Genomic DNA, 57,671 nt, shown 5'->3' with positions numbered 1-57,671 from the left:
TCGGCCTGCCGCAGCGTTTCAAGCCGTTCCCACGTGACTGCGCCAATGATCCGCACGGCCAGGCCTGGGCCGGGAAAGGGATGCCGCCAGACCCACTCTTCCGGTAGACCGAGCTGTAAACCGGCGGCGCGCACTTCATCTTTGAACAGATAGCGCAGTGGCTCGACCAGTTTCAACTGCATATCAGCCGGCAACCCGCCGACATTGTGATGCGTTTTGATCTTGGCTGCCTTTGGCCGGTCAGGCGCAGTGGACTCGATCACGTCCGGGTAGAGGGTTCCCTGCGCCAGGAACTCAACCCCGCTTAGCGCGCGCGCTTCGCGCTCGAAGATGCGAATGAACTTCTCGCCGATGATTTTTCGTTTCTGTTCGGGATCGACAACACCTTCCAGCGCCGCCAGAAACTCTTCGCGGGCATCAACCGCAATGAGTGGCACGTGAAAATGTTCACGGAAAGTGTTAATGACCTGTTCCGCTTCCCCGGCGCGCAACAGGCCATTATCAACAAAGACGCAGGTCAGGCGGTCGCCGATAGCCCGGTGAATGATCAGCGCTGCCACCGCCGAGTCGACCCCACCCGAGAGTGCGCAGATCACGCGCCCATCCGATCCAACCTGGGCGCGCACCCGTTCTACTGCTTCAGCAACAAAGCTGCCCGGTTGCCATTCTGGCTGTGCGCCGCACAGCCGGGCGAAATTGGCCAGCAGCGTCCGTCCATAGACGGTATGCACCACTTCCGGGTGAAACTGGACACCGTACCAGCGCCGTTGGTCGTCGGCGATAGCGGCGAAGGGGGTGGCCGGGCTGGCGGCAATCGCTGTAAAGCCAGCAGGCAGTTGTTCGATCCGGTCGCCGTGGCTCATCCAGACCGGTTGCTCGGTAGGGGTGTCGGCGAAGAGCGGATGCGGCTGGGTAAGGTTGATGATAGCCGGACCGTATTCCCGCCCGGCAGGTCGGTTGACGATGCCGCCGAGCGCATGGCTGATTAACTGCATGCCGTAGCAGATACCGAGCACCGGCAGGTGACTGTCTGGCAACCAGTCCGGCAGCGTGGGCGCTCCTGGTTCGTAAACGCTGGCCGGGCCGCCGCTCAGGATGACTCCGACCGGCGATAGTGCCCGTACTTGCGCTTCTGGCGCGTCGTGTGGCAATAATTCGCTGTAATACCCCAGTTCGCGCAATCGACGCGCGATCAACTGCGCCGTTTGCGATCCAAAATCGAGCACCGGTATGCTATGAGTGGTCATGATTGGCCTTGTCAGGTGTCAAGAACGATTAGTCTGGCAGATGTTCGCGCTAGACAGGTTATAAGCGAGAGCAAGCTTCGATCTGCCCTGATTATCTGCACAATATGCGAAAAGGCGCAGCGATCTGCGCCCCATCGCATCGCTATCGGCATTATAACAAACTTTACCGCTAACCGGTTGAAACAAGACGCAGGCGGGGTTGAAGAGGGGTGACGATCGGTCGCTGCGGCTCTGACGCCGCGGTGTCCCGGGTGTCTGGCGTAGAGGCAAAGATGGTGGTGTCAACCACCGAGTTGTCGCCACCATATGGATTTGGCGCGTAGCCGTCGGCGTTCCAGTCGTTGTGCCATTCGTTGTGATTGACCAGGTAACGGTACTGGTAGGTGCGACCGGCCTCAAGTTCGAGGGTAGTCATCCAGCCGTGTTCGGTGGCGCGCAAAGGTGTGGCGCGGGGATTCCAGCCGTTAAAGTCGCCGACAAGATAGATCGTGTCGGCCCACAGGGCAGCAGGCAACGAGAAGGTGACACGGACTTTGCCGGCAGAGCCGGGTCGCTTCGTGATCATGGCCAAACTCCTTTGTCGGGCCGTTCGTTTGACAGCTTTGTCACAAGTTGTGTGAAATTATACCATGCGCCTCTGGCTGCGTCGAGGGAAAGAATTGTTGTCTTGTGGTTAAACAAGTTGTCGTCGGGAACAGCAGAGGGCAGATGAGCGAGGGAGGTCTGCTCTGACCTGCGGCTGTGCCGGTAAACGCAGCCGCTTCTGCCGTGTTGCCCGCGCCAGCGGTTCATCCACAGGGTTGCCGACATCTTTTCGCCGATTGCCATCAGTTAGCCGGCAGAGCAAGAGCATAAGCGTTGTGCATCCGCTCTGCCGGCAATGATGTTCTAACCGGTTTACCTGCTCAATCTGTGTACACCGGTGTACACCAATGGCGATATGCGCCGATGCGGCCACGCACTACGTCAGCGTATAGATTGACCAGCATCGTGCCGATTGGCCCAATCGTGCCGTCGCCAATTGGCCGACGGTCGATCTCGACAATTGGCTTGATCTCTGCCCCCGTGCCACAGAAAAAGGCTTCATCGGCTACGTAGAGTTCGGTGCGGTCGATGGAGGCTTCGCGCACGGGAATACCCAACTGGTTGCGTGCCAGCTCCATAACCACCTGTCGGGTGATTCCTTCAAGGATGTCGCCACTGGTTGGTGGCGTAATTAACACACCGTTACGGACGATGAAGAGATTGGCTGCCGAAGCTTCGGCCACATGACCGTCGTTGCTCAGAACGATCGCTTCGTCATAGCCATTCAGCAATGCCTCGCTTTTGGCAAGCGCTGAATTGAGATACGAACCACATGCTTTCGCCCGCGAGGGGATGATATTGTCATCGATCCGTCGCCACGAAGAGATACAGGCTCTGATCGTTGAACCGGCCAGATATTGGCCGAAGCCGACTGCGAACATAGTGAAGCTATCGGTCAGATTATGCATCTGCACTGCAATCGCCGGATCACTCTTGTAGAGCAATGGACGGATGTACACGTCTTCGCGGAACTCTTCGCGTCGCAACAGGTCAATCGTGATCTGGCAGAGTTCATCAACGCTATAGGGCAGTTTCATCAGCAAGATGCGCGCCGAGCGGCGCAGCCGTTCCATGTGTTCACGCAAACAGAACACGTAGAGCTGCTGATGATCCGGATTCCAGTAACCGCGGATGCCTTCGAAGCAACCGGTACCGTAGTTGAGCGCATTGGTCATGACGCTGACCGTCGCCTGCTCGATGGGTACGATCTCTCCGTTGAAAAAAGCGAAACGGTTGTTAGGCACAGCGAATATCCTTTCCTGGCTAAGATTGAGGAGGTGCGTCTATTGTAAAGTATGTTTTTTCGGCCCGTGAGCGTGGTATGCAGCGCGCGATTGCGGCGTTCCTGTCAGCCGGTTCGTTTCACTACCGTGATTGTGCCTCGGCCAGATGTGTCACAGCGCGGCGTTGATGCAGGGTCTGTCCGAGAATGATCATACCGATCGCGCTGGTCAGCCCGATAGCTGCGAAGGTGATCCAGGGTAGCGCTGGCGCTTGCAGCGCTTCAGCCAGGTCAATCAGCCAGCCGCCGCTCAGGTTGCCCAGGCTACCACCAAAGGCTAGCGCCAGCGCATTGACCCCGAAGTAGGAACCGAGTGCGCGCGGATCGGCCAGCGCTGCCGTGACGCTCTGTTGTGACGGTGTGGCCAGCAGCGTGCCGATGGTGAAGATGATAACGCAGCCGATGAGGATCGTGAACGAATTGGCGACAGCTACCATCCCCAAACCGAACGCCATCAGCATAATCCCAAGACTGAGGATCGTAAATGGCCGCAACCAGCGTTCGGCCAGCCCAATTAGCGGCAATTGCAACACGACCGTCATGCCCGCGTTGATGCCGTAGATCCAGCGCACGGCATCGGCGGCGTTGGCCAGTCGTTCGCCTACCAGTGGCAGGCTGATCGTCAATTGCACCCACATGAACCAGAAGCCGGTTAGCAGAATTGTAAAGATGAGGAATGGCCGATCGCGCAGCGCCAATCCCAGGCCGAAGCCGAGCTGCGCGCGGTCGCTGGCGGTTTCAATCGGTGGCAAGAGCAGGCTGATTGCGCCGATCAGGGCAAAACAGGTGGCTGCCGCCAGCGCTACTGTGCTGAAACCAAAGTCGAGCAGCATTGCGCCGAGAAATGGCCCGATAACCATGCCGAGTCCGCCGCCAACACCGTTAATCGAGAATGCCCGTGCGCGCTCGTCTACCGTGGTGAGCGCGGCAATGCCTGCCCGGCTCGGCGCTTCAAACAAGGCTCCACCTAGCGCCGAAAGCAGCATGGCTAGAAAGAGTAACGGTGGGTTGCTGGCAAAGGCAAGACTGGCGAAGCCGGCGGCGCGCACCAGCACACCCGCAGTAATCAGCCCTCGCCCGCCAAATCGATCTGCCAGCACGCCGCCACCGACGCTCACTCCCTGCTGCACGAGTTGCCGTAGCGCCAGCGCCATGCCAACCGTCACGGCAGCGAAGCCCATGGTCTGGACATAATGCACCGACACCAGGGGAATGACCATGAAAAATCCGGCGTACATCATGAAATTGATGACAATGAGGATGATCAACCCTCGGTAACGAGTCGCGCGCGTTAGCGTCATGTTGGGAAACTTTCTGATCAGTCAACCATTTTGCTCCTACGGTATCATAGTTGACCTTGTTCTGTTATCAATCGTTAGTTGGATTCCAACCGGTGTAGCTCTTGTGCTGATCGGTTGTTTGCTCTTCACAAATCAGCGCAACCGGCCCGGCGGGAATCTGGGTCAGCACAACTATCAGTGCGCGCTCACCTTTGCCGCGCAACTGGCGGGCCAGAGTATCGGTGTCGAGTGGCGAACCACGTTTCTTGACCGTTACCGGGCCGGCATCAAGCTCGCGCAGCAGAGCGCGCAGGCGTTTGAGATTGAATGGCAACCACGTCACGATTGACCAGGCGCGGGCAAATGGTGTTGGGTTGTGCGTCGGAGCGGTGAGGTAGGCAATATCGGGCGAGAGTTGCGCCGCGCCAATGGCTGCCGCTAGCTCGGCCACCAGTCCGGCCCGAATTACTGCCGGGTCGGGTTCGTAAAGGACAGCAAGCGGCAGACTCAGCGGTGGCAATGGCGGTGAGTGGTTGGTTATAGTTGCCATCGTGTTATCGCTGCGCAGCACGGTCGCGCGCTGGCTTGCCGTCGCCAATGGCTCGCACCAGAGCACCGCTTCTTTTAGTTCACCATCAAGTGACACAAATTCAACTTCAGCCTCTACCGGTAATTCAGCCCGATCGATACCAGGCGCCAGTTTCACCGCCAGCGCCGGCGTCTGTCGTCGCCAGCTCAAGACGTGGGACAACGGCGGCTGGTAGGCATTTGGATCGAATATTCGCCGGTCGCCAATGCGGCGGGCCGGGTCGCAGAAGAGAGCCTGGGCTGGTGGCGGTGGTTCACGCAGGAGGTCGCGTTCGCTGAAGGTTACCCGTTCCGCGAGGCCGAGCGCCTCGACGTTGGCCTGGGCTAGCGCCAGTCGTACCGGGTCGCGATCGACGGCAATAACCTGTGCGCCAGCACTCGCCAGCGCAATCGTATCGCCGCCAATGCCACAACCGAGATCGGCAACCAGGCCGGTTGGGGCCAGCCTGCGCGCGCGGTGAGCTGCGACTGACGCCGCTGATGCCTGCTCAAGCGCATCGCGGGTAAAGAACATCCTGTCGGCGCGCGGAAATTTGGCGGCAGCCTTGCGTCGGAGCAGGGTCTGCTCAACGGCTGCGCGTGCGCGTTCGGCGGGTAAGTGGCGACGTAACCGGGTGATTTCGATCAGAATATCGGTGTCGCGCAATTCACGTCCGGCCAGTTCGCTCAGGATCGCTGTTCCTTCCGCTGAACGGAGCCAGTGAATAAGCCCGGGATCCATAACATCTCTGCTAACTGTAACTGATCGCTATCCGCCAGGGACTATCGGCGCGCATGGCGTCGCTGAATGAACTGGCTGGTTGCTACGCAAGGTATTGTCTCGCGCTGCGTAGTATATCCCAAATCAAGGGTAAACGCGGTACAATAGTGGTTGATCAAAGGTCTCAGTGGGAGGTTTCCACATGCATAGGGTTAGTCTCATCCTGCTCTTCATCTTCGTCTTGACGGCTTGTGTCAGTCAGCCCGCTCAATCGCCTGGCGCCACTACAGTTGTGCCAGACCCGACGGTGGCGCCGACTACCAGCGCGCCTGCGCCGGTTGAGCCAACGCCAATGGCTGCCGAACTGACTCCGGCTGTCGTTGCTGCCGGTATCCAACAGGCACTGGATACGTATATCGAAGCGTACAATAGCAACAATGTTGAACTACTCCGCTCGGTGGTTGACCAGACAAATGCCCCCTTCCGTCGCCTGGTCGAAGAGCGGTTCAATACGTTTCAATCTTCATCGTTTGGCGGAATGCAGTTTAGCGCGATGCGGGTGCTCGAGGTTAAAGCCCGTCCGCACGGGTTCTGGCAGGCAACCATCAATGATGGCGGTTTCCATCGCGACATTCTCTTCATCCAGGCCGGTGATGGGCGATGGGTGATGAGTGAACCGACGGAAGAGCAGCTCGGCGAGAAGATCAAGATCGACAACGAGTATTTTACGCTGAACACGTATGAGTGGGCGGCAGAAGTCAACGATGTGATCGAAGATATGGTGATTCGCGCCCGTCAGCAGGTGATTGATGTCTTGGGACGAACACCCGACAACAAGTTCAACGTCTACTTGCGCCCTATCTTTGGCATCACCCCACCGGTTAATCCCAACTCGCTGGCCTGGTATTCCGCCGGCTCGCGCCCGCGCAACGATCGGGTCGACATCTTTGCCCCCTTCTCGTATGCCTTCGGTAGCTACGATCCGAATGTTGGGTGGGAAGGCGAACTCTACAGCACAATCGTCCACGAATTGACTCACTGGGCCTATACGCGCGCCTTTGCCCAAGAGTATCGCATTACCGATTGGATGAGTGAGGGGCTGGCCGAGTATGTCTCGAACAATCCACGCCGTGGTGCGGTGAGCGCCGCTGTGCGGATGGGGCGGATTATCCCGCTGGTCGATCCCAATGGCGGCGTGCGCCCGCAAGACATGGATCACATGACGACGCTAGAGGTTGATCGTGGCCTGGCGTATGGTTTTGCCTATTCGCTGGTGGCGTATATCGTAGAAACGCAGGGTGGTCTCGATGGTTTTTGGCGTTTTGCTGCTGCGGTGCGTGATACGCCGGGCACCGGGATCGAGTTTTACGATAAAGCGTTACAAAAAGCGTTTGGCATGACCTACGAAGAGTTCGATGCCGGCTGGCGACAGTGGTTGAAAGAGAATTATTAGTGCTCTAAAGTGAGCATTCTACAATAAAGGTAAACCCTATGCCTGTCCCCCGCTTGATCGTACCCGGTTTGTACGAACTCGAGCTGCCGATCCCGTTAGGAACGGTGAATGTCTTTTTCATTCTAACCGCTGGCGGGGTCACGCTGATCGACACCGGCTATCCCGATCGTGGTCGGGGTGTCCTTGCCGGTTTACATGCGTTAGGGCGCGCGATTACCGATGTGCGGCATATCATTGTTACCCATCACCACGTTGATCACGCCGGCAATGTGGCGACACTGCAAGCGCAGAGCGACGCCCAGGTCTGGATGCATCCGCTTGACGCTGAACAGGTGGCGCGGGGGCAGGCGCTGCGACCAACTGCCCATAGCGCGCAAGGCTGGTTTAACCAGTTAGCGTTTGGTGTCGCCAAATGGCTCATGCCGACTACCATCACGCCAACCGCTATCGACCGTCAGGTAACAGATAACGACGTGATCCCGATCGCCGGCGGTTTCAAGGTCATACACATTCCCGGTCATAGTGCCGGTCAGATTGGCCTCTACTGGCCGGCTCAACAAACACTCTTTGTCGCCGATGCCGTGATGCATAGAGGCAAAAGCTTGCAAGCGCCAATTATTCTTGAAGAAGAAGCAGTAGCTGCTGCCAGTCTCCAGCGTCTTGATCGCTATACCTTTACCACACTGTGTTTTGGTCACGGTCAGTCGTTGACCGAGACTGCTGCGGCAACGTTTCATCGCTACATATCGATGAATGCGAGTTGAGCAGGGTGTCTGAGCTTTGTGGTAAACGGAAGGGACGCGGACGAAAGTTCTGCATGCTTCTGTTGCCGGTGGTTGCTGGCTCGACCGCCGCTCTGCACAGATAGGTTGCTAGTGGTAATGAACCGGGTTCCCGCTCAGTGGGCGCAAGTCGCTATCACCGATCTCCCTCACTCTTGTCTTGATAGCCGTTTCAGGCTACCATAACGACGACAACGCATTGGTGCGCACTGGCTGTGGATGCCATCATCGTACAAGGAGGTACACAATGACTCGCGTGATCCGCGCTCCCCGCGGCACTGAATTGACCTGTGCCAACTGGCAGATTGAAGCCGCTTACCGCATGATCCAGAATAACCTTGACCCCGATGTCGCGTTTGATCCCGAACACCTGATCGTGTACGGTGGTCGTGGGCGGGCTGCGCGTAACTGGGAGTGTTTTGATGCCATTCTCGCCACGCTGCGCCGCCTTAAGCCCGATGAGACGCTGCTCGTCCAGTCGGGCAAGCCAGTTGCGGTCTTTCGCACTCACCCCGACGCGCCGCGGGTGCTGCTGGCCAACTCCAATCTGGTGCCGGCCTGGGCCACGCAGGCCAACTTCGACCGCTGGGAAGCGGCTGGGTTGACCATGTACGGCCAGATGACGGCGGGAAGCTGGATCTACATCGGCACACAGGGTATTTTGCAGGGGACTTACGAAACGTTTGGCGCGCTGGCGCGTTCGGCGGGGTGGGGAACGTTGCGCGGTAAGCTGGTGGTGACTGCCGGTCTGGGGGAAATGGGTGGCGCGCAGCCGTTGGCAGTGACGTTGAATGAAGGAGTAGTGATTGCGGTTGAGATAGATCGCTGGCGGGCCGAGCGGCGCCTGCGTTTACGTCAGGTTGATCGCCTGAGCGATGATCTGGAAGAGGCGATGACGTGGGCCGAAGAGGCTCGCGCTGCCGGTGTGCCACTCTCGATTGCGTTGATTGGTAATGCCAGTGAGCTGTTGCCTGAGATGCTGCGCCGAGGGGTTACGCCAGATGTGGCCACCGATCAGACAAGCGCTCACGATGTGCGTTACGGCTACATCCCCGCCGGATTATCACTCGCCGAAGCAGCAGAACTGCGCGAGCGCGATCCCGCCGAATACGACCGCCGCGCTATGGCCTCTATAGCCGAGCACGCGCGCGTTCTGCTTGAATGGCAGAAGCGCGGTTGCGTGGTGTTTGACTACGGTAACAATCTGCGCCAGCGCGCGTTTGATGCCGGTGTGCATGATGCCTTTAGCTACCCCGGTTTTGTTCCCGCTTACATTCGCCCTCTCTTCTGCGAAGGCAAAGGTCCGTTCCGCTGGGTAGCTCTCTCTGGCGATCCTGAAGACATCTACGTCACCGATCGCGCTATGAGCGAACTCTTTCCCGCTGACGAACATCTTGGTCGCTGGTTGCGACTGGCGCGCGATCATGTTGCGTTTCAGGGTTTGCCGGCGCGCATTTGCTGGCTAGGCTATGGTGAACGGGCTAAAGCCGGTCTCCTTCTCAACGATCTGGTGGCCAGCGGCGCAGTCAAAGCGCCGATTGTGATCGGGCGCGACCATCTTGATGCCGGATCGGTGGCCAGCCCCAATCGCGAAACTGAAGGGATGCGTGATGGTTCTGATGCAATCGCCGATTGGCCCCTGCTCAATGCGCTCATCAACGCGGTCAACGGCGCTACGTGGGTGAGCATTCATCACGGTGGTGGTGTCGGGATTGGCTACAGCATCCATGCCGGCCAGGTGATTGTGGCCGATGGCACTCCCGAAGCCGCGCGGCGGATCGAGCGGGTGTTAACAACCGATCCAGGCATGGGCGTTGTCCGTCACGCCGATGCCGGCTACCCCGAAGCGATCGCCTTCGCGCGTCACCATGGGATCGATATTCCAATGCTACAAGACTGAGATTGCTTGAGACCCGGCTAACGGATCGTTGTTTCCGGCGACCAATCTTGTGTCTCTGCCCAGAGAGAACCAATCGCTTTGTCCTGTGATAGCCCGGCGTTTCCACACAGGAGCATGCTTATGGAGCCGTGCGATCTGCTTATCCATTCTGCCGCGCAGGTGGTGACCTGCGCCGGCCCTCCCGGCCCGCGCCGTGGCGCTGCGCTGCGCGAGCTGGCTATGATCACCAATGGCGCGGTTGCCATCCGTGATACAACCATCATTGCCGTTGGCGCAAGCGATGAGTTGCGTCGTCGTTTTCATCCGATACATGAGATTGATGCTCGCGGGCGCGCTCTTTGCCCCGGCCTCATCGATTGCCATACCCATATCGTCTATGCCGGTGACCGGGTGGCGGAATTTGAACAGCGGTGTGCCGGCGCAACGTATCAGGAGATTATGGCTGCCGGCGGCGGAATCCTGCGCACAATGCAGTTGACCAGATCGGCTACGACCATGAAGCTGGTAGCGGAAACGTTGCCGCGGTTGCGTCAGATGCTCCAACTCGGTACCACAACCGCCGAGGTTAAAACCGGTTACGGTCTCGAACGCGATGCCGAGCTACGTCAGCTCGCGGCAATCGCTTTGCTGAGCGGCGCTCAACCGATTGAACTGGTGCCGACCTTTTTGCCGGCCCATGCCGTGCCGCCGGAATTCAGCGGTCGCGCTAGTGAATACATCGATCTGGTCGTGACAGAAATGCTCCCGCTTGCCCATGAGTGGTATCGGAAATCCTCGTTTGCCGCTCGTGACATTCCGCTGTTTGTAGATGTCTTTTGCGAACGCGGCGCGTTCGATGTTGCCCAGAGTCGGCGGGTGCTGACCGCAGCGCGCGATTTCGGCCTACCGCGCAAAGCCCACGTTGACGAGTTTGTGGCGTTGGGTGGATTGGAGATGGCGCTTGAGCTGGGGGCCACCTCGGTCGATCATCTTGATGTGACTGCTGCTCCGGCGTTCGCGACGCTGGCTAACAGCTCAACCATCGCCGTCTTGCTGCCGCTCGTTTCGCTCAATCTGGGACTCATCCACTTTGCTGCCGCGCGTCAGATGATCGATGCTGGCGTCGCGGTCGCGCTCAGTACTGATGCCAATCCTGGTTCGGCTCCCTCTGTATCGCTGCCGCTGACGATGGCGATTGCCTGCCGTTACATGGGTATGTTACCGGCTGAAGCACTGATTGCTACAACGGTGAATGCTGCGCATGCTATCGGCTTGGGCGGGCGAGTGGGATCTTTGATGCCGGGTATGCAGGCCGATCTGCTGGTGTTGACGACCGGCGATTATCGCTGGTTAATGTACGAGTTGGGTGGTATGCCGGTTGAGCAAGTGATCAAGCGTGGGCGCGTGGTTTGGGATAAGCCAAATGGATAATGCCAGCGAGATAACCGCATGGTGGTCATACCCTGTCTTTGTGGGTGGCGAATAGATCAAGAGGTAGGGCTTTGTGATGGGTAATCACAATAACTTCGCTGAAATGACCGAAATCGTTCTTGACGGCGCGAGCCTGACTATCGAACAGGTACTGGCGGTTGCTTACGGTCAACCCGGCGCGCCGCAGGTGCGCCTGGCGCCGGTAGCGCGGGCGCGGGTGGCGCGAGCGGCACAGGCAGTGCAAGACTTGTTGGCGCGCGGGGTGGTGGCTTACGGCATCACCACCGGCTTCGGCGCATTTAAGGATCGCGTCATTGTGCCTGAACAAGTTGAACGGTTGCAATATAACATCCTGGTCAGCCATGCAGTTGGTGTTGGACCCGTCTTCGATCGACCCACGACGCGGGCCATTATGTTGATTCGGGCCAATACGCTGGCCCGCGGTCATTCGGGGGTTCGGCTGGAAACCCTTGATCGCTTGATCGAGATGCTCAACGCCGGCGTCCATCCGCGCATCCCCAGCAAAGGATCGTTGGGGGCGAGTGGCGATCTGGCGCCACTTGCTCATATGGCATTGCCACTCATCGGATTGGGTGAAGTGGAATGGCTGGGTGAGGTGATGCCGGCGGCGACTGCCTTGACAAAGCTCGGCTGGCAACCGCTGGAACTGGCCGCCAAGGAGGGTTTGGCGCTGACCAACGGCACGGCAGTGATGTGCGCACTCGGCGTGCTCGAAACCGCGCGGGCCGAAATGCTCAGCGCTACCGCCGATATTGCCGGCTGTTTGAGTCTCGAAGCGCTCTACGGCACACCGGCAGCTTTCGATCCGCGTCTGCACGAACTGCGGCCCTTCCCCCGCCAGATCGAATGCGCGGCACATTTGCGCAGTTTGCTGGCCGGGAGCGAGTTTGTCCGCAACAACGATCCGCGTCACGTGCAAGATGCCTACACCTTGCGCTGCATTCCGCAAGTGCATGGAGCCGCGCGCGATGCAATTGCCTATGCAAGGTGGGTGTTTGAGATCGAATTGAATGCGGTGACCGACAATCCGCTCATCTTCATCGACGATGACGGCAATGTCGAAGTGCTCTCTGGCGGTAATTTTCACGGTGAGCCGCTCGCCATCGCGCTCGATTACCTCGGGCTGGCAGTGACCGAGCTGGGCAACATCGCCGAGCGACGATTGATGCGCTTGACCGACGAAGCTTCAAACACGCATGTTTTGCCGGCCTTTCTCACCAGAGCCGGTGGCCTCAATTCGGGGTTCATGATCGTGCAGTACACCGCTGCTGCGCTGGCAACCGAAAATAAAGTGCTGGCCCATCCGGCCAGCGTTGATAATATTCCGACTTCGGCCAATGTCGAAGATCACGTCAGCATGGGAATGACTGCCGGCTTAAAATTGCGGAGCATTCTCGACAATGTCAGCCAGATTCTAGCGCTCGAGCTTTTTGCTGCGGCGCAGGGTATCGATTTTCGCCGACAAACCCTGGGTGCGCAGGCCAGGCTTGGACGTGGTACCGGGCCGGTGTACGACCTGATCCGGCAGCACGTGCCGTTTATCGCCGAAGATACGATGCTCCACCCCTACATCACCGTAATTAGTGAACTGGTTGCGCAAGGCCGGATTGCCGCTGCGGCGCAGACAGGTAGTGTCGCCGGGTCATCATAACATTGGCCTGTCGCAATATCTCGCGCTACAACGATCAGGGGCAACGAACTTCGTTGCCCCTGAGTGCCGGCATCTATGTGGGCCAATTGCCGACCGTTACATCCCGCATCCCGGCGGCTAATGGTCTCTGTACGTCTATATTCTTTACACTACAAGCTGTCCGTGTTCTAAAATCACTTGTTCATCGGCCCGCAGGCTGGCCGCTGTGGTAGTGAAGTCGATAGTGAGAGGATGAGCAATGGCGCCACCGGGATACCGGCGTTCTCCCATCCCGATAAAGAGTGCGCCCTGGACGTGTTTGTCAACCATTGTCCAGCCGATTGACTGGCGCAGATACGGATTGAGACCGATCCCAATCACACCGATCCGGCGTGGTTCACCGCTCTGTTGATCGAGCAGGGCAGCGAGTTGTTCGCCACCGCTGGCGGCTTCAATCTGCGTCACTCGACCATTGCGAAAGTGGAAGTGAGCGGCGCGGGCAGGGCCGGCTACCGGTAGAAAGAGATCGCCTTCGACACTCTCTGCGCTAATGGTCGTGTACAGTGATCCTGCCGGCAGGTTGGTCACGATGGCGCCATTGTGATCTGCCGTTCCCTCAATTCGACCCACATCGCGCACCCATGGCTGCGCGTGGAGTTGCGCGCGCAGTTCGTAGCCGGGTCCGCTGGTGATGGTGAGCGCGCGAGCGTTGCTCAGTGCCGCTATCACACGCTCACATTTGGTAACGAGTTGCGCAGGTTTGGCGAGCAATGCCGGCATCACGCGCAGTTCCAGTTCTTCGTGACTGATGCCCAATTGGGCCGCTTTGCCAATCGTGGGAATGGCCGCAATCGCCTGGGGAATGCGACGCTCTTCACGCAACGCGGCAAGGCGGTTGCAGGCAGCAGCAAAGGTTTGCAATGCTTCAGGCGCGACTCGACTCAGGTCTGGTTGCGCCCCGATCAGGGTTAGCGAACGATCAACCTGTTGCAACCACACTTCACGCCGACGGTCACGCTCGGCTAGCAGTTCTGGCGTGGTCGTTGCCAGGAGCCGTTCGACATGCGGAGCGGGCAAAATATGCGCAAGCGGTTCAGCGCCGATGCTCTCTAAAGCCAGCAAAACAGCGTGAAGCAACCGTTGATTACCCGCCTCGTCGCGCACTTCGATCAGTTCACCGCGTTGCGCGCCGAGCGCATCAACCAGCCGCGTTGCCAGTTGATCCCACAGACTCTCGGCCATAGATCCATCTCCTGTTAACCGACCAGTATCGTTACATCAACGGAATGTACTGGTAATTTGGCGGCACGAAAAAGCTGCCCTCTGTCACGCCTTGCGGTGCGCTTTGGCGCCAGCGTCGTCCTAACTCTGTGGCGTCGATCTGGTTGTGCAGATAGGCGCGGAATGCTTCCGTCACTGCTGTGATCTGCGCTCCAGATTCGTGAACGAATTCGAGCCGGAAATGGGTGATACTGGCAGCGCGCCAGCGGTCAAGGTATTTGCTGGCCTCTTGCGCTTCAGCGCCAAACACCGTATTGCGGCAACCCACATCGGCGATCACCGGATGAGCGCGACCTTGAGCATCGCGCAAGGCAACCCGATGGCGTTCGCACGGACGGCCACAGTCTTTGTAGCTGGTTCCTTTCGACAGGAAGCGGCAGAAGACGCAATGTTCGGTGTGAAAGACCGGGAGATGATGATAGGCGATCGCTTCTAACCGACTGCCGCCAATGCGTTCGGCGAGATGCGCGATCTGGTCGGCATTGAGATCGTGGGTCAATGTCAACCGACGCAAACCAAGCTTTAGCAAAAGATCGGCGGTAAGCAGATTGGCTGCGTTGAGACTGAAATCGCCGGTCAGTTCAACGTCTGGATCGTCACGCAATCGTTCGAGCAGGCCGGTTGAGCGTACCAGCAGCGGGGCATTGAGTTTGCGTAGGAAGCGCGCGACCCGCTCGTCTTCTGGTTTGAGAACTCTTGGAGCGGCGATCCGGACAGCGATACCGGCAGCTTGAACCTGAGCCAGCGCCGGCTTTAACCCTTCGAGGTCAAGATAGTCGAGTGTGATACTATCAGGGCGCAACGCAATCGCCGCCTCGAGCTGGTCAGGCGAGCGGATCAGCAGATGTAACGCCGTGATGGTCGATGGCGTCGGTGGCGCCACAGCAGCGAGCATATCGGCGAGTACGTGCGCCGGATCGTGGATCGTACCCGGCGGCGGTTGTCCCTGTTTTTCGGCCAGAGCCGATGTTGCCTGGCGGCGCAACTGATTGAGCAGCGAGACCGGCACAAATGGGTTGCCTTCGATCACTGCGGTCAATTCATCTAACCGGTAAGGAGTGTCACCAAGCCGTCCCAACTGGTCGCGCAACGTTGCTTCATCGAGCGGGCGATTTTGGGCTGTGGTCAACGGTTCCGGGCTATACACCGTGATTGTCACGTCGGGCCGGTCGATCAGTGTCCAGCGCAATTGCAACGGCAAACCGGCGCGAGCAATTGCCTCTACCCGCACCGACTGACGCCTGACCGGCGCCGCCGGTTGCACAAATGGGCGCGCAATCCGTTCAGTTTGTGGGTCGCTGGTGCGCCAGAGGAGATCGCCAACGCGAATCCGCCGCGGGTTGATCACACCGCGGGCAAAGGTCATCACCAGCAAGCCATTACCTGCCGGTTCAACGGTGAAGATCCGACCACCCTCTTCCGGTTCTTCCGGACTACGCCAGTCGGCGGCATCAAACACCACGCCATCGCCGGGCTTCAGCGGCGCCGCTTCCCGGCCCGGTTCCGGCGCAATCACAATCGCATGGGGCAGCACCCGGACAACCCGACCCATCAGCAGGCCGCGATGACGCGGCGCGCGCCCTTCAACCACCGTCTGATGATTGGTACCGCGCAAGAAGTGCGGCCCTAGCCCGCGTGAATAGACCTGTTCGAGATGCAACCGGTCGGCGACTGTCAAATCAGGCGGCAAACCGGCCCAGGCGGCATCAAGCGCGCGCCGATAGGCGTTGGTCGCAATGGCGACATATTCGGCATCTTTGTAGCGACCTTCAATCTTTAGCGCACTCACCCCAAGATGGGCAATTTGGGTCAAGTCATCGATGGCGGCCAGATCGCCAGGCGAGAGCAGGTAACGAGCCGCGCCAAGCGGATGGTGGCGTCCATCAACAATCAAGTCGTAAGGCAACCGACAGGCTTGTGCGCACTGACCGCGGTTAGCGCTGCGCCCGCCCCATGCCTCGGACGAGAAACACTGTCCTGAATAAGAGACGCAGAGGGCGCCGTGGACGAAAATCTCCAGTTCGATTGGGCTGCGAGCGCGGATTGCGGCGACTTCGGCCAGCGACAATTCGCGCGCCAGCACCACGCGCGATACGCCATAACGGGCGGCCAGCGCAACTCCTTCGGCGCTGGTAATACTCATCTGCGTGCTGCCGTGGATCGGCAAATCGGGCGCAATGCGGTGAGCCAGAGCTGCCACACCCAGATCCTGCACGATAATGGCGTCAGCCCCGGCAGCGGCAATCTCGGCGAGTGCCGTCGCTGCCGCGCGCAATTCGTGATCGAACACCAGCGTGTTGAAGGTGACATATCCCTTCACGCCACGGCGGTGCAACGTCTTCATCACCTCAGGCAACTCAGCGAGGGTAAAACCAACCTTGGCGCGAGCGGTGAAGTGTGTCAGGCCAAAGTAGACTGCGTCAGCGCCAGCTTCAATGGCGGCATGGAGTTGCGGCCAATAGCCGGCTGGACTCATAATTTCAGGTTTACGCATGTTCGGTGTTTGTCCGGTCTAGGTCTGAATCATTAATGCCGCAAATATGCGACAGCTATCATTCGCGATGCATCTTGAAAATCGACAGGTATAAATTCACCTTACTCCCGCAATTCGTGCAGCGATTGCCATCAAGCCCGACTCGCCGGCTCATACCGTGTTGGCGACTGATCAGGGTCGCCTGGCAAGTCGGACAACGGGTTGACTGGTTTGGTTCTGCGCCATAGATAAACTGCAAGCCGTTCTCGTGCCCAAGCCGGCGCGCTCGCATCGTTGACGCTGCCGTCTCGCTACCAGCATCGCCGGGCAATACGTGCCAGGGTGTCTCCTCTCCCAGGGTCGTCTTGAGCCAGTTCACCAGTTCGCGCAGTTCTTCGGGATGATCGTTGACGCCATGATGAATGCGGGTAGTAACCTCAATATGGCATTTCCAGCGATGTTTCACCTCTTCGGCAAAGTGTAGAATCTGGTGCCAGTTACCGATCCCACCCAATCGCTGGTAGGCGTTATCGGAAAATCCGCGCAGATCAAGACTGACACCATTGAGATAGGGGCCGATTTCGTTAAGCGCTTCGCTGCTGAGCATTCCGCTGGTAATGATAGCCGTATACCGGCTGGCAGCCCGGCTAAGCTGGAACAGGGCCAGTAAATATTCAAAGTTAACAGCCGGTTCGCCGAACGCCCATACCACCCCGCGGCAGAGCCGTTCGAGGGCAAAGTCGGCGGCACGCTGCGGATCAAGGCGGCGTTGCTTAGCCGGATCGGTCGGCAACGCGCCGTAAGGCCCCCGTTGCTGATCGACCGGCAGCGCATAGCCCCAACCACCGATGGCCAGCACAGTGGTATCGGGAAAAAAGTGCCAGAGCCGGTGATCTTCGATAGGGCCGATCGCCGCGCCGCTGATCATTCCGTGATTGAGTAGCTCGATCCCATCGGCACGTCCAACGCGCATCTGGCAGCGCCCAACTTCACCCGCAGCAAGTGTGCAGTGCCACTGACATGCCATACACTGAAACTTGCCATCGGCAAGTGACTGTACGAGGGTGGCCAGCGATGACATATCTCAATATTCCTTCATCTCAACAGGCTGGCAATTTGCGATTCGTTCGAGTATAATGCCATTGGTTGCGGAGGGAAACCTTCCCTCCGCGCGCCATTCTTGTGACATATTCTACCCTGTAGTGTAGCATAGAGCGGGCTAGATTGTGCTATGAACGATAGTCCTCTACCGTCAGATCAGACGACCATCCCATCGACATCAGAGCGGTTGCGGCAGCCGCGCGCTCCGCTACGCTATGTTGTGCGTGAATTGCTGGAAACAGCCATTTTCATTCTGCTTGTGTTCTTGATTGTGCGCGGTGTAGTGCAAAATTTCAAAATTGAAGGCTCTAGCATGGAGCCAACGCTCCATACCGGTCAGTACATTCTGGTCAATAAGCTGATCTATTTTCATTTCGATCTGAACGCGCCGTTACGCTTGCTCCCCGGCCAGTCTGATCTACCGCCGCGCGTGGTCTATCCCTTTCGCCCTCCGCAACGTGGTGACATTATTGTCTTCGAATATCCGCGCGATGTTCGTAAGGATTATATCAAGCGCGTGATCGGTTTACCGGGCGATGTGATCGAGATTCGCGAAGGCAAGGTGTATGTCAACGATGAGTTGCTTGACGAACCCTACCTGCGTGGTTCGTTCACTTACTGTCTGAGCGGCTATCCGTGCGCGCAGGGGCCGGTAACAGTGCCGCCCGGTTCGATCTTCGTCATGGGTGATAACCGCGGTAACAGCTCCGATTCGCGCGAGTGGGATGCGCTGCCGCTCGATCGGGTGGTCGGGCAGGCCTGGCTAATCTATTTTCCGCTGAGCGATTGGGGGTTGGTGCCGCACCATGACTATGATACAGTCACCGCTGCCCAGCCTTGAAGAATTGTTAGTGTTATGCGCATTGCTATCAACGCCCATCTCCTCGCTCATACCCGGTCGTTCCGCCGAGCCGGGGTGTCGCATTATATCGAACAAGTCTTGATTCACCTGGCCCAGATCGATCATCGCAATCATTACACGATCTACACTACACGCGGTCTCGATCAGTCTGCGCTCGGTCTGCCGGCCAATTTTGTGGTCAAGCCGTCGCGCTTGCCAACAATCAATCCGCGCATCCGCATTCCCTGGGAACAGGGTATTGCCCCTCTGCTTCTGCGCGGCAAGGCCGATCTCTACCATGGCTGTCTCAACGTGGCGCCGTTGCTTAGCCCGGTGCCGACGGTTATCACTATTCACGATCTCGCCTTTATTCGCTTTCCTCAGACCTTTCGCGCTTACAACCGCATCTATCTCGATCTGGCTACCCGTCTCAGCGCGCGCCGCGCTGACCGGATTTTGGTCGTTTCTGAGCATACCAAACGCGAGGTTGTGGGTTTGCTCGGCGTGCCGACTGAACGGGTTGTGGTGACCCCGAATGCGGCTCGTCATCACTTCCGTCCTCCTGCGTCAACCGCAATTGCGCAGTTGCGCGCCCGTCATGGCCTGCCCGAGCAGTTCCTCCTCTACGTTGGCACTCTCGAACCGCGCAAGAATTTGACTACCCTGCTCGAAGCATTTGCGCTGGTCAGCGCTCGTGTCCCGGATGTGCCATTGCTGATCGGTGGCGGTAAGGGATGGATGTATCAGCCCATCTTTGCCCGCCTCGATCAGTTGAATTTGCGTGATCGGGTGAAGTTTGTCGGTTATATCGACGAAGAGGAATTGCCCCTGTGGTACGCGGCTGCTACCGTCTTTGTCTTTCCGTCGATTTACGAAGGTTTCGGGATGCCGCCGCTAGAAGCAATGGCCTGCGGCACGCCGGTCATTACCTCAAATACCTCGAGCCTGCCAGAAGTGGTTGGCGATGCCGGTTTGATGGTCTCACCCGCCGATCAGCAAGCGCTGGCCGAAGCTATCTATCGCGTGTTGACCGATGCCGACCTGCGCGCCGATCTGCGCCAGCGCGGTCTGGCGCGCGCCCGTCAGTTCTCCTGGGCTGACACAGCCGCCCGGACGCTGGAGGCTTATCAGGCAGTTGGTGGCGCCCGGCGTTGACACACCCCTACACTGGGGTATAATGAACAGGGAATGCGCATCGCTGGTGCGCGTCAGTTGCGCGAAAAAGGAGTATCGGTATGATGGGTCTTGGTTGGGGTGAGCTGCTCGTCATTCTCGTCATCGTGATTGCCATCTTCGGCGCCGGCAAGCTGGCCGGTCTGGGCGGCGCGCTCGGTAGCAGCATTCGCGAATTCCGCAAGGCAGTTCGTGGTGATGACGAGTCGCGCAACGATACAAAGACTGAGGGTGAGACGAAAGCGTAGTTCTGCATTATTCATCCTCAGGCGTCATGACGCAATGTTGACCGATCGATAGCAATGATTACACCTGATCGGTTGGATGCATGCGTGACGCCGACTCTGTTCGCGCAGGCGCCAGCAGGCAGGTTTCAGATTCGCTAATACGGTGGTCGTTGTTGTCGCCTGTCCTGGATTCTGAGCGTTCAACCGTATCTGAGATGCAATAGCACTCTATCGCCGATTCACAACATATTTTGGGAAAGGGACGGGGGCGTGTGATGATGCGCCCCTCTGCTGTTTGCTATGGCAACCGAAACCGATTTCTACGATCAGGCAACGATTGTGGTGCGCTCTGGCACCGGTGGCAACGGCGCCGCCACCTTTCGCCGCGAGAAGTATGTGCCCCGCGGTGGACCAAATGGTGGCGATGGTGGGCGCGGCGGCCACGTCTACATTGTCGCCGATCCTGAGTACAACACCCTGCTCCATTTTCGCTATCAGCGTAAGTTTGTGGCCGAAAACGGCGGTCACGGTGGCAAAAATGCGATGCATGGTCGCAATGGCGCCGATATTTATGTGCCGGTGCCACCCGGCACAGTCGTGCGCGCAACGATTAACGGCGTGACCTACAGCGTCGATCTTGCCCGTCCCGGTCAACGTTTGCTGGCAGTGCGCGGCGGTCGTGGTGGATTGGGCAATATCCATTTCGCTACGCCAACTCGTCAGGCTCCTCGCCTGGCTGAATTGGGTGAACCCGGTCAGGAATTGACTCTTGAACTGGAATTGAAGTTGCTGGCCGATGTGGGGCTGGTTGGGTTTCCCAACGCCGGTAAATCGACCCTGCTCTCCGTGATCAGCGCTGCTCGACCTAAGATTGCTGCGTATCCGTTTACCACGCTGACCCCCAATCTCGGTATCGTCGAAGTTGGGTTGCAGCGGTTTGTGGTCGCCGATATTCCCGGTCTGATCGAAGGCGCTCACGCTGGCGTCGGCCTTGGTCACGGTTTTTTGCGTCATGTAGAGCGCACCCGTTTGCTGATTCACATCATCGATGCTGCCGGGGTTGATGGTCGCAACCCGCTCGATGATTACGAGCAGATCAATACTGAGCTGCGCCTCTACCAGCCCGAACTGGCCCAGCGCAAACAGGTGGTGGCGCTCAATAAAGCCGATCTGCCCGCTGCTCAGGAGCGTCTGCCGGTGTTGCTCAAGCGCTTACCGGTCGCGCCAGAAGACCTGTTTGTCATCTCTGCCGCGACCCGCGCCGGTATCGAACCGCTCCTGCAGCGGGTGGCCGAGCTGTTGCGCGCCGATCCACCGCCGCAGCGCGAGCCGGTCGATCCCGATGAGCCACCACTTGAATGGCCGTTGCCGCCAGTTGATGAGAATGCCTTTACCATCGAGCGCGAAGGCGATGCGTTCCGGGTGCGTGGCGTCAAGATCGAACGCTTGATCGCGATGAGCAATCTCGAACAAGATGAAGCGCTCGATCGCATTCAGCGTGTCCTTGAGGCTAGCGGGATTAACGAAGCCTTGATCGCTGCCGGTGTTCAGGATGGCGATACGGTGCGGATTGGCCGCGCCGAATTGGTGTGGGATGATAGCGGAAGATACATTGCATGACAACAACAAACCCTCCCTCTAATCCGCCAGCGCCGCCGGTCGATCAGATCGTGCAGTCTCAGCACACGGTGATGATCAACGGGGCCGAGATCAGATATACCGCAACTGCTGGCGTGATTATCATGAAGGAAGAGGCCGAGAAGGATGGGGTTAGCGCTGGCGAGCAGGCGCGAGCCGGGATCTTCTTCGTCGCCTATACCCGCGATGACGTGACCGACCTCAGTCGGCGTCCAATTACGTTCGCCTTCAACGGTGGCCCTGGTTCATCGTCGGTCTGGTTGCATCTCGGCCTGTTCGGTCCGCAGCGTGTGTTGATGACTGTAGAGGGGTGGCCGTTGTCGCCACCCGGTCGGATCGTGCCAAACCAGTATTCACTGCTCGATGTGAGCGATCTGGTCTTCATCGATCCGGTAAGCACTGGCTACAGCCGCGCCGTTGCCGGCGAGTCACCCAAACAGTTTCACGACTTTCGTAAGGATATTGAGTCAGTCGGAGATTTTATCCGGCTCTACACCAGCCGGTATGGGCGCTGGCTATCACCAAAGTACCTGGCCGGTGAAAGCTACGGCACTACGCGCGCTGCCGGTCTGGCCGGCTACCTCCAGGAGCGGCACGGCCTGTACCTCAATGGTCTCATGCTCATTTCGGCAGTGCTGCATTTTCAGACTCTCTCCTTCGATCACGGCAATGATCTGCCGTACATGCTCTTTTTACCATCGTACACGGCGACCGCATTCTATCATCGGCGACTCGAACCAGAACTGCAACGCGACCTGAATGCCACCTTGCGCGCTGTCGAGTCGTTCGCGCTTGGTGATTATGCGCTGGCGTTGCTGCAAGGTGACCAGCTTGATCCGGCTACGTTTGACTACATTGCAACCCAACTGGCGCGCTACACCGGTCTTAGCCGCGACTATGTTACGCGATCGCGGTTGCGTATTCGCGATGACCGGTTCGTAAAGGAATTGCTGCGTGACCAGCAGCGTACCGTTGGCCGCCTGGACAGTCGCTTTACCGGCAGTGACCGCGATGCAGTGGGAGAAGTGGTTGAATTCGATCCGAGCCTGGCTGCGATTACCGGCCCGTACACGGCTGCGCTCAATCATTACGCGCGCGAGCAGTTGGGCTTTTGCAGCGATCTGCCCTACGAAATTCTTACCGAACGGGTGTGGCCGTGGAGTTTCAACGACCATCAGAACCGGTACGTCGATGTTGCCGAAACATTGCGGCGGGCAATGCACCGCAATCCTGGATTGCGCGTCCATGTTGCCAGTGGGTATTACGATCTGGCGACTCCCTACTTCGCCACTCGCTATACGCTTAATCATCTCGCCCTTGATCCGGCGCTTCGCGCTCAGATCGGTGAAAGCTTCTATCCAGCCGGCCATATGATGTACATTCACGAACCGTCGCTGGCTGCGCTTAAGTCAGTTCTGGCTGATTTTGTGCTTGCTGAGAGCAGGGAGTGAGATTGTCTGGCGCTACCCTTCCCCGGCGTTGTGTGGCAGCCGATGCAATGCCGGGGTACGTGTTGCGCGCATGTGCAGGTAAAACTCTTTGCCAAGACAACCGATAATCGCTAAAAACACATAATGCTTGCAGAGAATGCTGATTATTTCAACCAAACCTACCGGGAGATGCCATCTGAGAATGCCGATATTGCTGGCTATCAACAGGCAGGTTACCAATGAGTATCGCGGTAAAGGTTGTTGAATGTCCAGAATATACGGAAGACAAAAAATCAAAAAAATGAGGCGATAATCCCAGTTTAACGTGGTTAGATATGTGCCCGCAAAGATTGCTCCCCCGGCCAGGAAGAGAGTTGTCTTCTGCTCGCGTTGTGGTGACGGTTGAATGTGCGTGTTGCGCGTGAAAAGCAAACAGACTGGCAAAGATGCAATCAGTCCAAGACCGACAGCGATTGGCTCTAGTTCATTGCCGACCTGAGCCGTTATCCATCTGAACAGATTGGCGATCCCATAGGAAAGAACGCCTTCGGCAGTGTTGCCGCGCCAGATGAACTGCAATTCAGGCTGGATGCCGATGAAATAGACCACTGCAATGGTCATTCCGCCCAGAAGCTGGCGTGGGTGTTTGATCAGGCTCAGAAAGGCAAACATGGGGTAGAGTTTCAGAACGGTGCTTATCAGCAGCACACCTGATCGCACCAAAACCGCCGGCAGGGTCAACCCAACGCTTAACAGGGCAAAAACGATAATATCGTTATTGCCGCGCTCGACTGCCAGTAATGATGCGCCAGAGAAGAGTGCCGCGATCATGAGGAAGCGTGGAAACGTTTTGAGCAAGAAGATACACGCTGTTAGATAGGCCACAATTGTGGAAAACACAAAGATCAGGAAGTGAACTTCGTTGTCGAACTGAAGATGTCGGGCAATGACGAGCCAGAGAGACGGATAATTCATCGCTCGTTGCCAGGGATCGCCGGGATTGGCTTGTTGGGGATTGTATCCCTGTTCGACGCTCAGCAATGCGCCCTGAATGGTGCGCATATCGGCGAACACTGGCGATAGGGTTGGGATGTGCAATACCTTCCAGGTGAGTTCCCAGCCGAAGCTGATGATCGCGATGCCGATCATCAACCATCCTGTGGTGAAGGTGGCGAGGAGAAGTTTTGTTTTGGCCGGCGATCGCATGTCTTCGCAGAGGCTGGCATTCATTGTTGAGCGACCAATTGGTGGGCCGTTACGTCATATTGTACCGCATACGGTACAGAGTACAGGCCCACCTTTGCGATTGCCGGTCGCAGTTTGGCGCCTGTTGTCAGAGCAGAGGGTAGCAGCGCGCAGATAATGGCTACTGGCGGGTGCGTGTACTCGCCTGTCTCGCGCGCGCCAGCCACATATGCCGAGTAGCAGCACGCAGGTAATGGCTACCGGCGGGTGGGTGTAACTGTCCGTCCGGGTCATTCTGACGCAATGGATACGCTTGCAGGTAATCGCTAATCTCAGGAGGAGTGATGATGAACGATCCATGCCAGATCACCGCTCGCCGCGATTTTGTGCAACTGGCACACGGACGAGTCAGCTTGTTAGAGTGGCCCGCCGCTGGCCGCACTGTCTTGCTCTGCCACGGCATTACCAGCAGCGCCGCCACCCTTTGGCGCCTCGGCAGCGATCTGGCGGCTGAGGGGTGGCGCGTCATTGCGCTTGATCTACCCGGTCACGGCCAGAGTGATCTGAGTCCGGCCTATGACATTGATACTGTCGCCAACATTGTCGGCGATGTCATCCAGGCTCTGGGTCTGCCTGAACTGGTCATGATCGGTCATTCGTGGGGTGGCGCAACTACACTGGCGTTACTCAGTGGCGATCACCCGGCGCGTCATACCGTCCGGCAGGCAGTGTTACTCGATCCCCTGATCAAGCAGGAAACAGCGATTGCACCCTCGTTGCTGCCCCAGTTTAGCCGGGGAGTTGGGCAGTCTCCTGCTGAAACGTTGCCGATGCTGCGCGAAACCAATCCTGACTGGCATCCGTGCGACTATTACTGGAAAGCCCAGGCGCTGGCCGAATGCCGTTATGAGCAGGTTGCCGGTCTCTTCCTCTTGCCATACGATTGGACGTTAGCGCCGCGCATTGCGCGGGTGCAAGTGCCGCTGCTCATCTTGCTGGCCGAACCGGAATACACCATCGTCTCGCCGGCTGTTCAGGCGGAATTGCGGGCAATGGCGTCGCCAGAGCTGATGCGGATGCAGCTCATTCCCGGCACGAATCACAACATGCTTCGCGGGCCGGGCTACGAGCCAACCTATCAGGCATTGCGCGCGTTTCTCTAGCCGGTAATCGGCGGCTACGGTAGCTTATAGGGGCAACAAAAGGCGGCGCGCAAACGCCGCCAGATCAATCCGAACTCACCGGGCGCGGACGGGGCGCTACATAGCCTCGCGTCGGGGCGGTGTATGGAGGCTGGCCGGTCGTTCGGAGGCGTGGGTTCGATTGCGTACCAGTTCGGTGTAGCGGCGAGTTGAACGCGGATCGCGATGACCGAGAATGCGGCGCACCACCTGCTCTGGGTAAAAGGTAATCAATTCGGCGGCAGCGGTGTGGCGCAAATGGTGTAGGGTGTAGCGCGGTTGCGCGCGGCCTTCAACCGTATCCATCAAACGAGCCGCTTTACATACCGCTACCCAGCGCCGATGGAGCGTGTCGTATGACACCCGCGTGCCACGCGATGAACGGAAGAGTGGCGTTTCCGGGGGGCAATGCTCCATTTCCCGCACCCAACTGCGCAACCCGCGGAGCGAGCGCGGCATAGCGTCAGGAGTGAGGGCAATCATCCGCTTACTCCCGCTCTTGCTGTCGCGCACCAGCAGCATCTCGCGTCCTGGCTCAAGGATCACGTCGCCTAAATTCAGGTTCAAGACTTCATCGGTGCGAATCCCGATCTCGCGCAACAGCGTGAAGATCAGCCGATATGGCTGTGGCGCAGCGGCAATCGCCTGATCGAGCGCGCGCAGTTCCGTTTCGCTGGCAATCGGTTGTGGTCGGTGTTCGGTGGGGAAGCGGCCATTGATTCGATCGAGCGGGTTGTGGGTAATGTAGCCACGCGCCATCGCCCAGCGGAAAAAACGTCCCAAACTGGCAATTCGTCGGTTTGTGGTGCCCGGTTGCTCCCGCCGGCTGGCAAGAAATTGCTGGATGTCTTCAGTCGTGATTGTGGTGAGATCCTGGTTTAACACGGCTCCCGCTGTGCGTAGATCGCAGCGATAAGAGGTAATGGTGTTCTCGCTTAAACCATCTTCTTGCCTGAGATCGATCAGGAAGTGTTCTAATTCGCTGATGATTGTCCGCGCATGCTGCAGGCTGTATCCGCTCGCCTCTGACATAGGACTCTCCTCTCTCCTGCCGCGGTGGCTGCCTTCCCTACCCTGCGCTACCTTACCGAATACGTGCCAGCCGATACTGACAGTCGATACTTGATCGCAGAGGCATTGCATCTGCTTCACTGCGCTGTTGGGCAGGAATGGAGTTACGCCGGCATTGGGTTGAGCGCTGCTTGCATTATAGCAAATACTTTGACCTCATGCTAGTTCTAAAAATGAACTTTTTTGGCTTCAACTCAAATCGCTGCTAACCGATTTTGGCTGGTCAAGTCAGATGCAAATTACAGCATCAAATTGTTGGGATTATCTGACCGGGACACTGTCGCAAGGTTGCCTTCAGGCAAATTTCTCCCTGCCGTGATCGGCTGTTACCCCTGTAACAAGCAGTCGCGCCGCTAACCTGCGCGCACTGTGATCATCCCTACTCGAATCTGGTATACTATCTGTACAGGATAGCATTTACGCTCTGACCCTGCTCGTCAGGGTTTTTCGATAGCGAGAAAGGAGGCGGTTTTCTCCGTTTTATCACCAGAAGAGACGATGAAAAACAAAAAATACTCAAAAGTGTGGCGAAAAAAGTTCTGAATATCTAAGGTTTTTACGGTATGAATACAGAAGCGCGAAACGCGATGCGCTGGATCCGGATTGATTTGCACTTACACACGCCTGCCTCTGAGGATTACGCCGAACCAAACGTTTCTTACCTTGACATTCTTCAGGAAGCTGAGCGGCGCGGCCTTGAAATCATCGCTTTTACTGACCACAATACCGTTGCCGGTTATGAGCAGTTTCAGCGGGAGATCGAGTTTCTGGTTGCGCTGGAAAAGGCCGGACGGCTGACGAGTGAAGAAGAGGCCCGTTTGGCCGAGTATCGTCGCCTGCTTGAGAAAATAACCGTCTTGCCCGGCTTTGAGTTCACTTCGCATTTTGGCGCTCATATTCTCGGCATCTTTCCGCCTAATCGTCCGCTCAGCCTGATCGAAGCAACCTTGCTTCAGCTCGGTATTCCCGCCGAGTCGCTTAAAGGTGGTGTATGTAGCGTGGCGAATACCCGTCACGTGACTGAAGCCTACGAGATTATTCATCGTGCCGGTGGGATTGTCATTGCTGCTCATGCCAACGGTCCTAACGGTGTCATTACCGAAACGTTGCGCATGGGTACGAGTGGCCAGGCGCGGGTGGCTGTTACTCAAAGCCCCTATCTGCACGCGCTCGAGTTTATCAATTTCTACACTGACCACGAGAAGTTTACTTCACCTGGCTTCTACAATGGCAAGACCGAACACTACGAGCGGCGGATGTTTTGCATCCAGGGCAGCGATGCTCATCGCCTTCGCCGGTTGCCAGAAGGCGATGCCCAGGCCACTCACCGCCACGGGATCGGTGATCGCTACTTCGAGGCGTTGCTGCCTGACCGCAGCTTTGAAGCGCTGAAAGCGCTCTTCTCCAGCCAGGATTTTGACCGCGTGCGCGTGCCGAAGCGCGATCAAAAGCAGTGGTCACTCGATGTCGCTCGTTTCAGCGGTAGTACGGATCGCCAGGTATTGCGCGCCTTGGCCGAGCCTAATCAAGCGGTGACGCTCTGGCCCGATGTGGCAGCGCTGGCGAATATCGGTGGCGGGGTCTTGATCATTGGTTGTGATCCCGGTGGGAAGGTGGTCGGTATTGAACGGCCTGATCAGGTAACCGATACGTTGCGCCAGAGTGTGGCTGAACATGTCATCCCGGCACCCTACCTGTCATTTGAGTTGATGCATTACGAAGGCCGCGATGTGATCCGGGTCGAGGTGAAGGCAAATGATCCGCCTCCCTACGTTGGCAGCAATGGCGTGGTCTATCTCCGCCGCGACAGTGAAACGATTGTCGCTAACCGCAGCGAGATCATTCAGCTCTGCCGACAGGCCATTGCTGCCGGTGAGCCATCCCCGCTCGACAACGGCGAGACGCTCGAGCTGCCTCGCTCTGGGGTTGAAATCGTTAGCAGTCAGCGCCGTAGCGGTACCTGGGTCTACGAGGTGCGTGATTTGCGCACGACCGCAGGGGTGACGCGCGATCGCGCTCGGGGATTGTGGGCTTACGCCATCAGTCGCCACGAAGATTTGCGTGAGAGTCGGATCGATCTCCAGAGTCAGGTGCGCTGGCGTGGCCGATTGGGCCTCTGGCGCGCCTATCGTCAGGGGTCGCGCGTGAAGTACGATCTGGTGCATCGCGATCAGAATGGTGTGGTTGATCATGTCTTCTACGGTGTGAGCGATTGGGGGTTGGGGGAAGCCTGGACGAGCCTGCTGAGTGAAGCCGGCGCTCGTATCGAGACCGATACCGGCGATTTCGATCAGGAAGAGGTGAGTGTGCCGCCTTCCCCTGAGCCTGATACGTGGGCCGAACGTCGCATCCGCTGGCGCGGTCGCGGTGGTCTGGTGCGTATTTTCGTTGATAGTGATGGCCAGCCTCGCTTCGACCTGGTCATGAAAGATAAAGAAACGGGCGTTGTGCAGGAATATAATGGTGTCCCGCGTGACAAGCTCTCAGAGGCCTGGCTGGCCCTGATTCGGGTGCCGCGCCCCCGCACCGGTATCGAGGTGGTGAGTGCGACCCGTAACGAAGAGGGTGATTGGCTCTACATCTTCCGCAATCTGCGCACCGGCGATGTGAGCAGCGCCCCGTGGCGGCTGCAAGATATTGAGCCGGGCACAGTGCGCGAGTACGCGGCCCGGATGTTCCATCAGGATATGCCGTTCGATCAGGATAAGGTGCGCTGGTGGGGAAATATCGGCTATCTCCGTCCGATGCGCTCACAGGTCGATCTGGTCTACATTGATGAACAGGGTGTGACCCACATCTATTACGCTGCGCGCCGTGACGAGCTAACCGGCGAGTGGCGCGAATTGCTGCAACTGTTCGGTGAGTAGCCGGTTGTGCTGCCGGCAGGTCGGGTGATCTGCCTGCCGGTGGCCTTTCTCACTTCTCACTGCCGCCAACGCTGACCGGGTGGCTGGCAATAAAAGTCTTTTGTGGCCGCCTGACCACCCTAGGGCTGTGGCGCAGAGGTGAATAGTCTATTCCTCATCATCAGCGGAACGTTCGGCTACATACACGATCCGGGGTGCGTCAGATGCCGCCGCTTCCCCCTCCGGCGTGAGTCGGGCAATCAACCGTAGTCGGTTAGCTGTCAGTGCTGCCGCAATCTCCTCCTCGCTCCAGGGCCGTTCGCAATGCGTCTCTTCACCGCGCCACCAGCGGTTGCCCTGGCGTTGAAACCATACAAATCTGCCGTAGGCGCGCTGGCGGCTGTGATCAAAATGCAGCCGATTGACTACCAACAGGTCGCGTCCGTCAAAGATTACCTGATCGTACTCGTGCCATGCGGTGAAGCCGGCCAGTGTATTGAGGTCGAAGATGAACTGGCCGCCAGGACGTAGTAATTTGCCGACGGTTTGACAGACGGCGGCGAGGTCATGATCACTGGTAAGCTGATTGAGACTGTCGAACAGGCAGGTGCAGAGATCAAAACGCCCTGGTTGCAAGAGGGGAGTAGATGGTAGCGATCGGATGTCTGCGGTGATCCACGTTATTGCCAGTCCGCGCTGGGCTGCCTGTTCGCCGGCAATGGTCAGCATCGCTGGCGAGCGATCGACACCAACAACGTTGGCGCCGGCAGCCGCAAAGACAAGCGCCGCAGCGCCGGTGCCACATGCCAGGTCAAGTACCCATCGTGGTGGTTGTGGTTGGCGAGCCAGGATCAACCGCGCCAGATTTGCGCCAAAGGTTGCCTGTCCTGCCGCATGGTAGATCGGGGCGTAGGCCTGGTAGGTCAAGTCGCTCATCGGCGGCGTATCGGATCGAGATTGCATCCCGCTATCCATCATTGACAGTACCTGCCCGGATATTGAAACCTGTTGCGCCATCAGACTGTCGTCAATCCTTCTGTCTGATTGCTCTCAACCAGAAGAGATGTGAACGCATTACCTGAGATGGCAGTTTGCTGTGATTGCCGGTTGTTCCCCGGCAGGAGGATATTGCCGCTTGACCCGTCATCCGCTGCAACGACGAGTTGCCTGACACAGACCAGTGTCAGGCAGCCAGTTGTTCCCATTGGGCATACTTATCTGCCAGCAACTGCTCGAGTTCGGCATACTGAGCGCCGAGTGCTATCAGCCGGGCCACGTCGCGGGCCTGGCTGGCCGCATCAAGTTCCTGGCTCAACCGGGCCAGATCTTGTTCGAGCGCGGTTACTTCCGCCTCCAGCGCCGCCAGCCGACGTTGCCTGGCCCGTTCAGTATCATTGGCGTGGATCTGCTTTGCGGGTGTCGATTTGACTGCTGAAGTCTGCGGCGTGGCGACCGGTGGCGCGGCGCTTTGCGCTGCCATATACTCGCTGTAGTTGCCGATAAACTGCTTGATGCGCCCTTGCTCAACGATCCAGAGTTTGTCAGCCAGCGCATCAATGAAGTAGCGGTCGTGGGAAACAAACAGGATTGAACCGGTGTACTCTTTCAATACCGCTTCCAGCGCCTCGCGCGCATCGATATCGAGATGGTTGGTTGGTTCATCGAGCAAAAGTAAGTTACCGGGAAGTAGCGTCAGTTGAGCCAGCGCCACTCGCGAGCGTTCGCCACCACTGAGGTCTGCAATCCGCTTGAACACATCATCACCGGTAAAGAGAAAGCGCGCCAGCAAATTGCGCGCTGCGCCTTCACCGAGACTCGGCGCAACGCGCAATACCTCTTCCAGCACGGTATTGTTCCATACCAGCACATCGTGACCCTGGGCATAATAGCCGACCCGCACTTCATGACCGAGACGAACAATACCCTGCAATGGCGTCAATTGACCGATCAGCGCGCGCAGCAACGTTGTCTTGCCAGAGCCATTTGGCCCTAGCAAGCCGACCCGCTCGCCGCGTCTGATAGTCAGATCATCAGCGCGCAACAACGTTCGCCCTTCGCCATTTGGGCCACGGAAGCCGACTACCAGACCATCGAGCCTTAATACCAGCTCGCCCGACCGCAACTGACTATCGAGCGCGAGGCGCAGTTTAGCGGCTTCTTTAGGACGCTCGATCATCTGCTCACGCTTCAGGCGTTCTAACCGTTTCTCGCGCCCTTTAGCTTCTCGAGCGCGCTGGCCTGCCTTGTAGCGCCGAATAAACTCTTCGGTGCGGGCAATGAATGCCTGTTGCGCCTGATACTCCTTCAACCGGCGCTCAATCCGTTCGGCTTTCAGTGTCAGATATTTTTCATAACTACCGGGATAGTCTTCCAACCGATTGAAGCTGATCTCAAGGGTGCGTTTGGTCACCCGCTCGAGAAAATAGCGATCGTGTGAAACAACGATCAACGTGCCATCCCAGCCGCGCAAAAATTGTTCCAACCATTCGAGTGCCTCCATATCGAGATGGTTGGTTGGCTCATCGAGGAGCAGCAAATCGGGGTCACTTAGCAGCGCCGCAGCCAGTGCAGCCCGGGTCTTCTGCCCACCAGAGAACAGACTCATCCGCTGATGAAACTGATCAACTTGGAAGCCAAGACCATGCAGCGTGCGTTCGATGCGATGCTCGATCTCATAGCCACCGGCATGCTCGAAGCGGGCGCTGAGTTCGCCATAACGCTCCATCACGGCTTCCCAGTCTTGGGCTGCAGTATCGGCCAGCCGCGCTTCGAGTTCAATCAGCTCGCTGCGCCATTGATTGATCTCGGCCAGTGCCGCCTCCATCTCTTGCCAGAGGGTGCGCTCGCCGCTGAAGCGAGCCTCCTGGGCCAGATAGGCCATGCGTGTGCCGCGCGCGAGGCTGATGCTGCCGCTGTCGGGCTTTTCCAGGCCGGCGATAATCCGCAGAAGCGTGCTTTTGCCGGCCCCATTCATCCCGACAATCGCCACCTTTTCGCCGCGCCCGATCTGAAAGCTCACCTCCTGAAAGATAAGTTCGGCGCCATAGTATTTACTGAGGTTTGTTGCGTTGAGTAGCGTCATGGTGCTGGTTGGGGGTTGGCAGCGCGGTTATCGTATCGGAATCTGCCGCTGTTTGTCTGCTTAGAAGTTATCACTACATATGATCAGCGCAAACCGTTTTGCTGTCAAATACCCTGCGCAAGTGTGTGCGCCGCAGGATGCGAAACTGGCCGTTGAGCGATGGAATATTACCGCCTGGTAGAGTCGCTACCTTGTATTGCTCCGGCCAGAGTTAGTGTATAACAGGCGGAATGCGTATTTTGACAGAGAGTGACCGCGCGCGAAAGAGTGATCCTGACTCTTTACCGCTGACACTTCATTCCTTTTTCAAACGAAAGACCAGCGCCATAGCGCTGGTCATAACTGGAGCGGGAGACGGGATTCGAACCCGCGACCTACACCTTGGCAAGGTGTCGCTCTACCAGCTGAGCCACTCCCGCATCACTCAAGGATTATAGCACGACTCACCAATTCGTGCAAGTGTGGCTGAGACGGCGTAGCCTGGCCCCGGTCAGGCGTATAATGGCCGTAACAGACTTGTCGTCAGCGCCAGTATGAGCTGTCGATCCTGGTTACGTTGCCACCGTGTTTGATCAGGATACTTACTCTTTGTCATACCGCTTGTGTGAAATGCCATGACAACTTCACCATTCCGTCAACGACTGGGGCGCCGTCTCGGTCCAACACCGTACTATCAGGTGATCATTGCCGAACCAGACCAGCTACGCCTGCAATCCTACCCACAGGCTAATCGCCATGCTGCCATTCCATTATTTATCGGCGGCGGTGTATTAATTGTGATTGCGCTGGCCGCATTGTTCGCCGGTGTGTTGGCATCGTTGCAGGGATTCGGCTTCGCTCCAGCCGGCCTGAGCGCTGCTGTCGGCGGGCTATTCGGTGGCCTGGCCATCCAGCGCCTGGTTGGCGGCTATGCCATTGCTACCACCACCAACGAGATAGTACTCGATGCCAGTAGCTTCACCATCCACCAGACCAGTCGGGTCGGGCGTCCGCGCGCGCAGCGTATCGATCGGTCGGCGATCAGCGGATTGCGCCTTCGCCCATATCGTATCATCACCGGTGGGCTGATCCGCCGTCTGCAACCGGTATTAGCGCTCGAAATGCTGGTTGGCGATGAAGTCTGGATCATCGACAGCGCGGCGGTACCGGCGGCGTTACAACCGCTGGTGAATGCAATGGCGCTGGCCACGAGTCTGCCGGTCGAACGGGTTGTCGAGATGCGCAAAAACTGAAGTCGGGTCAGGGGGCGGGTGGCGCTGCTTTGAAAGGGCTGGGCGATGCGGTGGGTGAATGGTTAGCGCCGAGATCAGCGGCGGGAACCCCTCACTGAAGGGTCAGGCGATGCGGTGGGTGAATGGTCGGCGCTGATCAGAGGCAGGAAACCCTCACCCGCCATACGACGGGTGAGGGTCGGGAGGAAGGTGGAAGATTCAAACAGGCTTAGGGCATCGGTGTCGGCCCTTGTGGATAGGCGATACCGGCCTCAATACCCCACTGGAACCAGTTATTAACGAAATCGGGCATTGAGAAGAAGACGCCGAGCGCGCCGGTGATACCGCACAACCAGGCAAACCAAAACGCCCACAGGTGGATCGAATAGGCATTGGCATTGAAGCCCATGCACCAGCGCCAGAAGAGCTGAGCGCGCTCAGTGCCAGTGCCAGGAGCTTGAATCTCATTCCACTCTTCGTGGGCAGCGTACTTTTCCAGCGCCCAGATCGTGCCAGCGTGCATAGCCAGCAAGAGTGTCGAGCCGAGCAGGAAGAAGATCGAGAGCATGTGGAACGGATTGTAGTAGAAATTGCCGTAACGCACGCTCACATTATTCGTCCAGTCGAGCAGCGCCTTGATACCATGGGCCGGCGCTTCCGACCAATCACCCATCCATATCGGTCGAATAATATAGATCACCAGGTAGAGCGCGATCGCGCCGGTGAAGCCATAGGCGAGGTAAGGCTTGATGCCAAGCGCCTTAGCCCGGGTATAGATATGCATATACCAGGCGAAGATTGACAGCGTGAGGAAGAACGTAGCAATGAGCCACCAGCCGCCTTCGTTGAGCGGCGGAAAACTCAGCCCGTAGCGCGATGACGGCGGATCAATCTGGAGCACGACAAAATACTTGACGAAGGCTACTGGGTTAAAATTGACCTGGGCGAACATCACCATCAGCCAGATAAAGGTGAAGATACCGCCCGCGACATATGCCACTGCATTCCACAAGCCGAGGTAAAACGGGCCGAGCTGACTATCGAAGCCAAAGTTTTCCAGTAACGGGATCTCGATTGGCTTGCCAATCCGACCGCGATCGCGGCCTAGTTCCAGATCGCCCGGCGTCATATCTACTGTTGCCATACTGCTGCGCTCCTCTCTAGACGCCGCTCCAGAAGGGGAAATTATTCCAGAAGTTCCAGAAGCTTACCCAATCCTGTACCGGCCAGCCCGACAGCAGGATGCACAGGTCAGCCGAGAGAATGCCGCCGATAGCGAAGATGTAGCCGAGGCGATGGACGCCGGCTTCGCCGACCGAGTAGTATTGCACGTCACGGAAGAAGACGTTTTCAATGTCGCCGCCTTCAGGGCCGCGATATTGCGCCGCGCTCAAAATCAGCGAACCATGGCAGGCCAGCAGCCAGGTTGAAGCAAACAGACCGGTAATGCCAATGGCGTGGAATGGGTTGTAGAAAAAGTTATTGTAGCGGTAGCCGAAGTTCGATACCCAGTCGAGGTGGGGCATCACGCCCAGCACAAAGCCCTCGTGCCACATACCAAGCGCAATAGGCCGGATGATCTGCAACACCGTCCAGGCTGAAACGGCGACACCGAACGCGATGGGCACGTGATAGCCCATATCGAGCTTCATGCTGATGTCAACCTGCCGCATCATCCAGCCGAAGAAGGCGATAGTAGCGAAGAGCACCGTCATCTGCCAGGCGAATCCTGGTTCACCTGGGGCGGCGAAGCCTAACCCAAGTTCTGCTGGTGGTGGATCGATCCGACCGGCGAAGAAGTTCTGGGGGAACGAATACGGCCCTTTCAGAATGGTTTCATTGATATAGAAGTATGAGCCGAAGATGATGCCGATAACCGAGACGAAGCCCCAGAAGCCGACGTAGAACGGACCTACCCAGAAATCGAAGGGATCGTAGCGGAAGAGAGCGCTAAAGGTTGTGCGCCCTTTGATTCTGTACTCCGGCTCGATTTCTTCGATCGTGCGCCCTCCCGGTACCCGTGTGGCTCGCGCACCTTCAACAACGGTGAACGAAAAGTCGGGAAAGCGGGGGTCTTTCGCTTTTGCTCTGCTCATAGCGACTCCCTCTGCTGACGGCTGGCGCGGCGACCGGATGCTTGTTCGCGCCTGCACGCTGCCCTGACAATGGTAGCGTGTAATGATAAGCAAAATCTCGCGCCCTTTTCGGCCAGTATAATACGCCTGATAGACATTGTCAAGCTACAGGTGTTGATATTTAATTTTGCATTATAAAGCCTCAAACCGTATTGCCTGTCGCTTGAACAGTGTCTGTTCATCTCTTGCATATAAAACAAGAATGACCTGTGGTATACTGAACTGGCGTTAACGCAATCTTGATCGAACAGGCGCGCGATGTCCAGTCTTGCCGTCGTTATCCTCAACTACAACCGGGCCGATCTGCTGGCCGATTGTCTGACCTCTATCGCAGCGGCGCCGACTCGTTGTCGACTCGAGGTCTGGGTCGTTGATAACGCTTCGACCGATGGCAGCGCTGCAATGGTGCGTGAGCGCTTTCCCTGGGTCAATCTGATTGAAAGTCCGGTCAATGGCGGTTTTTCAGCCGGCAATAATCTGGCTTTGCGTCACATCCTGGCCTTACCCAATCCGCCAGACTACATTCTGCTATTGAATAACGATACCGTGGTGCCGCCTGGCGCGCTCGATGGCATGGTCGATTACCTCGATCAACATCCGGCGGTAGGCGCGGTGGGTCCAAAGCTGCTCTTGCCCGACGGATCGCTCGATCTTGCCTGCCGGCGCAGTTTTCCGACCCCGGCCATCGCGTTCTATCGTCTATTCGGTTTGTCGCGTCTGTTTCCGCGTAGCCGGCGCTTCGCGGCCTACAATATGACCTATCTTGACCCTGATGTCGAAACAGAGGTAGACTCGGTCGTTGGGGCCTGCATGATGGTGCGCGCGACAGTTGTTCGCGAAGTTGGCTTGCTCGACGAATCCTTTTTCATGTATGGTGAAGATCTCGATTGGGCTTACCGGATCAAACAGTATGGCTGGAAGATCGTTTACTATCCTGCTGTGATCGTCTATCATCACAAGCGGGCTGCTTCCAGTCGGCGTCCGATCCCGTCGATCCGCGCCTTCTACGATGCGATGCGACTCTTCCATCGCAAGCATTACGCGGCGACGACGCCGGCGCCGCTCAATTGCCTGATCGAGTTTGGCATTACTGTAAAGGAGCTGTGGGCGCTTGGCCGCAATCTCATCCTCCCACCCAACGCGCGTCGCGTCGGTTAGAACGCGGTCGCTGCTGCGTCCGCGCGCCTGGCGCGCGCTATTACGGTTACTATTAGTTGCATTCGATATGGCGGCATTGAATCTGGCCGCGCAGGCAGCGTATGCGCTTGGCGCCGAGTCGCTTGTCGCCGCCGGTTTTCGTATGCCTGCCGATCCGCTAACGGCCATACGTTTGAGTGTGCTCGGCACGCTGACAGCCTTGTTTGTGTTTGCCAGCCACGGTCTCTACGAGATGAAACGTGGCGCCTCACGGCTCGATGAAGCGGTCAAAGTGGTGACCGCCGTCTCGCTGACGATGGTGCTGGTCATCTTCATCAACGCATTGATCGGCGAGTTCGGCGGCGAAGAGCTGCCCTGGATGCGCGAGATTCTCTTTCAGGGATGGTTACTGGCCGTCGTTGTGACGTTGTCTGGTCGTTTCGGTCACCGGTTACTGGTCTACATCTTGCGCCGCTACTTCGATATCGATACCCGACGGGTATTAATCGTCGGCGCGCGCGATCCTGGCCGACTGGTCTGGAATACCATCCGCCGCCGTCCAGAATTGGGCTATCGCGTTCAGGGGTTTCTCTCTGATACGGTGCCGATTGGTGAGATTGTCGATGGTTTGCCGGTGTTGGGTCGCGCCGAACATATTCGGCGCGTCATCCGTGCAACCCGCGCCGATGAAGTGATTATTGCCCTCTCCGGTCGCTCGTCGCAAGATCTGGTTGAGGTGATCGCTCTGGCCGAAGATGAGTCGGTGGAGATTAAAGTCTATCCCGATACTTTTCAGCTCATTACCAACAATGAAGTCTCAATCGGCGATCTGCGTGATTTGCCCCTGGTCAGTGTTAAAAATGCGGCGCTCGATAACCCGTGGAATCGGGCCCTCAAGCGCGGTCTCGATTTGATTGTTGCCGCGCTGGTGTTGCTCTTCGCCGCGCCGATCATGCTCTTGATTGCGCTGGCAATTCGACTTGAATCGCGCGGGCCGGTCTTCTTCCTGCAAGAGCGGGTTGGTCTCGATGGGCAGCCGTTCTGGATGATTAAGTTTCGCACGATGCGGCCTGATGCCGAGCAATTTGGTACCTGGACGGTGCAGAACGATTCGCGGGTGACCCGCGTGGGGCGCTGGTTGCGCCGCACCAGTCTCGATGAGCTGCCACAATTGATCAATGTGTTAATCGGTGAGATGTCGATTGTTGGTCCCCGTCCCGAACAGGCGCGCTGGGTGGAACAGTTCCGACAGCAGATCCCGCGCTACATGCGTCGGCATAAAGAAAAAGCCGGTCTTACCGGCTGGGCGCAGGTGAATGGGTTGCGTGGCGATACCAGTATCGAAGAGCGTACCCGCTATGACCTTTACTACATCGAAAACTGGTCGCTACTGTTTGATATAAAGATTATTCTTCGCACAATTGTGAATTTTATTACCGGGCGGCAAGAAAATGCCTATTAAGTGATGGCTGTGGGATGGATGCGACAACCATTTAGTCAAATATGGCTTGTGCAAATATGAGCAAAACGTGGTAATATAAAGGTACATGCAAATCCCCCCAACAGCGTAGATGCCCCGTCGCTCGCGCGCGAGGCCCGAGTCCTCACTGGAGGAGGATAAGAATGGAAGTATCTGTGCAGGAAGCTGCCGCCCACGCTCGTCGGCTTGGCTACCAGGTGATTGCTGCTGAACAGTTGCGCGCGACCCGCTGTCTGCTTGTGCTTGCCGCACCGGCAGGGCAACCGTTTGGCGTGATGGTGCAGCGACGTTCTCTGATCAATGCCGCCGATGTGCAGGATTTTGCCGAAATGTTGTTTCTCCGACGACTTCATCGTGGCTTGCTTATCGCCGTTGATGGCGGTTTTAGCAACGAGGCCCGACGCGCGGCTCAAGAGCTGCGCTATACCTCAATGACGCTAACGACTGAGTTGCCCCCCGCTAATGGACTGGCTCAGGCGAGCCTGAATCCAATCACAAATATTGGTTAGTCGGGCGCGCAAGTGCGCTCGATGTGCCCGGCGGTCAGCCGCATAACTGCGGTACTCTGATACCGGTCGTTGCAGAGTGGTTGGTCGCCGGCAAAACTCAGTGCGCTCATCAGCGCACACCATCTCTCGATCTTACCCTGCTCCGAACTATTTCCTTGCCTTCAGGAGATGGTGACAGGTATCCACCTGCTACCATGTTTGTCATGGTTGCTGGTACCACCCATCGGAAGTTTGATCCGAATGGTAGCGTAGTGTTGTTGAATTTATCGAACACTGATAGCGAAAAAATGCATAGCTATCGAACAGTCAAGATTGATTGACATAAGTTTTCATTAAAATCGATACTGTTTATTTTATTGAAAAATATAACGATTTCATAGTTTTTTGTTGCACATACCATTGTCACGCAGACTGACTGTAGATCTTCACCTGCAGACCGGATCGACTACTCTGTTGCGCGCTTCGCTGCCTTACATCGCGCCGTGACTACCCCTGCCCTGGCTGTGAATGCCAGGCGACTATGGTACAATAAAGCCATGACTGAACCATTGTTACCGGCGGTGCAAACGCCGCACGATCTTGATTTTATCAGCCATAGCCCGGCGCAAACTGAGCGGATCGGCATCCGGCTCGGTCAGTTGCTGCGCGCCGGCGATCTGGTGTTGTTATCAGGACCGCTTGGCGCCGGCAAGACCCACTTCATCAAGGGGGTTGCGCGTGGCCTTGGCTACGATGGCCCGGTGACCAGCCCTACCTTTGTGCTGATCAATGAATACCGCGCTGATGCCGCGCGGGGCCGATTGCCGATTTATCACGTCGATCTCTACCGGGTGAACGATGTGACCGAACTGGCTACCATCGGGCTTGATGAACTCTGGTTGACAGATGGCATTTGTCTGATCGAATGGCCGGAACGGGCGGCTGCGGCATTGCCGTCGGAATATCTACAGGTTGCTCTCAGCTATATCAGCGAGACCAAACGGCAAGTGCGCTTGATGCCACACGGTTCCCGCTATCGCGATTTGCTGGCAACCTTTAAGGAGGCGACGTTCGGTTGATGTTGCTCGCAATCGATACGGCTACTGCCTTTACCGGTCTTGCTCTGTACAGCCCACGCGGCCCGCTGGCTGAGTGTGTCTGGGAGTCAGGTCGCAATCATACTGCGCAACTGTTGCCGCAGATCGATACGTTGTTGCGCTATGTTGGCGCAACGCCGGCTGATCTGACTGCGCTCGCGGTGAGTTTAGGGCCGGGAAGCTGGAGTGGGCTGCGGGTAGGATTGAGCCTGGCCAAGGGTATGGCGCTGGCCGGTGATTTACCCCTGATCGGGATTCCAACCCTCGATGCGCTGGCCTATCAGTATCTGCCGACTGCGCTGCCGGTTTACCCTTTGATCAGGCTAGGTCGCGAACGATATGCGACCGCGCCGTTTATCCTCCGTCAACGGCTCGAACGGCTGGCGCCTGATCGCAATCTAACCCTGGGTGAGTTGTGCGCAGAGATCAGCGGGCGTGCTCTCTTCTGTGGTGATCTTGATCCCGCCACGATGGCAGCGTTACAGCGTGGGCTGGGTGAGCGAGCGGTGTTTCCGCTGCCGGCGGCCCGTCTGCGCCGCCCCGCTTTTCTCGCCGAACTGGCATGGCAGCGCCATCTCGAACAGCGTTACGACGATCTGGCGACGCTCGAACCGATCTATCTGGGTGAACCGGTGCGCGCGCCGGTTACCGGCGCTTCGTCGCAATGATATGCTCTCGAGGAGGAAGCGATGTCTGCCCTGCGCCGCTTTGAACAACTGATGGAGCAGATTGTTGAAGGTTCGGTAGCGCGCATGTTCCGCAGCTCGATCCATCCGGTTGAGATTGCGCGTCGCCTTGAAAAGGCGATGGAGGGTAACCAGAAGATTGGCGTCAACAAGCAGGTCATTGTGCCGAGTTTCTACCGCGCTTATCTGCATCCGCAAGATTTTGCCGTCTTCCAACCGGTGCGTCAGCAACTCGAACAAGAGATGGCTACCTATCTGAGTGAGCTGGCTGCCGAGCGTAACTTTACCTTGCTCGACCGTCCGCGGGTGGCCCTAGCGGAAGATCCGGCGGTGCCTCAGCGCGCGATCCAGGTTGTTGCCGAAATGAGTAGCGGCCAGTCTGAACCGGCACAAATGACGATGATTATGCAGGCCGACCGCGCGTCTGTCCGTTCTACCGGCGCATTCTTCCTGTTGCAGACCGGGCCTGAACCGCAGGCGTTGCCGATTGAGACAACAATTGTGACAATTGGGCGTGGCCTTGATAACGATATTATTCTCGAAGATACGCGCGTGTCGCGGAAACATGCCCAGTTGCGCTATCGGCAGCGTCGCTTTTGGTTGACCGATCTCGGCAGTACGAATGGCACGTTCGTGAATGACGAGCGGATTGCCGAGCGAGCGTTGCGTGATGGTGATCGAGTGTCGCTTGGCGGGTTGGAATTGATTTTTCGCGAGGGTTAGCTGTGTTTTTCGATATCGCCAGCATCTCGATTGGCGTCATTCTGCTCTTGCTACGGGTGGCAGTTGTCTTTCTCCTCTACTTTTTTCTCTGGCAGGTGGTGCAGGTGATCCGCCGCGATTTGAGTCGCCCGTCCACTACGCCGGCAGCGCTCAGTCCCTACGGGCAGCTTGTAGTTGTCAGTGCTGGTCAAAGTGGGGTGGTGGTGGGCAAAACCTTTCCATTGGGGCCGGTGAATGTGATCGGGCGCAGTCCGTACTGCGATATTGTGCTCAACGATTCGTTTCTTTCCAGCGAGCATGCCCGCCTTGAACAACGTGGCGGGGTGTGGATACTCGAAGACCTCAATAGCACCAACGGTACCTTCCTCAACGGGTTTGAAGTGACTGCGCCAACTGACGTGAATCCTGGCGATGTCATCCGCGTCGGACGGGTCGAGTTGCGGCTCGAGTCGTCAGTCTGACCTGCTGTCTGCCCCCAGATACCTTCTCCATCGCTTTTCTTTAGCTGCTGGCTCAACTTTGCATCAGTCGGCGTGAATTTGTGATATACTTCTCATCGTCTTTACTTCTCACACCCGTCACGGAGGATAGGCGATGCTCGCCAACTATGCTTTGATAGGCATTTTTTTTGTTGCTGCGGTCAGCTTTCCGCTGATTCCGCTTGCGCTCGCCTTCTTTCTTCGCCCGAAACGTCCGACTCCGCTGAAGACCAGCACCTACGAGTGCGGGCTTGAGGCGCTTGGTGATGTCCACGTGCAGTTTAAGGTGCAGTATTACCTCTACGCGCTCGCTTTCGTCATTTTCGATATTGAGGTGATCTTTTTGTATCCGTGGGCAGTAGCATTTAATGCAGTCGGACTCTATGGCTTAATCGCGGCAACGATCTTTCTGCTGATGCTGTTTGCCGGCTTGCTCTACGAATGGCGCAAAGGCGCTCTAGAGTGGGTGTGATGTATGGCTGATGTTGATCCTACCCAGCTCGAACTCGAACGACAGGGTATATTGTTAACAACCGTGAACCGGTTTTACAATTGGGGCCGTCGTTCGTCCATCTGGCCGATGGCCTTTGGTCTGGCCTGCTGCGCAATCGAAATGATGGCGTTTGGTCTCAGCCGCTATGATGTGGCCCGATTTGGCGCTGAGCTGTTTCGCGCCTCGCCGCGTCAGGCTGACTTGATGATCGTTGCCGGCACGGTGACTAAAAAGATGGCGCCGCAGGTAGTGCGGCTTTACAATCAGATGGCCGAGCCGCGCTATGTGATTTCGATGGGGGCTTGCGCCACATCTGGTGGCCCGTTCCGCGATGGGTACAATGTCTTGCGCGGGATTGACCTGTTGATCCCGGTTGATGTCTATGTTCCCGGTTGTCCACCCCGTCCCGAAGCGTTGCTCCATGCCTTGATGACCCTGCAAGAGCAGATCGATCGCCAGAAATTGGGCCGCGTGCGCTGGTATGGCAGTGGCGATAAACCTCAAACGACCGATTTTCCCGTGCCAACGTTTGGCGCAAAAGGGCTTGAGATCGACGGGAAATTAATCGATCCGGTTGGTGGCTTGCCGCTACTCAGTCCTTATACCTCTCCGGCTCACGGCGAACACCGTTCGGGGCAGATTGAGCATCCGGAAGTAGCGCGCCAGTTCCCGATTATGGATCCGGAAGTAGAGCTGGAGCATGCGCTCAAGGCGCGAGGGATCGCGCCTGAGATAGCCGCCGATGATTTGAAGCGGAGTGGGGTGAGTGATGCCTGAGCTGACTCCTGCCGAGCTGCGCGCTCGTCTTGCCGAGGTGATGCCAATGGCGCTGCTTGAGCCAGAACCACTGGCGATAACGCCGCCGCCATCCCATGGCCCGCAACCTGGTTTGTTTCAGCCGTCTGATCCCCTTGTCAAGCCGGATCATCTGGTCGCGGCGGCCCTCTTTATGCGCGATACGCTCGGCTATGCCTATCTTTCAGACATTGCGGTAGTCGATTATCTCTACGCCGGCTGTTTCGAGCTGGTCTATCGCTTCTACCATCCTGCCGGCGGGTCAAGTCTGGTATTGCGGGTGCGGGTGCCGCGCGATCATCCGGTGTTGCCGTCATTGACGCCACACTGGCCGGCGGCGAATTTCCACGAACGCGAGGCGTTCGATCTGTTTGGAATAGAGTTTACCGGTCATCCCCACCTGCGCCGCATTTATATGTGGGACGAGTTTGAAGGCTTTCCGATGCGGAAGGATTTTCCCCGCCAGGGTGATAAGTATCTTGGTGGAGATGAAGGCTAGTGAGGCGCTAATCAGAGAGAAACCGGTGTTGCCATGCTCCAAACCCAAGAGCTGCAAGTCAATATTGGTCCGCAACATCCGTCAACGCACGGCGTCTTTCGGATGCTGGTGACGGTTGATGGGGAAACGGTTGTCGATCTTAAGCCGGTCTTCGGCTATCTGCATCGAAATCACGAGCAGCTTGCCGAGGCAAATACCTATTTACAGAATATGCCCTATACCGACCGGCTCGACTATTTCAACTCGATGGCCAACAATCACGCCTACGCCATGGCCGTCGAGCGTTTGGCCGGGATCGAAGTGCCGGAACGGGCTGAATATATTCGCGTGTTGATGGTCGAGCTGACCCGCATCCTGAACCACGCTAGCGCAGTTGGCTTCATGATCAACGATATGGGTGCATGGCAAACGCCGCTGGCGTTCGGGATGCGCGAACGCGAAAAGATTCTCGATCTATTTGAAATGGCCAGCGGCGCGCGCCTGATGTGTAACTACTTCCGTTTTGGCGGAGTCGCGCGCGATCTGCCGCCAGAGTTTATTCCCAATCTGCGCGAGCTGCTACGCGCCTTGCCCGCCTATATCGATGAGCTTGAGCGGCTATTGCGCGACAACGAGATTTTGCTGCAACGGGCAGTAGGGATTGGTATTTTACCGCCGGAAGTTGCCCTCTCGTATGGAGTGAGTGGCCCGGTCTTGCGCGGCTCGGGTATTCCTTACGATGTGCGCAAGGCAGAGCCGTACAGCGTGTACGACCGGTTCGATTTCGATATTCCGGTCGGCAAGGTCGGCGATGTTTATGATCGCTTTCTGGTGCGGATCGAAGAGATGCGACAGAGCAAGCGCATCATCGAGCAGGTGCTTGAGCAGTTGCCTGACGCGAAGGGAGGGCACATTAACCCCAAAGCGCGCCAGAATGTGCGGCCACCGGTGGGGGATGCGTATGCGCGGATCGAGTCGCCCAAGGGTGAATTGGGCTTCTACCTGGTGAGCGATGGGAGCGCCAAACCCTATCGCTACAAGGTGCGCGCGCCCTCATTTATCAATCTCACGCCACTGGCCGATATGTGTCGCGGTTATAAGGTGGCCGATATTGTGGTCATCCTGGGTAGCATCGATATCGTCATGGGAGAGGTAGATCGATGACAACCTCACCGTTTGAAATAGAGATTTCGCGTGGGCGGGTGATCGAAGTTGAGCGCGACGATACTCGCGTGCGCCGTGGTATGGGTCTGCTGCGCGGTATGGCAGTGATCTGGAAACACTGGAAAGAGTCGTTTAAGCTCAATCGTAGCTATAGCCAGATCCATGGTACCTTCACGATCCAATACCCAGAGGAGAAGCCGCGCATCCCGGAAGCGTACCGCAATATGCCGATCCTGCTTTACGACGATGAGACCGGTCACGAGCTATGCACGTCGTGTTTTCAATGTGAACGGATCTGCCCGCCGCAGGTGATTCATATGACGCAGGCCAAAGATCCGGCTACCGGCAAGCCGGTGCCTGCTGTGGCCGAATTTATCATCGAGTACGACGCCTGCATGAGCTGCGGTTTTTGCGCCGAGGTGTGCCCCTTCGACGCAATCAAGATGGATCACGAGTTTGAGCTTTCAACCGATGATCATGCTGCGCTGACAGTCAATAAAGAGCGATTGAACCGTCCAATCAGCTACTATGCGCAAATTGCGCCCACAATGTGGGCTGAAGTGCGCGAGAGTGCTTTGAAGAAGTTGCAGGGGAATATTCGCCGTCGGCCTGATGTGATCGGCCTGGCGCCACACCTCACCGAGCGAATTGCGGCGCGTCGGGCCGAACTGGCAGCTCAGGCGGCTCAGACAGCGCAATCGGCTCCAGCCGTTGAAGCAACCCCATCGGCGCAACCGGCTCCGGCTGAAGGTCGCAAATTAACGCCGGAAGAGAAAGCCGCAAAACTGGCGGCGATCCGCGCCGCAAAAGCAGCCCAATCCGGTGAGAGTGCTGCGCCGGCAGCCGAAACCACGCCACCATCTGCCGAACCATCCACTCCTGCCGCCGCGCCGGCGGGAGACAAAGCGGCCCGTCTGGCCGCCATCCGCGCCGCCAACGCAGCAAAAAAGACGGCAGAGGGCGAGCCGCCAGCAGCCGCTTCGCCGGGTGACGCCACAGCCGATTCGGCCTCGCCAGCGGCGCCAGCGGGAGACAAAGCGGCCCGCCTGGCCGCCATCCGCGCGGCTAACGCGGCGAAAAAAGCAGCAGAGGGTGAGCCGCCGGCAGCCGCTTCGCCGGGTGACGCCACAGCCGATTCGGCCCCGCCAGCGGCGCCGGCGGGAGACAAAGCGGCCCGCCTGGCCGCCATCCGCGCGGCCAACGCGGCGAAAAAACAGCAATCAGGCGATGATTCGTAGACTGGCCGCGTACCGACGGCGCGCAGCAGCGAACTACTATCGTCCTGGTCGATGCCGGACAACAATCAGCGGCAGAAGATACGTCGCGCTTAAAATGGCAATGACCTGTGGGTATAGCAGCTCGCACAGGTCGCAAGACACGAAGGGTTAAGACGGAGAAATCCATGTACGACATGCTCGCTGCCCTTATCAATGGCACTTTGGGCTGGAGTTGGCCAGAGTGGGCGCTTCACCTGCTTAGCTACATCCTGATTGTAACCATTGTGCTGGTCGTTGCGCCGCTGCAAATGCTCTTTCTTACCTACTACGAGCGTCGGGTCATTGCGCGCATGCAGGATCGAATCGGCCCTAACCGGGTTGGGCCTGAAGGTATCTGGCAACCGATTGCCGATGGCGTCAAAATGTTCACCAAAGAGGACATCGTGCCGCAGGCGGCAGACCGGATTGTCCATTTTCTGGCCCCTTGCGTCGTCGTTGCCCCGACCGTGCTGATGTTTGCCGTGGTGCCGTGGGGGCCGGGAATGACCCCGGTCGATCTACCGACCGGCATGCTCTTCTTCTTCGCCATCTCGTCGATCAGCGCGGTTGGCTTGATGATGGCGGGATGGGCGAGCAACAACAAGTTTTCATTGCTGGGAGCGATGCGAGCTGTGGCGCAGATGGTCTCATACGAAATTCCGGCAGTGCTGTCGCTGATTGCCATCGTAATGATCGTCGGCTCGCTCTCGCTCAACGAGATTATTGCCTATCAGAGCGGCCTGCTGATCAGTAACCGCGATCTGGCTGGCATTCCCGATTTGGGTTTGGGGTGGTTCGTCTTTACGCCGGTGGGGTTTGTCGCATTTATCGCTTTCTTCATCGCCGCGCTGGCTGAAGGCGAGCGCACACCGTTTGATATTCCGGAGGCCGACTCGGAGATTGTTGCCGGTTATATGACCGAATATAGCGGCATGAAGTTTGGCCTATTCTATCTTGCCCAGTATGTGCTGAACTTTTTGCTCTGCGCGATCACGGCGATCCTCTTCTTTGGTGGCTGGCAGGGGCCAGGAGTCAACTGGCTCTACGAACAGGGAATTACTCCGGCCAATCCTACCGGCAACGGGTTATTCAACGTGTTGGCCGGTGTGTTGGGGGTCTTCTATTTCCTGCTCAAGACCTACTTCTTCTTCTTCGTGATGGTCTGGCTGCGCGGCGCTTTTCCCCGTCTGCGTATCGATCAATTGATGGATTTCGGCTGGAAGTTTCTCATTCCACTGACGCTGGCCAATCTGTTTAGCGCTGCGCTTTGGGTTGCCTTCATCCGCTGGGGGCCAGCCGAAGGGATGTTGATTACCGTTGGGTGGTCGCCGGTATTGCGGTGGCTGGCAGCATTTGTCGTGACCCTGGCCATCAATCTCGGCGTGTATCTGTGGTTAACGCGCGTTTATGCCGCGTCGCAGGCCGAACGGCGACGAGCTGAGCTGGAAGAGTTGAGCGCGACGGTTTAGCTGAGGCAGCGGAAGGTAGCACTATTGTTGCGCAGCTCTGCGCAATTCAATAACGACAGCGGGAACGAGTGATGGAAGTCGTGGTGCAGATTGTCTTCGGACTGATCGCTCTGTTGATCCTGGTTGCGGCGACGATGGTCGTCACGGTGCGCAACGTGATTCATTCGGCGCTGTGGCTCATTACCTGTTTCTTCGGCGTCGGCGCGCTCTACTTGCTGCTCGAAGCCGAATTTCTGGCGGTCGTGCAGGTTTTGGTCTATGTCGGCGCGGTGTCAGTGCTCATCCTGTTTGCGATCATGCTGACGCGCCAGATCAGCGGTGAAGGCGAGCGTCAGTTGAATTCACGCTGGCCAGTGGTGCTGGCAATTGCAGCGTTGCTCTTTGCGACCGTCATGGCGCCGACATTGATCAATCAGCAGTGGAATGTGCCGCCGGCGCCGCCATTGGGCACGCCTGAACCGCTGGCCGGGCCGGCTGAGCTGGGGCGGGGTTTTGTCAACGAGTTTCTGATCCAGTTTCAAGTGGTTGGGGTGCTGTTAACGGTGGCGCTCATCGGCGCAATCGTGATCGCGTTCGAGGAGCGAGCGCGACGTCGCAAGGTACTAACCCTGGCCGAAGAGCTGGAATTGAAGCGGTTGCGCGCGCGTGAGACTGAAGCAACTACACCAGAACCAGTGGAGGCCGAGCCGGTGGTGCGAGAGACGCGCCCTGCCAGTGAGAGGTGAGCGATGCTGAATGCAGTGCCGTTGCCGGCGGTGTTGACATTGGCCGCCGCGCTCTTTTGTATCGGGTTGTTCGGCGCGCTCTCGCGTCGCAATCTGATCGGTGTGTTGATGGGTGTTGAGTTAATGCTCAATGCAGTCAATATTAATCTGATCGCCTTCTGGCGCTATTTCGAGCCGCGCTATATCACCGGCCAGACCTTCGCCATTTTTATCATCGCCGTGGCTGCCGCCGAGGCAGCGGTCGGCCTGGCGATGGTGATCGCAGTCTATCGACACTATGTGTCGGTGAATGCCGACGAAGTTGATCGGTTACGCGGTTGATCGCCGGTCACGGTTGACGGTAATGGTGTGCGGAAACGACAATTGGGTGCGGGCAGGAGGTTGATCCGGTTCTGGTTGTGAATGAGCGATGGCGGTGGGAACGACGCATGTCCAGCAGGTTTCGTGATAGGGATTGACATTGGAGCGCATATGGCGTTTTTCTTGCAAAATGCCTGGTTGATTCCGCTGTTACCGTTGCTGGCCAGCGCCATCATTACGTTGACGCCGATTCGGCGTCAGGCGATGGCAAGCGCCTGGCTGGCGACCGGTCTGATGATGGTTGCGACAGTTCTGGCGCTCGGATTGCTGGCGGCGGTAGCGGGTGGTTGGGCGCTGCATGACGGTGAACTGGTCAAGCTTGCCGCTCATCATGGTGAGCACGATGCCTTTGCCTTCCCCGAGCCGAACGTTGTGCAGCGTTTCGTCTGGGCGCCGACCGGTGATACCGCGTTGCAGATGGGCATCTACATCGATGGCGCGGCGGCGGCGATGCTGGCGATGGTGACAATCACCTCTACCTGCATTCATCTCTTCTCAATCGGGTATATGGCTGCGCATCCACGCCAAAGCCGCTTCTTCAGCTTCATTGCTCTGTTCACGGCGGCAATGTTGCTGATGAGCATGGCCGATAACCTGCTGCTCTTCTTTATGGCGTGGGAGGTGATGGGTCTCTGCTCGTATCTGCTGATCGGGTTTCTCTACGAGCGACCAAGCGCGGCCCGCGCTGCGGTGAAGGCGTTTATTACGACGCGCGTCGGCGATGTGCTGCTATTGCTGGGGATTGTCTACCTGTATGCCCAGGCTGGTGGAATCTCGTTCGGCAATGACGAAGGCGGTATCTTCTTCCCACCATTGCTCGAACGGCTGGCAACCGAGACCGGCGCATTGGGCTTGAGCCACGCTGCCGGAATTGCCCTGCTGATCTTCGGAGGCACGGTTGGTAAATCGGCTCAGTTCCCGCTCCACGTCTGGTTGCCTGACGCGATGGAAGGCCCAACCCCGGTCTCGGCGCTCATTCACGCGGCGACAATGGTGGCTGCCGGTGTCTTCCTGGTAGCGCGCACCTTCCCCATCTTTGCCGTCGATCCGACTTCACTGGGAGTAGTCGCCTTTATCGGCGCGTTCACTGCCCTCTTCGCGGCGACGATTGCAGTGGCCCAATTCGACATCAAGCGCATTCTGGCCTATAGCACTCTCTCGCAGTTGGGCTTTATGGTAGCGGCATTGGGGGTAGGTGGTTGGGTAGCGGCTATGTTCCACCTGATCACCCATGCCTTCTTCAAGGCGCTGCTCTTCCTGGGATCGGGATCGATCATTCACGCGATGGAAGCGCAGCCGGCGATTCGACGCATCCATCACCACGATGAGTATGCCGCTCAGCAGACAGCGCAGGATATTCGCAATATGGGTGGGTTGCGCACCCGTTTGCCCTGGACGTTCTGGACATACACTGCCGGTTATCTGGCACTGGCCGGGATTGTGCCGTTTGCCGGTTTCTGGAGCAAAGATGAGATTCTGCTCGACGCTTTCAAGCATAATCTGGCCGTATATGTGACTCTCAGTCTCGCCGCCTTTTTGACCGCCGTCTACATGACCCGGCAGTGGTGGCTGGTCTTCTTCGGCGACTATCGTGGCGCGCATCCGGTGGTGTTTGAAAATCCCGATACGCCAACCGGCCATGCCGGGCACGATCATACCGATGACCACCACGGTCATGCGGCAGATACGCATGACGATCACGGTGAGCACTGGCACGAAGATCCAAGGATGATAGCGGCGCTGGTGGTGCTGGCCAGCTTTGCCGTGACTGCCGGCGCTTTCAATTTACCGTTCGACGGCCCATTTGGTCACTGGCTGGCAAGTCTGTGGGGGCAAGAGGCGGCGAAGCTCGATCCGGTGGTGGCAGGTGTCTCGTTGTTGATTGCGCTCGCCGGGATTGCGGTCGGCTGGTATGGCTATCGCAATGCCTTTGCAACGGCAACGGCAACTGATCCGCTGGCGGCGCGCGCGCCTGGCCTCTTTGCTGTTCTCAATGCCAAATATCGTATCGATGAGCTGTATGCAGCGACATTGGGGCGGCTGACTGACAGTCTGGCCGTAGCATGGACGTTGATCGACCGGGCTGTAATCGATCGGCTAGTTGATGGCATGGGCCGCTTCACCTTCGGGTTAGGCAAGGTCAACTTCATCATTGATGATACCCTGCTCAACGATGGCCCGGATGGTCTGGCAAGCGGCACGCAAGGCTCTGGGCGACAGGCGCGCCGCTTGCAGACCGGAAAGGCGCAGGATTATCTGATCTACGTGTTTGGCGGCTTGCTGGGGCTGGCTGTGTTCTGGCTGTATGTGATTGGGCGATAGCGTTATGAATCTGCCGGAGTATCTTGTTCCTGCTCCCGATGGCGTGCCGTGGCTGACGCTTCTGGTATTGTCGCCACTGGTTGGCATCGCTTTAATCGGGTTGGCATGGCTGATCAGGCTCGATGAGCGGACGATTAAGACGGGGGTGCTGGCCTGGACAGGGGTGCCGTTGTTGCTATCCGGTCTGATCTGGGCCCGGTTTGACCCAGATGCGGTAACGAGCGGGCAAGGCGCAGTGCAGTTGGTCGAGCGCGTGCCGTGGATTCAAGCGGTACGGGTTGATTACTTTCTCGGTGTAGACGGCCTGAGTATGCCGCTGATTTTGCTCACGGCAGTGATGACACCGGTTGCCGTGATTGCCAGTTGGGGTGCGCGCGATCGAGTGCGGGCGCATCTGGCGCTGTTACTCCTGTTGCAGGCGGCGATGCTGGGCTACTTCGTCGCGCTCGATTTCTTCTTCTTCTTCATCTTCTGGGAGTTCAGCCTGGTGCCGGCCTTCTTCCTCATTCAGGGCTGGGGTCGCGAGCAGCGCCGCTACGCTGCCTTCAAGTTCTTCGTCTACACGATGGCCGGCTCGCTGGGAATGCTCTTGCTCTTTCAGCTCATCTATCTCGCGATGCGTCAGGCGGGCTATCCCACCTTTGACCTGATCGCATTGGGACGGCTCGGACAAGGGTTGCCAGTAGTCGGCGTTACCGGGACGCTGCGCGACATCCTGTTTGCGTACCTCGAGCAACTCGGCGTGACAAATGTCCTGGGGCGGTATCCGCTTTTGTACAGCAGTATCGCAATGTGGGCGATCTTTATCGCTTTCGCGATCAAGCTGGCTGTCTGGCCATTCCACACCTGGTTGCCTGACGCCTACGCAGAGGGACCAACTGCGGCCAGTATTCTGCTCTCCGCGGTAATGAGCAAGATGGGTGCCTATGGCATGCTGCGGTTGTTGTTGCCCTTTACGCCAGATGCGGCGCAGTATTTTGCTCCGGCGCTTGCGGCCCTGGCAGTGATAAGCGTGGTGGCGGGCGCTTTCGGCGCGTTGAGTCAGGTGAATGGTGATGTTAAGCGACTGATCGGCTACACCTCGATCAACCATATGGGCTATGTCACCCTGGCAATTGCCGGCGCTGCTGCGGCGGGTGAAGCGGGGATCGCGGCCCGGGCTAGCGCGGTCAATGGTGCGCTGGTGCAGATGGTTGCCCACGGCTTGAGCACCGGCGCGCTCTTTTATCTGGCCGGCGCGCTCTATGAACGCACCGGACGCTGGGAATTGAGCGGTCTGGGCGGATTGCGGGCCAGTGCGCCGACCTTTGCTGGCGTCATGGGGATCGCGCTCTTTGCCAACCTTGGCTTGCCGGGACTGGCCGGTTTCGTCGGCGAGTTCTTCATCTTCCGCGGCGCGTGGGCCACGTTGCCACTGTTTACTGCGTTGGCGGTCATCGGGTTGGTAGTGACCGCACTGGCCCTGCTCCTGATGTTTCAGCGCATCTTCCTGGGGCCAGCCGCCGGCTCGCCGCGCGCAATCGCCGATCTGCGTCCGCAAGAATTCTGGACAATGGCGCCGATCCTGGCGCTGTCGCTGGCGATTGGCGTCTATCCTGGCCCGTTGATGGCATTGGGTAATGCGGCTGCCGGGCAATTGGTGGCGATTTTTACCCGAGTTGTTTTGTAGTACCGCCAGTTGGCACTCCACTTGTGGCGGTGGGGTCAATAACGTGAGTGAAGCTGCTGACAATCCATTACAACGGATGCATTGCGCAAAGGTGATCGCATGGGGCTGATAACGCTTCCCGCCGATGTGCCGTGGCTGAGTCTGATCTGGCTCAGCATGCTGGTTCCGGCAATTATCATCGCCGTCATTCCTGACCGCTACCCTGACCTGATGCGTTGGGTTGGCACAGGGTTCGCGTTGCTATCGCTCATCCTGTCGCTGCTGGTCTTTCTGGCCTACGATCCGGGACGCGGCGGCTTCCAGTTTATCGAACAACTCGATTGGATCCCGCAGCTCGGCATAAGCTACTTGCTCGGCGTCGATGGGATCAATCTGCCGATGTTGCTGCTCAACGGGATCGTTATCTTCACTGGCGCGCTGATGAGCTGGAATATCGAAGAGCGGACCAAAGAGTATTGGGTCTGGTTATTGCTGCTCACTACCGGCGTGTACGGTGTTTTCAGCGCGCTTGATCTCTTCCTCTTCTTTGTCTTCTACGAGCTGGCCGTCTTGCCCATGTACCTGTTGATCGGCATTTGGGGAAGCACGCGCAAGGAATACGGCGCGATGAAGCTAACCCTGTTTTTGATGGCCGGTAGCGCGCTGGTGATCATCGGCATGATCGGCCTCTACTTCGGCAGCGGTCTGCGCACCTTCAACATGCTGGTACTGGCTGAACAGGGTTTCATTTCCGGCAACCTGCAATGGCTGCTCTTCCCGGCGCTGTTTGTCGGTTTTGGTGTGCTGGCCGGTATGTTCCCCTTCCATACCTGGAGTCCAACCGGTCACGTCGCTGCGCCGACAGCAGTCAGTATGTTGCACGCCGGCGTTTTGATGAAACTGGGTGCGTATGGTTGTTTGCGCGCGGCGATGTGGCTGATGCCGGTAGGCGCGCGCGAGTGGTTGCCAATCATTGTCGTGCTCACCGTGTTTAACGTAGTTTACGGCGCCAGTATCGCTATGGTACAGCGTGATGCCAAGTTTATTATCGGTTATTCATCGGTGAGCCACATGGGGTTGGTGGTGATGGCGCTGGCGGCTGGCACACAGATTGCGTTGCTGGGCGCGGTGTTGCAGATGTTTGCCCACGGCATCATGACAGCGCTCTTCTTTGCAGTGGTTGGTCGCATGATCTACGACCGCACCCATACCCGTCAGTTGCCTGAATTGGGTGGGTTGGGGCGGGTAATGCCCTTTGCCGCCGCGATGTTCATTCTCGGCGGTCTGTCATCGATGGGTATGCCGGGATTGGCCGGTTTCTGGGCTGAATTCAACATCTTTATCGGCGTCTGGGAGCGCTACCCGTTGGTGGCCGTGATTGCGGCGTTGAGTATTCCTATTACCGGCGCATACATCCTGCGGGCCGTATGGTCAGTCTTCTACGACGAAGTGAAAAACCCTGAGTTTCTCCATTTACCCAGGCTGACCTGGCAAGAGTATACCGGCGCGCTGGTGCTGGCATTGGTGCTGGTAGGGCTGGGCCTGTATCCGGCCTGGATGACAGAACTGATCGATACCGGTGTTCGTCCGCTGGCTGCGCGGTTGAGTGAAGTGGCAGTGGCATTGCGGTAACTTGACGCAATCAGACGCAAGGCATCAGAATAGAGCAATGAGGAGCCTATGTTTCAACTGACCGACATCCCGCGTCTCTTGCCAGAGATACTGCTCCTGGTATTGGCGCTCCTGGTGTTGGGATCTGATATTCTTGAACGTTGGGGCCGCTCGCCGTCAGCGCAACTGGAACGGGTGAAGTCGTCGGCTTCATTGACAGCCATCGGCCTGGGGATGGTGCTGGCGGTGGCGCTGTTGCAGAGTGGTTATATCTATCAACTGCCCGAGACGGCGCCGGTTAATTTCTTTACCAACATCATCCGCAACTTGCAGAGTGGTGGTCCCAGCAATGAAGGCGCGATTGCCGGCGTTTTTGTCGTCGATCACCTGACGATGATTGCGCGTCTGCTAATAATCGGCGCGGCGCTACTCACCAGTCTGCTTTGCCTCGATATTCGGCCTGACGCTCACCCTGGTGAGTTTTATGCGTTGATCATCTTTGCCACGCTCGGGATGTGCCTGATGGTTGGCGCAAATGAGTTGTTGCTGGCCTATCTGGCAATCGAGCTGACATCCATTCCGCTCTACCTGCTGGCCGGTTATTTCCGCAACAATGCCCGCTCGGCTGAAGCGGGGTTGAAATACTTTCTGTTTGGCGCTATCTCATCGGCAATCTTGCTCTACGGAATGAGCATGGCGTTTGGCGCGGCGCTCAATGGGGTGAGCGGGGCGGCCAACATGAACGATCTGACCCGCTTCAATCGGATCGGAGCCTTCACCTCTTCGAGTGGAAGTTTGATCACCATGGCGATGCTATTTATCATCGCCGGCATGGGTTACAAACTGGCAGTGGTGCCATTCCATGGCTGGTCACCCGATGTGTATGAAGGCGCTCCGGCACCGGTGACTGCGTTCATCTCAACGGCGTCGAAAGCAGCCGGGTTTATTCTCCTCTTCCGCCTGCTTACCGAAACCTTTCCGGCGATGGCCGGCGCGCCGGTGTTGGGCGATGACGCCGGTGGTTGGACAGCAGTGCTGGCGGTATTGGCGTTGCTGACGGTGGTGATCGGCAATCTGGCCGCGTTGCCGCAGAACAATGCCCGGCGTCTGCTGGCCTATTCGAGTATCGCGCACGCCGGTTTTGTATTGTTGGGAATGCTGGCCTGGGCAGCAGCGCAGCCGTTTGATCGTGAGCAGGGCTTGATCGCGTTGTTATACTATCTGATCATCTACAGTCTGACCAACCTGGGTGCATTCGGCGTCCTGGCGCTCATCGGTCAGCAGGTAGGTGGTGAAGATTTCGCCCATCTGCGCGGGCTTTCGCGGCGCAATCTGCCACTGGCGCTATTGTTTACCGTTTGTATCCTGTCGCTGGCCGGTATCCCGCCATTGGGAGGCTTTTTCGCCAAGTTCTACATCTTTATGGCCGGCTGGCAGAGCGGAGCGACCTGGCTGGTGATCATCGCCGTGGTGATGACGATCGTCAGCTTGTACTACTACCTGCGGCTGTTGAAGGTGATGTTTATTGAGCCAACGACCGATTTGTCACCGGTGACGATGCCGCGCGGGATTGCTGCGGCGCTCACGATTGCGGTTGTAGGCGTGCTTGTGTTGGGTATCTTCCCGAACGTGATCTTGAGTGTGCTGGAAAAGGTGTAAGGTTGTGAGTGGGACGGCTCTGAGCAAAGCCGTCCCACTGTGATTGTGTCCAGGGTATAGCGTACTACCGCTCCAGCGGCTTATCGGGATCATTTCCCCATTCGTTCCAGGAACCGTCATAAATTGCCACCCGGCGGCCACTGACCAGCTCGAAGGCGATGGCGGTCGGTGTGGCGGAAACGCCGCCGTTGCAATATGCAACCACTTCACGGTCAGCGGTTTCAGCGGGATCGATGCCGGCGGCGAGGAAGCGCTCGCGGAGCTGATCAGGTGGCAGATAGGTCTGATGTGGCCCGCTCACCAGACTCTGATAAAAGACGTTGCGCGCGCCAGGGATGTGTCCGCCACGGCTGGCGCGCGACTCGAAGCCGCGATATTCCTGCTCGTTGCGGGCATCAATCAGGAGCATGTCGCCACCCAGCGCCTGCAAGACCTGATCGGCAGTTTTGCGTAGATGGGGCTGCGGTCGCGGGGTGAAGTTCGCCAGTGGGTAATCTGGCACCTCGCTGGTCAGCGGACGACCCTCAGCCAGCCACTTGACCAGTCCGCCATTCAACACCCGCACCTGCTCGAAACCGTAATAGCGCAACACCCACATCAACCGTCCGGCGAACATCGAATACCAGTCATCATAGGCGACAACGACGGTATCGTCGCCGATCCCGCGCCGTCCCAGCTCGTAAGCGATCTTGTCGGGTGGCGCAATCTGAACCGGCGTTGGATCGTCCAGATCGACAATATCGCGTGTCCAGTCGATATAGACCGCGCCGGGAATGTGACCGGCGGCGTAATCTTCGTAGCGGGGGAAGTAATGAGGTTTGGGGGCAGTAGGCGGTAAAACGGTGCCACGCATATCAACGATACGCAGGCGCGGATGACCAAGATGGGCGGCCAGCCACTCGGTTTCGACCAGTGGGCCGGGGGGAAGATCGATGGTCATGGCATATGCTCCTTAAGAGGTAACGACGCAACAATGGGCAAGAGGTGTGTACATAGTTGACACCGTATCATAACATTGTTGCGTCGTTACGTTGATCAGACCACCCGTCTAGACAATGATATTCATTGGCGCTTCGAGCAGTTTACGCAGCTCTTGCAGGTACTGCGCGCCGACCGCGCCATCGACGACCCGGTGATCGGCGCTCAGCGTGAGATTCATCACCTGACCGATCACAACCTGATCATCACGCACTACCGGCACTTTACGGATCGCGCCGACGGCAAGCGAGGCGGCCTGTGGCACCGAGATGATCGAACCGAACTCGACGATACCAAACATCCCAAGATTGGTAACCTGGAACGTCGCCCCTTCGAGTTCGTTCTGTTTGATCTTGCCTTCGCGCGCTCGCAAGGCCATATCGCGGATCTCGGCGCTAATGACACTGATGCTCTTCTTGTCAGCATCGCGCACTACCGGAGCGACCAGGCCATCATCAAGGGCAACGGCAACGCCAATGTTGATCTGGGTATGGCGAACGATGCCGGGCTGTCCATCAGCGGTCTGACTGAAGCTAACATTCACTGCCGGCACTTTAGCCAGTGCTTTGGCAGCAGCCTTAACAATCAGGTCATTGACCGATACGCGCGTACCACCGGCGACGATCTGTTCGCGCAAATCCACGAGAGCGTCGGCAGCAACTTCGATGGTGAGGTAGATATGCGGCACACCGGGCTTGCTGTCGGTCATTGCGCGAGCGATAGCTTTGCGCATGCGGCTCATCGGTTCGGCGCCGGCCAGTTTGGGCGCGGGAGTGGGCGCCGGTGTGGAGGCAGTGACAGGCGCCGGAGCCGGCGCCGGGGTAGGAGCCACTGCCGGCGCCGGGGTAGGAGCCACTGCCGGCGCCGGGG

Annotated in this window: 48 protein-coding genes and 1 tRNA gene (1 of these 49 running past the window's edge); 32 read left to right on the top strand and 17 right to left on the bottom strand. The window is 57.7% G+C overall.

From position 1 onward, the window contains the following. The 5 genes from guaA to Q0650_RS03640 all read right to left on the bottom strand — a co-directional run. A protein-coding gene (guaA, locus tag Q0650_RS03660; RefSeq protein ID WP_298816026.1) for a glutamine-hydrolyzing GMP synthase crosses the window boundary here: on the bottom strand, positions 1-1,247 show its 5' portion. It extends 295 nt beyond the left edge of the window; 1,247 of the gene's 1,542 nt are visible here — the first part of the coding sequence; the start codon lies at positions 1,245-1,247; its stop codon lies off the left edge, out of view. A gap of 169 nt (positions 1,248-1,416) precedes the next feature. After that, entirely contained in the window at positions 1,417-1,812 is a 396-nt protein-coding gene (locus Q0650_RS03655; protein WP_298816024.1) for an isoamylase early set domain-containing protein, read from the bottom strand. Positions 1,813-2,152: 340 nt separating this feature from the next. Next, a complete protein-coding gene (locus Q0650_RS03650) occupies positions 2,153-3,076 on the bottom strand; it encodes a branched-chain amino acid transaminase (RefSeq protein WP_298816022.1) in 924 nt (307 codons plus the stop codon). Between the two features lie 121 nt (positions 3,077-3,197). Next, positions 3,198-4,415, bottom strand: a complete 1,218-nt coding sequence (locus tag Q0650_RS03645) for an MFS transporter (protein WP_298816020.1) — start codon at positions 4,413-4,415, stop codon at positions 3,198-3,200. Between the two features lie 67 nt (positions 4,416-4,482). Then, entirely contained in the window at positions 4,483-5,703 is a 1,221-nt protein-coding gene (locus tag Q0650_RS03640; RefSeq protein ID WP_298816018.1) for a THUMP-like domain-containing protein, read from the bottom strand. A gap of 181 nt (positions 5,704-5,884) precedes the next feature. Here Q0650_RS03640 and Q0650_RS03635 point away from each other — a divergent pair, with 181 nt between their 5' ends. The 5 genes from Q0650_RS03635 to hutH all read left to right on the top strand — a co-directional run bounded on the left by Q0650_RS03635 (position 5,885) and on the right by hutH (position 12,899). After that, a complete protein-coding gene (locus Q0650_RS03635; protein WP_298816016.1) occupies positions 5,885-7,135 on the top strand; it encodes a hypothetical protein in 1,251 nt (416 codons plus the stop codon). Between the two features lie 38 nt (positions 7,136-7,173). Further along, entirely contained in the window at positions 7,174-7,899 is a 726-nt protein-coding gene (locus tag Q0650_RS03630) for an MBL fold metallo-hydrolase (protein WP_298816014.1), read from the top strand. Between the two features lie 265 nt (positions 7,900-8,164). Then, entirely contained in the window at positions 8,165-9,817 is a 1,653-nt protein-coding gene (hutU, locus tag Q0650_RS03625; RefSeq protein WP_333691616.1) for a urocanate hydratase, read from the top strand. Positions 9,818-9,937: 120 nt separating this feature from the next. Next, on the top strand, positions 9,938-11,227 hold the full coding sequence (gene hutI, locus Q0650_RS03620) for an imidazolonepropionase (RefSeq protein WP_298816010.1): 1,290 nt from the start codon (positions 9,938-9,940) through the stop codon (positions 11,225-11,227). A gap of 76 nt (positions 11,228-11,303) precedes the next feature. Then, positions 11,304-12,899, top strand: a complete 1,596-nt coding sequence (hutH, locus tag Q0650_RS03615; protein ID WP_298816052.1) for a histidine ammonia-lyase — start codon at positions 11,304-11,306, stop codon at positions 12,897-12,899. Positions 12,900-13,043: 144 nt separating this feature from the next. Here the strand turns inward: hutH and Q0650_RS03610 are convergent, their stop codons facing one another. The 3 genes from Q0650_RS03610 to Q0650_RS03600 are packed head-to-tail and all read right to left on the bottom strand — an operon-like array spanning position 13,044 to position 17,713. Continuing rightward, positions 13,044-14,120, bottom strand: a complete 1,077-nt coding sequence (locus Q0650_RS03610; RefSeq protein WP_298816007.1) for an aminopeptidase — start codon at positions 14,118-14,120, stop codon at positions 13,044-13,046. A 31-nt stretch (positions 14,121-14,151) separates the two neighbouring features. Further along, the gene (locus Q0650_RS03605) at positions 14,152-16,653 is read right to left on the bottom strand and encodes a U32 family peptidase (protein ID WP_298816005.1); all 2,502 of its coding nucleotides are present in this window, start codon (positions 16,651-16,653) and stop codon (positions 14,152-14,154) included. 58 nt (positions 16,654-16,711) lie between these two features. Next, complete coding sequence (locus tag Q0650_RS03600) at positions 16,712-17,713, bottom strand: radical SAM protein (RefSeq protein ID WP_298816004.1); 1,002 nt, start codon at positions 17,711-17,713, stop codon at positions 16,712-16,714. Between the two features lie 150 nt (positions 17,714-17,863). Here Q0650_RS03600 and lepB point away from each other — a divergent pair, with 150 nt between their 5' ends. From lepB to Q0650_RS03575, 5 genes are all read left to right on the top strand, one after another. Next, the gene (gene lepB, locus Q0650_RS03595) at positions 17,864-18,574 is read left to right on the top strand and encodes a signal peptidase I (RefSeq protein ID WP_298816003.1); all 711 of its coding nucleotides are present in this window, start codon (positions 17,864-17,866) and stop codon (positions 18,572-18,574) included. A gap of 15 nt (positions 18,575-18,589) precedes the next feature. After that, positions 18,590-19,729 (top strand): glycosyltransferase family 1 protein, encoded by a 1,140-nt coding sequence (locus tag Q0650_RS03590; protein WP_298816001.1) that lies wholly within the window; start codon positions 18,590-18,592, stop codon positions 19,727-19,729. A gap of 80 nt (positions 19,730-19,809) precedes the next feature. Beyond that, positions 19,810-19,995, top strand: coding sequence for a twin-arginine translocase TatA/TatE family subunit (gene tatA, locus Q0650_RS03585; RefSeq protein WP_298815999.1), 186 nt, complete (start codon positions 19,810-19,812; stop codon positions 19,993-19,995). A 279-nt stretch (positions 19,996-20,274) separates the two neighbouring features. Then, positions 20,275-21,594, top strand: a complete 1,320-nt coding sequence (gene obgE / locus Q0650_RS03580) for a GTPase ObgE (RefSeq protein WP_298815997.1) — start codon at positions 20,275-20,277, stop codon at positions 21,592-21,594. After that, on the top strand, positions 21,591-23,063 hold the full coding sequence (locus tag Q0650_RS03575; protein ID WP_298815995.1) for a S10 family peptidase: 1,473 nt from the start codon (positions 21,591-21,593) through the stop codon (positions 23,061-23,063). The genes obgE and Q0650_RS03575 overlap by 4 nt, the downstream gene beginning before the upstream one ends. 12 nt (positions 23,064-23,075) lie before the next feature. Here Q0650_RS03575 and Q0650_RS03570 read toward each other — a convergent pair whose 3' ends face one another. Continuing rightward, positions 23,076-24,191 carry a hypothetical protein gene (locus Q0650_RS03570; protein ID WP_298815993.1) on the bottom strand — a complete coding sequence of 372 codons (1,116 nt, stop codon included), beginning with the start codon at positions 24,189-24,191 and terminating at the stop codon, positions 23,076-23,078. A 380-nt stretch (positions 24,192-24,571) separates the two neighbouring features. Between Q0650_RS03570 and Q0650_RS03565 the strand changes: the two genes are divergently transcribed. Beyond that, the gene (locus tag Q0650_RS03565) at positions 24,572-25,390 is read left to right on the top strand and encodes an alpha/beta fold hydrolase (RefSeq protein ID WP_298815991.1); all 819 of its coding nucleotides are present in this window, start codon (positions 24,572-24,574) and stop codon (positions 25,388-25,390) included. 96 nt (positions 25,391-25,486) lie between these two features. Here the strand turns inward: Q0650_RS03565 and Q0650_RS03560 are convergent, their stop codons facing one another. Beyond that, positions 25,487-26,440 (bottom strand): tyrosine-type recombinase/integrase, encoded by a 954-nt coding sequence (locus tag Q0650_RS03560; protein ID WP_298815989.1) that lies wholly within the window; start codon positions 26,438-26,440, stop codon positions 25,487-25,489. Between the two features lie 602 nt (positions 26,441-27,042). On the opposite strand from Q0650_RS03560, the gene Q0650_RS03555 reads away from it, so the two are divergent. Further along, positions 27,043-29,346: an RNA-binding domain-containing protein gene (locus tag Q0650_RS03555; RefSeq protein ID WP_298815987.1), complete on the top strand. Its 2,304-nt coding sequence runs from the start codon at positions 27,043-27,045 to the stop codon at positions 29,344-29,346. A 147-nt stretch (positions 29,347-29,493) separates the two neighbouring features. Here the strand turns inward: Q0650_RS03555 and Q0650_RS03550 are convergent, their stop codons facing one another. The 3 genes from Q0650_RS03550 to Q0650_RS03540 form a co-directional block, all read right to left on the bottom strand. After that, positions 29,494-30,288 (bottom strand): class I SAM-dependent methyltransferase, encoded by a 795-nt coding sequence (locus Q0650_RS03550; RefSeq protein ID WP_298815985.1) that lies wholly within the window; start codon positions 30,286-30,288, stop codon positions 29,494-29,496. 220 nt (positions 30,289-30,508) lie between these two features. Continuing rightward, positions 30,509-32,407, bottom strand: coding sequence for an ABC-F family ATP-binding cassette domain-containing protein (locus Q0650_RS03545; protein ID WP_298815983.1), 1,899 nt, complete (start codon positions 32,405-32,407; stop codon positions 30,509-30,511). 343 nt (positions 32,408-32,750) lie between these two features. Beyond that, positions 32,751-32,826: transfer RNA gene (locus tag Q0650_RS03540), tRNA-Gly, on the bottom strand. 195 nt (positions 32,827-33,021) lie between these two features. Here Q0650_RS03540 and Q0650_RS03535 point away from each other — a divergent pair. Continuing rightward, complete coding sequence (locus Q0650_RS03535; protein ID WP_298815981.1) at positions 33,022-33,639, top strand: hypothetical protein; 618 nt, start codon at positions 33,022-33,024, stop codon at positions 33,637-33,639. Between the two features lie 208 nt (positions 33,640-33,847). On the opposite strand, the gene pufM is transcribed toward Q0650_RS03535, so the two are convergent. Continuing rightward, complete coding sequence (gene pufM / locus Q0650_RS03530) at positions 33,848-34,762, bottom strand: photosynthetic reaction center subunit M (protein WP_298815979.1); 915 nt, start codon at positions 34,760-34,762, stop codon at positions 33,848-33,850. Positions 34,763-34,778: 16 nt separating this feature from the next. After that, positions 34,779-35,714, bottom strand: coding sequence for a photosynthetic reaction center subunit L (locus Q0650_RS03525; protein WP_298815977.1), 936 nt, complete (start codon positions 35,712-35,714; stop codon positions 34,779-34,781). Positions 35,715-36,011: 297 nt separating this feature from the next. Between Q0650_RS03525 and Q0650_RS03520 the strand changes: the two genes are divergently transcribed. The 19 genes from Q0650_RS03520 (at position 36,012) to Q0650_RS03430 (ending at position 55,823) form a co-directional block, all read left to right on the top strand. Then, positions 36,012-36,911: a glycosyltransferase family 2 protein gene (locus Q0650_RS03520; protein ID WP_298815975.1), complete on the top strand. Its 900-nt coding sequence runs from the start codon at positions 36,012-36,014 to the stop codon at positions 36,909-36,911. Positions 36,912-36,978: 67 nt separating this feature from the next. Then, positions 36,979-38,352 (top strand): undecaprenyl-phosphate glucose phosphotransferase, encoded by a 1,374-nt coding sequence (locus Q0650_RS03515; protein WP_298815974.1) that lies wholly within the window; start codon positions 36,979-36,981, stop codon positions 38,350-38,352. A 161-nt stretch (positions 38,353-38,513) separates the two neighbouring features. Next, positions 38,514-38,879, top strand: coding sequence for a hypothetical protein (locus tag Q0650_RS03510; RefSeq protein ID WP_298815972.1), 366 nt, complete (start codon positions 38,514-38,516; stop codon positions 38,877-38,879). Positions 38,880-39,415: 536 nt separating this feature from the next. Continuing rightward, the gene (tsaE, locus tag Q0650_RS03505; protein WP_298815970.1) at positions 39,416-39,937 is read left to right on the top strand and encodes a tRNA (adenosine(37)-N6)-threonylcarbamoyltransferase complex ATPase subunit type 1 TsaE; all 522 of its coding nucleotides are present in this window, start codon (positions 39,416-39,418) and stop codon (positions 39,935-39,937) included. Next, positions 39,937-40,623 (top strand): tRNA (adenosine(37)-N6)-threonylcarbamoyltransferase complex dimerization subunit type 1 TsaB, encoded by a 687-nt coding sequence (tsaB, locus tag Q0650_RS03500; protein ID WP_298815968.1) that lies wholly within the window; start codon positions 39,937-39,939, stop codon positions 40,621-40,623. Before tsaE ends, tsaB begins: the two co-directional genes overlap by 1 nt. Positions 40,624-40,644: 21 nt before the next feature. Next, positions 40,645-41,364, top strand: a complete 720-nt coding sequence (locus Q0650_RS03495) for a DUF3662 and FHA domain-containing protein (RefSeq protein ID WP_298815966.1) — start codon at positions 40,645-40,647, stop codon at positions 41,362-41,364. 2 nt (positions 41,365-41,366) lie between these two features. Beyond that, a complete protein-coding gene (locus tag Q0650_RS03490; RefSeq protein ID WP_298815962.1) occupies positions 41,367-41,825 on the top strand; it encodes an FHA domain-containing protein in 459 nt (152 codons plus the stop codon). A 133-nt stretch (positions 41,826-41,958) separates the two neighbouring features. Next, on the top strand, positions 41,959-42,315 hold the full coding sequence (locus tag Q0650_RS03485; protein WP_298815960.1) for an NADH-quinone oxidoreductase subunit A: 357 nt from the start codon (positions 41,959-41,961) through the stop codon (positions 42,313-42,315). 3 nt (positions 42,316-42,318) lie between these two features. Further along, positions 42,319-43,113: an NADH-quinone oxidoreductase subunit B gene (locus Q0650_RS03480; RefSeq protein ID WP_298815958.1), complete on the top strand. Its 795-nt coding sequence runs from the start codon at positions 42,319-42,321 to the stop codon at positions 43,111-43,113. Beyond that, positions 43,106-43,630, top strand: coding sequence for an NADH-quinone oxidoreductase subunit C (locus Q0650_RS03475; protein ID WP_298815956.1), 525 nt, complete (start codon positions 43,106-43,108; stop codon positions 43,628-43,630). The genes Q0650_RS03480 and Q0650_RS03475 overlap by 8 nt, the downstream gene beginning before the upstream one ends. Before the next feature lie 33 nt (positions 43,631-43,663). Continuing rightward, positions 43,664-44,773 (top strand): NADH-quinone oxidoreductase subunit D, encoded by a 1,110-nt coding sequence (locus tag Q0650_RS03470; protein ID WP_298815954.1) that lies wholly within the window; start codon positions 43,664-43,666, stop codon positions 44,771-44,773. Further along, on the top strand, positions 44,770-46,011 hold the full coding sequence (locus tag Q0650_RS03465) for a 4Fe-4S dicluster domain-containing protein (RefSeq protein WP_298815952.1): 1,242 nt from the start codon (positions 44,770-44,772) through the stop codon (positions 46,009-46,011). The genes Q0650_RS03470 and Q0650_RS03465 overlap by 4 nt, the downstream gene beginning before the upstream one ends. Positions 46,012-46,175: 164 nt before the next feature. Then, positions 46,176-47,498, top strand: a complete 1,323-nt coding sequence (gene nuoH / locus Q0650_RS03460; protein WP_298815949.1) for an NADH-quinone oxidoreductase subunit NuoH — start codon at positions 46,176-46,178, stop codon at positions 47,496-47,498. Between the two features lie 71 nt (positions 47,499-47,569). Continuing rightward, positions 47,570-48,223, top strand: coding sequence for an NADH-quinone oxidoreductase subunit J (locus tag Q0650_RS03455; protein ID WP_298815948.1), 654 nt, complete (start codon positions 47,570-47,572; stop codon positions 48,221-48,223). Between the two features lie 3 nt (positions 48,224-48,226). Beyond that, the gene (nuoK, locus tag Q0650_RS03450; RefSeq protein ID WP_298815947.1) at positions 48,227-48,544 is read left to right on the top strand and encodes an NADH-quinone oxidoreductase subunit NuoK; all 318 of its coding nucleotides are present in this window, start codon (positions 48,227-48,229) and stop codon (positions 48,542-48,544) included. Positions 48,545-48,694: 150 nt separating this feature from the next. Further along, on the top strand, positions 48,695-50,905 hold the full coding sequence (gene nuoL, locus Q0650_RS03445; protein ID WP_298815946.1) for an NADH-quinone oxidoreductase subunit L: 2,211 nt from the start codon (positions 48,695-48,697) through the stop codon (positions 50,903-50,905). Positions 50,906-50,909: 4 nt separating this feature from the next. Further along, a complete protein-coding gene (locus tag Q0650_RS03440; RefSeq protein WP_298815944.1) occupies positions 50,910-52,574 on the top strand; it encodes a NuoM family protein in 1,665 nt (554 codons plus the stop codon). Positions 52,575-52,673: 99 nt separating this feature from the next. Further along, positions 52,674-54,185, top strand: a complete 1,512-nt coding sequence (locus Q0650_RS03435) for a NuoM family protein (protein WP_298815942.1) — start codon at positions 52,674-52,676, stop codon at positions 54,183-54,185. Between the two features lie 48 nt (positions 54,186-54,233). Next, positions 54,234-55,823: an NADH-quinone oxidoreductase subunit N gene (locus Q0650_RS03430; RefSeq protein WP_298815939.1), complete on the top strand. Its 1,590-nt coding sequence runs from the start codon at positions 54,234-54,236 to the stop codon at positions 55,821-55,823. 64 nt (positions 55,824-55,887) lie between these two features. Here the strand turns inward: Q0650_RS03430 and Q0650_RS03425 are convergent, their stop codons facing one another. After that, positions 55,888-56,763, bottom strand: coding sequence for a sulfurtransferase (locus tag Q0650_RS03425; protein ID WP_298815937.1), 876 nt, complete (start codon positions 56,761-56,763; stop codon positions 55,888-55,890). Positions 56,764-56,871: 108 nt separating this feature from the next. Then, a partial coding sequence (locus tag Q0650_RS03420) for a dihydrolipoamide acetyltransferase family protein (RefSeq protein ID WP_298815935.1) occupies positions 56,872-57,671 on the bottom strand: 800 nt, incomplete at its 5' end.

This window comes from uncultured Chloroflexus sp. (assembly GCF_937129525.1).
GTDB lineage: Bacteria > Chloroflexota > Chloroflexia > Chloroflexales > Chloroflexaceae > Chloroflexus.
The sequence above is the reverse complement of the archived record's forward strand: the minus strand, read 5'-3'. Positions and strand labels throughout refer to the sequence as shown.

Excerpts from the sequence above, each read along its gene's own strand:
- Q0650_RS03655 (WP_298816024.1), bottom strand. The coding sequence starts at position 1,812 with ATGATCACGAAGCGACCCGGCTCTGCCGGCAAAGTCCGTGTCACCTTC.
- Q0650_RS03645 (WP_298816020.1), bottom strand. The coding sequence starts at position 4,415 with ATGACGCTAACGCGCGCGACTCGTTACCGAGGGTTGATCATCCTCATT.
- Q0650_RS03640 (WP_298816018.1), bottom strand. The coding sequence starts at position 5,703 with ATGGATCCCGGGCTTATTCACTGGCTCCGTTCAGCGGAAGGAACAGCG.
- Q0650_RS03635 (WP_298816016.1), top strand. The coding sequence starts at position 5,885 with ATGCATAGGGTTAGTCTCATCCTGCTCTTCATCTTCGTCTTGACGGCT.
- Q0650_RS03630 (WP_298816014.1), top strand. The coding sequence starts at position 7,174 with ATGCCTGTCCCCCGCTTGATCGTACCCGGTTTGTACGAACTCGAGCTG.
- hutU (WP_333691616.1), top strand. The coding sequence starts at position 8,165 with ATGACTCGCGTGATCCGCGCTCCCCGCGGCACTGAATTGACCTGTGCC.
- hutI (WP_298816010.1), top strand. The coding sequence starts at position 9,938 with ATGGAGCCGTGCGATCTGCTTATCCATTCTGCCGCGCAGGTGGTGACC.
- hutH (WP_298816052.1), top strand. The coding sequence starts at position 11,304 with ATGGGTAATCACAATAACTTCGCTGAAATGACCGAAATCGTTCTTGAC.
- Q0650_RS03610 (WP_298816007.1), bottom strand. The coding sequence starts at position 14,120 with ATGGCCGAGAGTCTGTGGGATCAACTGGCAACGCGGCTGGTTGATGCG.
- Q0650_RS03605 (WP_298816005.1), bottom strand. The coding sequence starts at position 16,653 with ATGCGTAAACCTGAAATTATGAGTCCAGCCGGCTATTGGCCGCAACTC.
- Q0650_RS03600 (WP_298816004.1), bottom strand. The coding sequence starts at position 17,713 with ATGTCATCGCTGGCCACCCTCGTACAGTCACTTGCCGATGGCAAGTTT.
- lepB (WP_298816003.1), top strand. The coding sequence starts at position 17,864 with ATGAACGATAGTCCTCTACCGTCAGATCAGACGACCATCCCATCGACA.
- Q0650_RS03590 (WP_298816001.1), top strand. The coding sequence starts at position 18,590 with ATGCGCATTGCTATCAACGCCCATCTCCTCGCTCATACCCGGTCGTTC.
- tatA (WP_298815999.1), top strand. The coding sequence starts at position 19,810 with ATGATGGGTCTTGGTTGGGGTGAGCTGCTCGTCATTCTCGTCATCGTG.
- obgE (WP_298815997.1), top strand. The coding sequence starts at position 20,275 with ATGGCAACCGAAACCGATTTCTACGATCAGGCAACGATTGTGGTGCGC.
- Q0650_RS03575 (WP_298815995.1), top strand. The coding sequence starts at position 21,591 with ATGACAACAACAAACCCTCCCTCTAATCCGCCAGCGCCGCCGGTCGAT.
- Q0650_RS03570 (WP_298815993.1), bottom strand. The coding sequence starts at position 24,191 with ATGATCGGCATCGCGATCATCAGCTTCGGCTGGGAACTCACCTGGAAG.
- Q0650_RS03565 (WP_298815991.1), top strand. The coding sequence starts at position 24,572 with ATGATGAACGATCCATGCCAGATCACCGCTCGCCGCGATTTTGTGCAA.
- Q0650_RS03560 (WP_298815989.1), bottom strand. The coding sequence starts at position 26,440 with ATGTCAGAGGCGAGCGGATACAGCCTGCAGCATGCGCGGACAATCATC.
- Q0650_RS03555 (WP_298815987.1), top strand. The coding sequence starts at position 27,043 with ATGAATACAGAAGCGCGAAACGCGATGCGCTGGATCCGGATTGATTTG.
- Q0650_RS03550 (WP_298815985.1), bottom strand. The coding sequence starts at position 30,288 with ATGCAATCTCGATCCGATACGCCGCCGATGAGCGACTTGACCTACCAG.
- Q0650_RS03545 (WP_298815983.1), bottom strand. The coding sequence starts at position 32,407 with ATGACGCTACTCAACGCAACAAACCTCAGTAAATACTATGGCGCCGAA.
- Q0650_RS03535 (WP_298815981.1), top strand. The coding sequence starts at position 33,022 with ATGACAACTTCACCATTCCGTCAACGACTGGGGCGCCGTCTCGGTCCA.
- pufM (WP_298815979.1), bottom strand. The coding sequence starts at position 34,762 with ATGGCAACAGTAGATATGACGCCGGGCGATCTGGAACTAGGCCGCGAT.
- Q0650_RS03525 (WP_298815977.1), bottom strand. The coding sequence starts at position 35,714 with ATGAGCAGAGCAAAAGCGAAAGACCCCCGCTTTCCCGACTTTTCGTTC.
- Q0650_RS03520 (WP_298815975.1), top strand. The coding sequence starts at position 36,012 with ATGTCCAGTCTTGCCGTCGTTATCCTCAACTACAACCGGGCCGATCTG.
- Q0650_RS03515 (WP_298815974.1), top strand. The coding sequence starts at position 36,979 with ATGGCGGCATTGAATCTGGCCGCGCAGGCAGCGTATGCGCTTGGCGCC.
- Q0650_RS03510 (WP_298815972.1), top strand. The coding sequence starts at position 38,514 with ATGGAAGTATCTGTGCAGGAAGCTGCCGCCCACGCTCGTCGGCTTGGC.
- tsaE (WP_298815970.1), top strand. The coding sequence starts at position 39,416 with ATGACTGAACCATTGTTACCGGCGGTGCAAACGCCGCACGATCTTGAT.
- tsaB (WP_298815968.1), top strand. The coding sequence starts at position 39,937 with ATGTTGCTCGCAATCGATACGGCTACTGCCTTTACCGGTCTTGCTCTG.
- Q0650_RS03495 (WP_298815966.1), top strand. The coding sequence starts at position 40,645 with ATGTCTGCCCTGCGCCGCTTTGAACAACTGATGGAGCAGATTGTTGAA.
- Q0650_RS03485 (WP_298815960.1), top strand. The coding sequence starts at position 41,959 with ATGCTCGCCAACTATGCTTTGATAGGCATTTTTTTTGTTGCTGCGGTC.
- Q0650_RS03480 (WP_298815958.1), top strand. The coding sequence starts at position 42,319 with ATGGCTGATGTTGATCCTACCCAGCTCGAACTCGAACGACAGGGTATA.
- Q0650_RS03475 (WP_298815956.1), top strand. The coding sequence starts at position 43,106 with ATGCCTGAGCTGACTCCTGCCGAGCTGCGCGCTCGTCTTGCCGAGGTG.
- Q0650_RS03470 (WP_298815954.1), top strand. The coding sequence starts at position 43,664 with ATGCTCCAAACCCAAGAGCTGCAAGTCAATATTGGTCCGCAACATCCG.
- Q0650_RS03465 (WP_298815952.1), top strand. The coding sequence starts at position 44,770 with ATGACAACCTCACCGTTTGAAATAGAGATTTCGCGTGGGCGGGTGATC.
- nuoH (WP_298815949.1), top strand. The coding sequence starts at position 46,176 with ATGTACGACATGCTCGCTGCCCTTATCAATGGCACTTTGGGCTGGAGT.
- Q0650_RS03455 (WP_298815948.1), top strand. The coding sequence starts at position 47,570 with ATGGAAGTCGTGGTGCAGATTGTCTTCGGACTGATCGCTCTGTTGATC.
- nuoK (WP_298815947.1), top strand. The coding sequence starts at position 48,227 with ATGCTGAATGCAGTGCCGTTGCCGGCGGTGTTGACATTGGCCGCCGCG.
- nuoL (WP_298815946.1), top strand. The coding sequence starts at position 48,695 with ATGGCGTTTTTCTTGCAAAATGCCTGGTTGATTCCGCTGTTACCGTTG.
- Q0650_RS03440 (WP_298815944.1), top strand. The coding sequence starts at position 50,910 with ATGAATCTGCCGGAGTATCTTGTTCCTGCTCCCGATGGCGTGCCGTGG.
- Q0650_RS03435 (WP_298815942.1), top strand. The coding sequence starts at position 52,674 with ATGGGGCTGATAACGCTTCCCGCCGATGTGCCGTGGCTGAGTCTGATC.
- Q0650_RS03430 (WP_298815939.1), top strand. The coding sequence starts at position 54,234 with ATGTTTCAACTGACCGACATCCCGCGTCTCTTGCCAGAGATACTGCTC.
- Q0650_RS03425 (WP_298815937.1), bottom strand. The coding sequence starts at position 56,763 with ATGACCATCGATCTTCCCCCCGGCCCACTGGTCGAAACCGAGTGGCTG.